Source organism: Deltaproteobacteria bacterium, assembly GCA_016933965.1.
Lineage (GTDB): Bacteria > Desulfobacterota > Syntrophia > Syntrophales > UBA2210 > JAFGTS01.
On record JAFGTS010000021.1, the window covers coordinates 1 to 54,215 of the forward strand.

The 54,215-nt window shown below is 57.4% G+C and carries 53 protein-coding genes and 2 tRNA genes; 22 read left to right on the forward strand and 33 right to left on the reverse strand.

Going from position 1 to position 54,215, the window contains the following annotated elements; all coding sequences use genetic code 11:
* From JXO48_04410 to JXO48_04495, 18 genes are all read right to left on the reverse strand, one after another.
* The coding region (locus JXO48_04410; GenBank protein MBN2283114.1) for a hypothetical protein at positions 1-462 on the reverse strand (462 nt) is incomplete at its 3' end.
* A 15-nt stretch (positions 463-477) separates the two neighbouring features.
* On the reverse strand, positions 478-1,044 hold the full coding sequence (locus JXO48_04415; GenBank protein MBN2283115.1) for a hypothetical protein: 567 nt from the start codon (positions 1,042-1,044) through the stop codon (positions 478-480).
* Positions 1,045-1,046: 2 nt separating this feature from the next.
* Complete coding sequence (rfaQ, locus tag JXO48_04420; protein MBN2283116.1) at positions 1,047-2,144, reverse strand: putative lipopolysaccharide heptosyltransferase III; 1,098 nt, start codon at positions 2,142-2,144, stop codon at positions 1,047-1,049.
* Entirely contained in the window at positions 2,137-3,351 is a 1,215-nt protein-coding gene (locus JXO48_04425; protein MBN2283117.1) for a glycosyltransferase family 4 protein, read from the reverse strand. Before JXO48_04425 ends, rfaQ begins: the two co-directional genes overlap by 8 nt.
* Before the next feature lie 20 nt (positions 3,352-3,371).
* Positions 3,372-4,163, reverse strand: a complete 792-nt coding sequence (locus JXO48_04430) for a glycosyltransferase family 2 protein (protein ID MBN2283118.1) — start codon at positions 4,161-4,163, stop codon at positions 3,372-3,374.
* Between the two features lie 86 nt (positions 4,164-4,249).
* Positions 4,250-5,626 carry a nucleotide sugar dehydrogenase gene (locus JXO48_04435; protein ID MBN2283119.1) on the reverse strand — a complete coding sequence of 459 codons (1,377 nt, stop codon included), beginning with the start codon at positions 5,624-5,626 and terminating at the stop codon, positions 4,250-4,252.
* Positions 5,616-6,656, reverse strand: coding sequence for an NAD-dependent epimerase (locus JXO48_04440; protein MBN2283120.1), 1,041 nt, complete (start codon positions 6,654-6,656; stop codon positions 5,616-5,618). Before JXO48_04440 ends, JXO48_04435 begins: the two co-directional genes overlap by 11 nt.
* Before the next feature lie 78 nt (positions 6,657-6,734).
* Positions 6,735-6,908 carry a Trm112 family protein gene (locus tag JXO48_04445; GenBank protein MBN2283121.1) on the reverse strand — a complete coding sequence of 58 codons (174 nt, stop codon included), beginning with the start codon at positions 6,906-6,908 and terminating at the stop codon, positions 6,735-6,737.
* A gap of 18 nt (positions 6,909-6,926) precedes the next feature.
* Positions 6,927-7,322, reverse strand: a complete 396-nt coding sequence (locus tag JXO48_04450; GenBank protein ID MBN2283122.1) for a tetratricopeptide repeat protein — start codon at positions 7,320-7,322, stop codon at positions 6,927-6,929.
* Between the two features lie 2 nt (positions 7,323-7,324).
* On the reverse strand, positions 7,325-7,732 hold the full coding sequence (locus JXO48_04455) for a hypothetical protein (protein MBN2283123.1): 408 nt from the start codon (positions 7,730-7,732) through the stop codon (positions 7,325-7,327).
* A gap of 249 nt (positions 7,733-7,981) precedes the next feature.
* The gene (locus tag JXO48_04460; protein MBN2283124.1) at positions 7,982-8,956 is read right to left on the reverse strand and encodes a hypothetical protein; all 975 of its coding nucleotides are present in this window, start codon (positions 8,954-8,956) and stop codon (positions 7,982-7,984) included.
* Between the two features lie 18 nt (positions 8,957-8,974).
* Positions 8,975-10,237, reverse strand: coding sequence for an aspartate aminotransferase family protein (locus JXO48_04465; protein MBN2283125.1), 1,263 nt, complete (start codon positions 10,235-10,237; stop codon positions 8,975-8,977).
* Between the two features lie 15 nt (positions 10,238-10,252).
* A complete protein-coding gene (locus tag JXO48_04470; GenBank protein ID MBN2283126.1) occupies positions 10,253-11,458 on the reverse strand; it encodes a 1-acyl-sn-glycerol-3-phosphate acyltransferase in 1,206 nt (401 codons plus the stop codon).
* Between the two features lie 41 nt (positions 11,459-11,499).
* Positions 11,500-11,976 carry a CYTH domain-containing protein gene (locus JXO48_04475; GenBank protein MBN2283127.1) on the reverse strand — a complete coding sequence of 159 codons (477 nt, stop codon included), beginning with the start codon at positions 11,974-11,976 and terminating at the stop codon, positions 11,500-11,502.
* A gap of 97 nt (positions 11,977-12,073) precedes the next feature.
* Complete coding sequence (gene radC / locus JXO48_04480) at positions 12,074-12,736, reverse strand: DNA repair protein RadC (protein MBN2283128.1); 663 nt, start codon at positions 12,734-12,736, stop codon at positions 12,074-12,076.
* Between the two features lie 48 nt (positions 12,737-12,784).
* Positions 12,785-13,042, reverse strand: coding sequence for a hypothetical protein (locus JXO48_04485; GenBank protein ID MBN2283129.1), 258 nt, complete (start codon positions 13,040-13,042; stop codon positions 12,785-12,787).
* Between the two features lie 73 nt (positions 13,043-13,115).
* Entirely contained in the window at positions 13,116-14,498 is a 1,383-nt protein-coding gene (gene asnS, locus JXO48_04490; GenBank protein ID MBN2283130.1) for an asparagine--tRNA ligase, read from the reverse strand.
* Positions 14,499-14,678: 180 nt separating this feature from the next.
* Positions 14,679-15,713, reverse strand: coding sequence for an aspartate--ammonia ligase (locus tag JXO48_04495; protein ID MBN2283131.1), 1,035 nt, complete (start codon positions 15,711-15,713; stop codon positions 14,679-14,681).
* A 212-nt stretch (positions 15,714-15,925) separates the two neighbouring features.
* Here JXO48_04495 and JXO48_04500 point away from each other — a divergent pair, with 212 nt between their 5' ends.
* Complete coding sequence (locus JXO48_04500) at positions 15,926-16,507, forward strand: tetratricopeptide repeat protein (protein MBN2283132.1); 582 nt, start codon at positions 15,926-15,928, stop codon at positions 16,505-16,507.
* 85 nt (positions 16,508-16,592) lie between these two features.
* Positions 16,593-17,414 (forward strand): crotonase/enoyl-CoA hydratase family protein, encoded by an 822-nt coding sequence (locus JXO48_04505; GenBank protein MBN2283133.1) that lies wholly within the window; start codon positions 16,593-16,595, stop codon positions 17,412-17,414.
* On the opposite strand, the gene JXO48_04510 is transcribed toward JXO48_04505, so the two are convergent.
* Positions 17,401-18,690 (reverse strand): transglutaminase domain-containing protein, encoded by a 1,290-nt coding sequence (locus tag JXO48_04510; protein MBN2283134.1) that lies wholly within the window; start codon positions 18,688-18,690, stop codon positions 17,401-17,403. The genes JXO48_04505 and JXO48_04510 overlap by 14 nt on opposite strands.
* Before the next feature lie 306 nt (positions 18,691-18,996).
* On the opposite strand from JXO48_04510, the gene JXO48_04515 reads away from it, so the two are divergent.
* From JXO48_04515 to JXO48_04530, 4 genes are all read left to right on the forward strand, one after another.
* A complete protein-coding gene (locus JXO48_04515; protein MBN2283135.1) occupies positions 18,997-19,560 on the forward strand; it encodes a nitroreductase family protein in 564 nt (187 codons plus the stop codon).
* A 32-nt stretch (positions 19,561-19,592) separates the two neighbouring features.
* On the forward strand, positions 19,593-20,411 hold the full coding sequence (locus JXO48_04520) for an enoyl-CoA hydratase/isomerase family protein (protein MBN2283136.1): 819 nt from the start codon (positions 19,593-19,595) through the stop codon (positions 20,409-20,411).
* A 64-nt stretch (positions 20,412-20,475) separates the two neighbouring features.
* A complete protein-coding gene (locus JXO48_04525; protein ID MBN2283137.1) occupies positions 20,476-20,793 on the forward strand; it encodes a hypothetical protein in 318 nt (105 codons plus the stop codon).
* Position 20,794: 1 nt separating this feature from the next.
* On the forward strand, positions 20,795-21,580 hold the full coding sequence (locus JXO48_04530) for a glycerophosphodiester phosphodiesterase (protein ID MBN2283138.1): 786 nt from the start codon (positions 20,795-20,797) through the stop codon (positions 21,578-21,580).
* 9 nt (positions 21,581-21,589) lie between these two features.
* Here the strand turns inward: JXO48_04530 and JXO48_04535 are convergent, their stop codons facing one another.
* On the reverse strand, positions 21,590-21,817 hold the full coding sequence (locus JXO48_04535) for a cation transporter (GenBank protein MBN2283139.1): 228 nt from the start codon (positions 21,815-21,817) through the stop codon (positions 21,590-21,592).
* A gap of 399 nt (positions 21,818-22,216) precedes the next feature.
* On the opposite strand from JXO48_04535, the gene JXO48_04540 reads away from it, so the two are divergent.
* Genes JXO48_04540 through JXO48_04550 form a run of 3 tightly spaced genes read left to right on the forward strand, consistent with a single transcriptional unit; the run spans position 22,217 to position 24,812 of the window.
* On the forward strand, positions 22,217-23,029 hold the full coding sequence (locus JXO48_04540; GenBank protein ID MBN2283140.1) for an amino acid ABC transporter permease: 813 nt from the start codon (positions 22,217-22,219) through the stop codon (positions 23,027-23,029).
* Positions 23,030-23,054: 25 nt separating this feature from the next.
* Positions 23,055-23,888 carry a transporter substrate-binding domain-containing protein gene (locus JXO48_04545; protein MBN2283141.1) on the forward strand — a complete coding sequence of 278 codons (834 nt, stop codon included), beginning with the start codon at positions 23,055-23,057 and terminating at the stop codon, positions 23,886-23,888.
* A gap of 27 nt (positions 23,889-23,915) precedes the next feature.
* Positions 23,916-24,812, forward strand: coding sequence for an amino acid ABC transporter permease (locus JXO48_04550; GenBank protein MBN2283142.1), 897 nt, complete (start codon positions 23,916-23,918; stop codon positions 24,810-24,812).
* A gap of 70 nt (positions 24,813-24,882) precedes the next feature.
* On the opposite strand, the gene JXO48_04555 is transcribed toward JXO48_04550, so the two are convergent.
* The gene (locus JXO48_04555) at positions 24,883-25,533 is read right to left on the reverse strand and encodes a lytic transglycosylase domain-containing protein (GenBank protein ID MBN2283143.1); all 651 of its coding nucleotides are present in this window, start codon (positions 25,531-25,533) and stop codon (positions 24,883-24,885) included.
* A gap of 674 nt (positions 25,534-26,207) precedes the next feature.
* Between JXO48_04555 and JXO48_04560 the strand changes: the two genes are divergently transcribed.
* From JXO48_04560 to JXO48_04580, 5 genes are all read left to right on the forward strand, one after another.
* A complete protein-coding gene (locus JXO48_04560; protein ID MBN2283144.1) occupies positions 26,208-26,396 on the forward strand; it encodes a hypothetical protein in 189 nt (62 codons plus the stop codon).
* Between the two features lie 463 nt (positions 26,397-26,859).
* A complete protein-coding gene (locus JXO48_04565; GenBank protein MBN2283145.1) occupies positions 26,860-28,731 on the forward strand; it encodes an aldehyde ferredoxin oxidoreductase family protein in 1,872 nt (623 codons plus the stop codon).
* A gap of 3 nt (positions 28,732-28,734) precedes the next feature.
* A complete protein-coding gene (locus JXO48_04570; GenBank protein ID MBN2283146.1) occupies positions 28,735-29,157 on the forward strand; it encodes an SCP2 sterol-binding domain-containing protein in 423 nt (140 codons plus the stop codon).
* Positions 29,158-29,169: 12 nt separating this feature from the next.
* Positions 29,170-30,327 carry an iron-containing alcohol dehydrogenase gene (locus JXO48_04575; protein MBN2283147.1) on the forward strand — a complete coding sequence of 386 codons (1,158 nt, stop codon included), beginning with the start codon at positions 29,170-29,172 and terminating at the stop codon, positions 30,325-30,327.
* A gap of 2 nt (positions 30,328-30,329) precedes the next feature.
* A complete protein-coding gene (locus JXO48_04580; GenBank protein MBN2283148.1) occupies positions 30,330-30,758 on the forward strand; it encodes a hypothetical protein in 429 nt (142 codons plus the stop codon).
* Between the two features lie 6 nt (positions 30,759-30,764).
* Here the strand turns inward: JXO48_04580 and JXO48_04585 are convergent, their stop codons facing one another.
* The 4 genes from JXO48_04585 to JXO48_04600 all read right to left on the reverse strand — a co-directional run bounded on the left by JXO48_04585 (position 30,765) and on the right by JXO48_04600 (position 34,516).
* On the reverse strand, positions 30,765-31,058 hold the full coding sequence (locus tag JXO48_04585) for a hypothetical protein (protein ID MBN2283149.1): 294 nt from the start codon (positions 31,056-31,058) through the stop codon (positions 30,765-30,767).
* Positions 31,059-31,238: 180 nt separating this feature from the next.
* Positions 31,239-32,906, reverse strand: coding sequence for a hypothetical protein (locus JXO48_04590; GenBank protein ID MBN2283150.1), 1,668 nt, complete (start codon positions 32,904-32,906; stop codon positions 31,239-31,241).
* Positions 32,903-33,763: a flap endonuclease Xni gene (gene xni / locus JXO48_04595; GenBank protein MBN2283151.1), complete on the reverse strand. Its 861-nt coding sequence runs from the start codon at positions 33,761-33,763 to the stop codon at positions 32,903-32,905. Before xni ends, JXO48_04590 begins: the two co-directional genes overlap by 4 nt.
* 210 nt (positions 33,764-33,973) lie before the next feature.
* On the reverse strand, positions 33,974-34,516 hold the full coding sequence (locus tag JXO48_04600) for a hypothetical protein (GenBank protein MBN2283152.1): 543 nt from the start codon (positions 34,514-34,516) through the stop codon (positions 33,974-33,976).
* Positions 34,517-34,817: 301 nt separating this feature from the next.
* Here JXO48_04600 and JXO48_04605 point away from each other — a divergent pair, with 301 nt between their 5' ends.
* The 4 genes from JXO48_04605 to JXO48_04620 all read left to right on the forward strand — a co-directional run bounded on the left by JXO48_04605 (position 34,818) and on the right by JXO48_04620 (position 39,048).
* Positions 34,818-35,252, forward strand: coding sequence for a universal stress protein (locus JXO48_04605; GenBank protein MBN2283153.1), 435 nt, complete (start codon positions 34,818-34,820; stop codon positions 35,250-35,252).
* Between the two features lie 199 nt (positions 35,253-35,451).
* Entirely contained in the window at positions 35,452-37,251 is a 1,800-nt protein-coding gene (locus JXO48_04610) for an AMP-binding protein (GenBank protein ID MBN2283154.1), read from the forward strand.
* Between the two features lie 38 nt (positions 37,252-37,289).
* Positions 37,290-38,606: a phenylacetate--CoA ligase gene (locus JXO48_04615; GenBank protein MBN2283155.1), complete on the forward strand. Its 1,317-nt coding sequence runs from the start codon at positions 37,290-37,292 to the stop codon at positions 38,604-38,606.
* Between the two features lie 10 nt (positions 38,607-38,616).
* The gene (locus JXO48_04620; GenBank protein ID MBN2283156.1) at positions 38,617-39,048 is read left to right on the forward strand and encodes an ACT domain-containing protein; all 432 of its coding nucleotides are present in this window, start codon (positions 38,617-38,619) and stop codon (positions 39,046-39,048) included.
* A gap of 191 nt (positions 39,049-39,239) precedes the next feature.
* On the opposite strand, the gene JXO48_04625 is transcribed toward JXO48_04620, so the two are convergent.
* The 3 genes from JXO48_04625 to JXO48_04635 all read right to left on the reverse strand — a co-directional run bounded on the left by JXO48_04625 (position 39,240) and on the right by JXO48_04635 (position 41,396).
* Entirely contained in the window at positions 39,240-39,656 is a 417-nt protein-coding gene (locus tag JXO48_04625; protein ID MBN2283157.1) for an NUDIX hydrolase, read from the reverse strand.
* A 74-nt stretch (positions 39,657-39,730) separates the two neighbouring features.
* Complete coding sequence (locus JXO48_04630) at positions 39,731-40,513, reverse strand: NRDE family protein (GenBank protein ID MBN2283158.1); 783 nt, start codon at positions 40,511-40,513, stop codon at positions 39,731-39,733.
* A 103-nt stretch (positions 40,514-40,616) separates the two neighbouring features.
* Positions 40,617-41,396 carry an NAD-dependent deacylase gene (locus JXO48_04635; GenBank protein MBN2283159.1) on the reverse strand — a complete coding sequence of 260 codons (780 nt, stop codon included), beginning with the start codon at positions 41,394-41,396 and terminating at the stop codon, positions 40,617-40,619.
* A gap of 158 nt (positions 41,397-41,554) precedes the next feature.
* Between JXO48_04635 and JXO48_04640 the strand changes: the two genes are divergently transcribed.
* Positions 41,555-43,678, forward strand: a complete 2,124-nt coding sequence (locus JXO48_04640; protein ID MBN2283160.1) for a fused MFS/spermidine synthase — start codon at positions 41,555-41,557, stop codon at positions 43,676-43,678.
* 22 nt (positions 43,679-43,700) lie between these two features.
* Positions 43,701-44,885: an AmmeMemoRadiSam system radical SAM enzyme gene (gene amrS / locus JXO48_04645; protein ID MBN2283161.1), complete on the forward strand. Its 1,185-nt coding sequence runs from the start codon at positions 43,701-43,703 to the stop codon at positions 44,883-44,885.
* A 48-nt stretch (positions 44,886-44,933) separates the two neighbouring features.
* Here the strand turns inward: amrS and JXO48_04650 are convergent, their stop codons facing one another.
* From JXO48_04650 to JXO48_04660, 3 genes are read right to left on the reverse strand one after another with little or no spacing between them, the layout of a single operon-like run.
* Positions 44,934-46,295, reverse strand: coding sequence for a sigma-54-dependent Fis family transcriptional regulator (locus JXO48_04650; GenBank protein ID MBN2283162.1), 1,362 nt, complete (start codon positions 46,293-46,295; stop codon positions 44,934-44,936).
* Between the two features lie 23 nt (positions 46,296-46,318).
* Complete coding sequence (locus JXO48_04655; protein ID MBN2283163.1) at positions 46,319-48,100, reverse strand: hypothetical protein; 1,782 nt, start codon at positions 48,098-48,100, stop codon at positions 46,319-46,321.
* Positions 48,097-48,540 (reverse strand): hypothetical protein, encoded by a 444-nt coding sequence (locus tag JXO48_04660; protein ID MBN2283164.1) that lies wholly within the window; start codon positions 48,538-48,540, stop codon positions 48,097-48,099. The genes JXO48_04655 and JXO48_04660 overlap by 4 nt, the downstream gene beginning before the upstream one ends.
* Positions 48,541-49,309: 769 nt before the next feature.
* Between JXO48_04660 and JXO48_04665 the strand changes: the two genes are divergently transcribed.
* On the forward strand, positions 49,310-50,362 hold the full coding sequence (locus tag JXO48_04665; GenBank protein MBN2283165.1) for a nitronate monooxygenase: 1,053 nt from the start codon (positions 49,310-49,312) through the stop codon (positions 50,360-50,362).
* Positions 50,363-50,452: 90 nt separating this feature from the next.
* On the opposite strand, the gene JXO48_04670 is transcribed toward JXO48_04665, so the two are convergent.
* The gene (locus JXO48_04670) at positions 50,453-53,629 is read right to left on the reverse strand and encodes an AsmA-like C-terminal domain-containing protein (GenBank protein MBN2283166.1); all 3,177 of its coding nucleotides are present in this window, start codon (positions 53,627-53,629) and stop codon (positions 50,453-50,455) included.
* Between the two features lie 132 nt (positions 53,630-53,761).
* A tRNA-Ala gene (locus JXO48_04675) sits at positions 53,762-53,837 on the reverse strand.
* A 105-nt stretch (positions 53,838-53,942) separates the two neighbouring features.
* Between JXO48_04675 and JXO48_04680 the strand changes: the two genes are divergently transcribed.
* Positions 53,943-54,029, forward strand: a tRNA-Leu gene (locus JXO48_04680).
* Positions 54,030-54,215: the final 186 nt, after the last annotated feature.

Genomic DNA, 54,215 nt, shown 5'->3' on the forward strand with positions numbered 1-54,215 from the left:
GCCGCCGCCATACTCCCCGCCGGGACCGGCGATACCGAAGAATTCCGGCGCGAATCCCTGGTGCACCCATTTCACGTTCAACACCCCCGCCCGCCGAAAGTAGGCGAGGTGGTCCTCCACGTTGGTACAGACAAAATCATGGGCCAGGGCCAGCGGCACCATCCAGTCTTCAAGGGGGATCATGGTGAACCAGAGGATCGCCGTCGCACCCGTTTTCCTGATCCCCTCGATCAGGCCCGGACTCAGCTTTTCACCCTTCAGGGTCAGGACGAAGGCAGGGCGCTCTCTCTCGACAAGTTCCGGGATCTCCGTCTCGAAGCGGTCGTGGGTCCGGTAATCATATCCCACCACGCAGTACCCGAGCCGCTCCATGCCATCGATCATGTAGCGCCCCGAATTGAGCGGCTCATCCATGGGCCCGCAGAACAACACGGTTTCTCTTCGTCGGACACCGTCTTTCATGCACCCTTCCCGTCATCACCGGACCAGTCGCCTGAGGATCCACGACAGGAACCAGACCGTCATGGCCGGGGAATCGTTCATGATGGTCATCGAACGCTCGCAACGGAAGGCGGGCTCCTCCGGAATGGTCCGTTTTGCTTTCTGTATCCGGTACTTCTCCGGTTCTTTCCGGTATCGTTTCTTCAACCGCCTGAGGCGGGTTCCCTCGGGCGCTTCCAGGTAGACCATGATATCGGCGTGATCGATGAAGCGGCCTGGTATCCAGTTGGAAAAAAAGAGCACTTCCGCACCTGCGGAACGAACAAAAGCTGCTATTTCTTCTTTCCCTCCCTTGAGCTTATCCCATTGAAGGCGCCAGAACCGGGTCGTGTAGACCGTGTTGTCATCGATGACGGCGACATCATCTTTTCCAAAGGAACCGAATCCGAACCTGACACACTTTTTGACCATGTGGGTCTTGCCGGAACCGGGAAGTCCCGCCACGGCGACGATCACCGTCCGCCGGGAATCAAGGAGCGCCTCCACTTCCTCGCGCAGCCGTTCCAGCCCCTTTTTCCCCGAAAATGTTCCCAGATCGATCATGGTCACCTGTGAGAGGGTTGCCGGCCTCGTTCTCCGCCCGTATCACCTATTCGTTCCATCTGCAGGGCGACGGCCGGCAGCACTTCCTCGACGGTCAGTTCGTCGAGGCAGCGGCTCCAGCTTCCGTTTCCATCACATCCCTCTTTCCGGCAGGGAACACAGTCCCAGTTCTTCCGGACCACTATGTCTGCGGCACCCCGGGGGCCCCAGCGCTCCGGGTCCTGGGAACCGAAAAGGGCCACCACCGGCGTCCCGACGGCTTCCGCGATATGCATCGGTCCGGAATCGACGCCGACAAACAGCGCCGCTCTGCCGATGAGGGCCTTCAGCTCCTTCAGGTTTACCTGCCCTCCCAGGTCGTGAACGGTATGCTCCGCCCTCCGCCGGATCCCGTCGAGAAAGGTCCGTTCCCTCTTATCGGGACCGCTTATCAGGACCGTTGGAACATGCCATGTATTATGGAGATAATCGCAGAGGGCCGCGTATCCTTCCATGCGCCACATCTTGTATCCTTTCGGTGCCGTGGGATGCACGACGGCGTACGCATCGACCGCGGATATTCCCGCCGCCGAGAGACGGTCGTTGCAGGCTGCCTCATCTTCCGCGCTCCAATAGAGAACCGGATCCCTCCCGGCCGGCCCGCATGCGAGATGTTTCAGCATCTCAAGCTGATGGTCGACGATATGGAGCCCCGGCGCCGGGTTCACCGTTTCCGTAAAGAGGAAATGGCGATCGAAGGTTTTTTTCTTTCTGGAACGGAATCCGATCCGACGCTTCGCGCCACTGAGAAAACCGTACAGCGCCTCGCGGTCCGACCCGGTGAGGGCGATGAACAGATCCGCCTTCAGGTCACGGATGTCCCTGATGAGATGCCATTGCGACATCACGTCGGCGAGGGCGTTTTTCCCCCTTTTCAGGACCAGCACCCGGTCCACGAAGGGAAAGCCGTCCAGGACCCCCTCAGTACCCCGGTTCACCAGGACCGAGATGACCGCCCGGGGGTAACAGCTCCGCAGCGACCGGAGCAGGGGTGTGATGATCACCACATCCCCCAGATGCCGCAATTTACTGACAAGGATATGTTCGTATGCTTCAGGCATGTCCGTTTTTCATTCTGTCAAGGTGATCATAAATATCGAGGATCTTGTTCACATGCCACTCCCAGGTGAAGTGCTGCAGGAGACGGTCATTTACCTCTTCCATACTGCCCCTGTCGAGTTCCAGTGCCTTTTTCACCTTTTCTGCTATCTCTCTGTCATCAAGGGGGTCCTCGACGACGTATCCGTTCTTCCCCTCTTCAAGCATTTCCGCGGCGCCGCATATCCGCGTCGTGACAACGGGAATGCCCGCCGCCAGGGCCTCGAGGCAGACATTGCCGAAGGGTTCGTAAATTGTCGGGAAAACGAGAACATCGCTTGCCTGATAATACTTTTCAACATCCGACACGGGGCCCACGAAATGGACCGCAGGTCCCACGCCGAGCTTCACCGCCAGGGACCGGTACGAGGCGACGCTGTCCTTCCCCACCACGATCAGATGTGTTCCCTTCCCCAGGCGGGCCATGGCCCGGATCGCCGCGGCAACTCCCTTGCGCCTGAACCCTGACCCGACGAAAATGAGGACCCTGTCTTCCGGCGCAATGTTCAGGGTTTTCCTGATCAGACGCGAATTTTCTATGGCCTCGCGCGACCGGAAGCGATCGGTTTCGACGGGATTGTAGATGACCCGTATCTTTTCGTCGGGAACACCGTAAAGTTTCATGATCTCTTCTTTGCCCCGCTTTGAATTGGCTATGATCATCCGGTAATTGCCCTCGGCAAAGATCCGTCCTTCTATCCAGAGCAAGGCGAAATTGAGGGGATTGAAGGCATTGAAGATAATTTTATACCAGGGGTCAATTTTCTTTCTCTGCTTCAGCCATTCCCGGTGACAGCCGTCGCCGGCCCGAAACACATCCTGGTAGATGGTACGCTCAAAACTGTGAATAATATCGAATGGTTCGCTTTTCAGCAGGCGGCGGGCGTTGAGGGCGAAGCTGAGGACCTCCAGCACGGACAGACCCGTTACGACGGGCACATGGTGGAAGGTTATTCCCCTTGGACCCGTTCCCGGGGTTTCCTTTTTTTTCCACCCACTGGAAAAGAGGTGAATTTCGTGTTCCGAAGCGGCCAGGCACTGCGCCAGTGACGCGAGGTATCTTTCTGCCCCGCCGAAATCGGAATACTTCTGCCGTACCAGGGCGATTTTCATGGGATCTGCCTGCCTGTCATGATGTGTGCTCCCCGCCTCCGCGGGTTCCCGCGGCACAACCGGTCCCCGGGGGCTGCTCACTTCCGGTACAGGGGTTCCGTTCCCGGTTCCTTCCAATCGGCGAGAAGTTCGCAGAGCTTGGCGTATTTGTAAAATATTTCTTCAAAGTTACCCAGGGAGATCATGAACCCCGCCCAGCCGTCAAGAATGCCGCCCTTGATGAGCCAGGTGTGAAAAAACGCCCAGGTCGCATGGGACAGGGCCTTTCCCATGGTTGCCGAATCACCCCAGGAACGGAGCTTCACCGCGCCCAGGTCCGAATAGCGCTGGATCTTCTGCAGTCGCTCGGCGAAGTTCTCAAAGGGGACCTGCCAGATGGCCTTCTTCAGGTATCCCGGAGCCGTATCGGTTTGCAGGTCGTAGCCTTCATGGACCTCATCCTGCCGGTATACCACGGCTCCCTTTCTGAAAAGCTGGGGCTGCCGGTAATCGGGATAATACCCTGAGTGTCGCATCCACCGCCCCATGAAAAAATTCCTTCTCGGCATGAAGTAAGCGTCCCGTGCGTCGGGCGCGTTGATGACCTGGAGGATCTCGTCGCGCGCTTCCGGCGTGCAGCGTTCATCGGAATCGAGACTGAATATCCAGTCATGGGTACAGGCGGCCACGGCCTGATTCCGCAGATCACCGAATCCCTTGAATTCCACCTGTACCACCCGGGCTCCCAGTTCGGACGCGATCTGGGCGGTCCTGTCCCCGCTGTATGAATCGACGAGGACGATCTCATCGGCCCAGAGCACGGACCTCACGGCATCCCCTATCTTGCTCTCCTGATTGTAGGCGATTATATACACGGAAATCTTGTTCATTTCATTCCTCCACTATCGGTCGCTGTCGGTAAGGAACCGGTGTGTTTCGATGCATGGGTGTCGAGGATGGGGAGCGGCACTGCATGTCAGAAATGCTTCAGGGGCGGCTTTCCAATGGGAAACACATTGTATCCGATCTCAAACAGCTTCCTGTGATCCAAAATATTCCGCCCGTCAAAGACGAAGGCGGGCTTGTTCATTACCCCGTATATTCTCTCGTAGTCAAGTTCTTTAAAGAGGTCCCACTCGGTGACGAGGGCCAGGGCGTCGCATCCGGCCGCGGCTTCGTAGGGGTCGGCCTCGAACTCCACCGTCCCGGCCGTGCCGGCAAGGTCCTTCCCGGCATTCCTCAGCGCCTTCGGGTCGGTGATGACCAGACGGGCCCGTTCCTCGATCAACCGTTTCGCGATGTGAATAGCGGGACTCTCCCGGGTGTCGCCGGTGTTCGCCTTGAAGGCGAACCCCATGAGACAGATACGCTTACCCGCCAGTGTGTCGAACATGGCATTGAGTATGCCCCGAACGAAGCGTTCTTTCTGGTATTCGTTGATGGCCACTACGCTTTCCCAGTAATCGGCGACCTCATCGAGTCCGTAATGGCGGCACAGATAAACCAGGCTGAGGACATCCTTCTTGAAGCAGGACCCACCGAAACCGACGCCGGCGTTCAGGAATCTGCCGCCGATCCGGTGGTCCATTCCCACTGCCCGGGCCACCTCCGTAATGTCGGCCTCCGTTTTCTCACAGAGCGCCGTGAAGGCGTTGATCGATGAAACCCGCTGGGCCAGAAAGGCGTTCGCCACCAGTTTCGACAGCTCACTGCTCCAGATATTCGTGGTGAGGATCTTCTCCCGGGGGACCCAGTTAAGAAAGATATCCATCAGTTCATCACGGGCCTTGAGCCCCCGGGGTGTCTCGCGGGAACCGATCAGGACCCTGTCGGGCTCCATAAGGTCACGGATCGCCGTCCCCTCGGCGAGGAATTCGGGATTGGACAGGACATCGAAATGATATTCCGTTCCCGTTGCCGAAAGGATCCGCTCCATGGCAAAGGCCGTCTTGACGGGAAAGGTGCTCTTTTCAATGATGATCTTGTCCGATCCGGCATGTTCGCGGATCTGCCGGGCCGTTTTCTCCCAGAACTGGAGATCGGCGGCCATGCCCGCACCGGTACCGAAGCTCTTTGTCGGTGTATTGACACTGACAAAAATGATCTCCGATTCCCTGATACCTGCCGCGATATCGTCGGAGAAAAAGAGGTTCTTTCCCCGTGTCGCCCGCACTATTTCATCGAGTCCCGGTTCGAAGATGGGCAGTTCGTCGGAATTCCACTGGTCGATCCGCTCCTTGTTGACATCGACGACGGTCACCTTGTGCCGGGGACACTGATGGGCGATCACGGCCATCGTGGGGCCTCCCACATAGCCGGCGCCGATACAGAGGATATGTTTTTCAAAACTCATGGGGGCCGTCTCCCTTCTTCCCGTAATACTCCCGGTACCAGTCGATGAATTTTCCGAGACCCTCCTCTATGGTCGTGCGCGGCCGGTATTCCACGGTTTCCATGAGGTCGTCCACGTCGGCAAAGGTCTCCGGGACATCGCCGGGCTGCAGGGGGAGAAAATCCTTTTTCGCCTCTTTCCCGACGGCGTTCTCGATGACCGAGATGAACCGCATCAGTTCCACGGGCTGGTTGTTCCCGATATTGTAGATCCGGTACGGCGCGAAGCTGGAGGCCGGATCGGGCGCTGTGCCGCTCCAGCCGGCATCGCCCCGGGGAATATGGTCGATGAGCCTCAGGATACCCTCGATCACGTCATCAACATAGGTGAAATCCCGCTTCATCCGTCCCTGGTTGAAAACCTGTATGGTGCGACCCTCGAAGATGGACCGGGTGAAGAGGAAATAGGCCATGTCGGGCCTTCCCCAGGGACCGTAAACGGTGAAGAAACGCAGACCCGTGCAAGGGATCTTGAACAGGTGGGCGTAAGCATGGGCCATCAGTTCGTTCGCCTTTTTCGTCGCCGCGTAAAGGCTGATGGGATGGTCCACATTGTGATGGACGGAAAAGGGCATGGCCCGGTTCGCACCATAGACCGAACTTGAAGAGGCGAAGATCAGGTGTTCCGTCCCGGCCTTCCGGCATTCCTCGAGGATGTTGGTGAAACCCACCAGGTTGCTCTCCACGTAAACATAGGGATTCTTCAGGCTGTGCCGGACCCCGGCCTGGGCGGCCAGATGTATCACCCGGTCAAAACGTTCGCCGGCGAAGCAGCGTTCCAGAAGCTCCCGGTCACAGATATCCCCGTGAATAAAGCGGAACCGGTCATGGTCCTCGAGCAGGGCGAGGCGGTCCTTTTTCAACTGGACATCGTAATAGTCGTTCAGATTATCCAGGCCCGTCACGGCGACTCCCTGCCCCAGAAGAGCACGGCTCAGATGGAACCCGATAAACCCCGCTGCACCCGTTACTAGAATGTTCATGCCGGCCATCCTGACACGTTCTCCCTGAGGCCTTCACCCGATGGACGCAACCGGACGCCTCCGCTCATATTCCACAGCTCATACCGATCATTCGTCCAGGCGTTTCGCCTCGTCTATCAGCATGATCGGAATATCGTCCCTGATCTCGTAGAGGAGTCGGCAGTTATCGCAGATCAGCCCGTCCCCCGCTTCGTTCAGATATATCTCCCCCTTGCATTGGGGACACACCAGAATTTCAAGCAGTTCTTTTTTTATCACCATGATTATCTCCCGTTCCGGTCATTTCACCTCGACAGGGTTCAGTTCAAGTATTTCCCGTGCCTGTGTCCGGTACAGCTCGACCAGGTTCAGCAGGATGACGGCCACTTCCTTATGCAGATCACCGTATATCCTTTTCCGCATGTTCAGGGCGTCATGAAAGGCCTCTTCGGCAAGATCGTAGTCCCGGGAAAGGAGAAATATCATTCCCATGTTGTTGTAGGTTGTCGCCTTTTCCCGTGCGTCACCCTTGAATTCGCGGTCGACGAACTCAACCATCTCCTTGCCGGCTTCCAGAGCTTCCCGGATCCTGCGGCCGTTTATCAACTCGATGAGTGCAGCGTTCTTTTCCTGCCATCGCTCCTCCCTGGTCTTCTTCGGTTCCCCGGCACCGTCCTTTTTTTTCCTTCCCAGCATACTCACCGGTCCTCCCCGGCATGTTTCCCCGTTTCATGCCGGCTCAATTCCCTCTTGATATATTGATTGAACAGCACGCCGCCAACGATCAGAAACAGTGAAAAAGCGGCCCCTGTCGCCGTCAGGACCGCGTGCACGGGCTGCCGGAGATAATAGAACCCATAGGTCATCAATTCCCGCACCATCGAGAAGAAGAGGAGCAGCAGGCCGGCGATGCCGATCAGCATGGCCGCAATGGCCGCCATCTGCCACTTCAGGTAGTCTTCAGCGATCGCCTCGCCTGGTGTCGCTCCGTGCTTCCGTCCCTCGTCACCGGCAGTCCCCACCAGGGTCACCCCCTCCTGCACCACGGTCATCTCAAGGGATGCCCCGCAGACCGGGCAGACAAAGAACTCGGATTCGTCAGCCACGACAACAGTGGAGAAGCATTCGGGACATTTGACTTCTCGTTCCAGAGGGACCTCCGGCCTTCATGTTTTCCGGCTACACCGCCGATACCACGCTTTCGGAGACCTCGTGAAAGGGAGGCCGCCGAAACACGGGGGAACATCCGTAAATGTTCCCTTTCATTCCACAAAGTGACGCCGGAAGTCAAGGATTTTGCAATCCCCGGCGGCCCGCTCTCCGGTCGCGGAGCTGCGCTTCCCCCATCGTTCATCTCATCGCTTGATCCTGCCGGGAAGGATATAGACATAGGGTTTCCGAAGCACCGCTCGGTGCAGGAACCTGTCGAACCGTCGCAGGGCAAGGTAGAGACGCCAGATCATGGCATCCTCCCGATAATAGGCACGCACTTCCTTTTCGGTGACAGCCGCCACCGCCAGTTCGGGGGCGTCGTTCCGGAAGAAGTCGTTCACCCGGTCAACGAGCGGCCCGACAAGATCGGGACGCTGTTCCTTGTAGAAGTTCGCGATCAGGTCGACGGCCACCAGGTGAAAATCGTAGTACCGGGTCATGACATCCTCGAGAAAAAGCCACCTGATGAGCCAGACCAGAAAGGACGGCGCGCTCCGGAGAAAAAGCTCGGGGTCGAGCTGTTCCACACCATCCCTGGTCATCAGGGGGGTGCTCGTATCGAAATAATAGAAGGCTGCGTCATCCCCGATGCGTGGTTTGACGCTGCCGTCATACCCGCGCAGGGCCCAGTTCGATATCTGGCCGTCGAAGCCGATCCTCACACCGCTCCCGGCACCGTTGAAACGCCAGACCCTCTTCATTTCTTTCAGGAGGCAGGAAACGAGGATGCCGATGGCATCATCGTCCAGGTGGTGGAGCAACTGGTTGCCGATCGACGCCGAAGGAAGCCGCCGCTGGGCGATGTAGACGATCAGGTTCCCCCGCTCGGGAAGGACGCGAACCGTCAGGGATTCCGGAACCTCGATGTGGATCGTTTCCCGGATGAGCCGGTCGTATTCCTCATACAGGGTCTCATACCGGGACATCTCATCGACGGACCTGAAGAGCGGCATCCGTTTGAAGGCATACCCCGCGAGGGCGGGATGGGCGATCTCGAAGATGGTGCTGATCTCACCGTAGCCGATGATCCTGGCCGGCATCCGGCTTAGTTCGGGCCTTCGGGGGTCGAGACCGGCTTCAAATTCCCGGAGCAGTTCAGCGTCGATGGGTTCCCCCATGCTCTTCCCTTTCTCATCCTACCGGCTCAGGTTGAGAAACCGCTTCGCGTCATCCAGTGCCCGGTCGACCCGCTCGACGATCTCCTCCGCAAGCCCGGCGTCGATGATGAGGGGCGGAAGCAGCTGGCTGACCCGTGTGTCGTTATTTGCGTACACGCTCAGGATGCCGTTGTCATAACAGGTCTTCGACAGGACCGGCCCGCAGGCCTCGTTGACCATTTCAATTCCCATCATGAGCCCCAGCTGCCTAAGCCCGACAAGGATCTCAGGGTGTTTGCGCTGCAGCATTTCAAAACCGCCGGTGAATATGGCGGCCGTTTCATTGACCCGATGAAGGAATCCCGGCTCGGAAGATATGGCAAGAACGGTCCGCGCAACCGGACAGCCCACCTCGGCGCCGCCGAAGGTGGACACATGGATGAAGGGATTCCCGCGGAAAAAGGATTCCAGGTCGTCCCTGAAACAGGTGGCGCTCATGGGATAGATGCCTCCCGAGAGTCCCTTGCCGATCACCACGATGTCGGGCGTAATACCGGAATGCTCTATGCCCCAGAGTTTTCCCGTCCGCCCGAGACCGGTCTGCACCTCATCGATGATCATCAGCGCTCCCCGCTCATCGCAGACCTTCCGAACACGGGCGAAATACTCATCATCGGGAATGACGATGCCGGCGGTGGCCGGTACGGTTTCGAATATCAGGGCCGCCGTACCATCATCCACGGCTGCTTCCAGCGCCCCGATATCATTGAAGGGTACCTGGACGAACCCGGGCTGCTGCGGGCCGAAGGGGGCACGGTATCGTTCATCACCGGTCGCCATCGCCAGCCCCGTATGACCGTGATACCCGCCGGCAGCCGACAGTACAGTGAACCGCCCCGTGAATCCCCGGGCAAGCTTGATCGCCAGGTCGATGGCTTCCCCACCGCCGACACCGAAGACGGTCCGGTTTACATCGCCCGGCATGAGGCGGGCCAGGTCCTCCGCCAGGAGCGCCCGCTGTTCGCTGATCAGGTGATGGTTGCCGATATCGAGTTCTTTCAGGCTCTCTTCAAGGGCGGCGATGACGGCGGGGTTCCGGTGACCGAGATTGAAGACACCGCCGTTGCAGTGACAGTTGATGAGCCGTTTGGAGGAGACGGCGTCCCAGACGAAGGGTCCCTCCCTGCGTCCGAAAACGAAATCGATGCCGACCGATGCGAAGAACTCCGCCTTTCCCGAGGACACATGCCCGGCGAAACGCCCGATAATACCGTCCTTGCTGTCGGTACCGATATGTTTCACGTGTTTACCTGGTGCTTACGGGGACAGGCTGATAGTGCCGCCTCCCGGGGCAGGAGGCACGCTATCCATGGTGATCACGCCCGGAATATCGAAGAGCGGATCGATCAGCTCCTCCCCGAGAGAGGTCAGCTCGTTCGCGTGGAACCCGACGGGATTGAGTTTTCGATACTGCTTGACGGGATATGACGCCAGGATCTTCTCTCCATTGAGGCGGTACGCCTTTTCACGCCGGTTCCGTGAAATTTCCACGAAATAATTGTTCCTGGTGCAGTATTTGATAAAGCCGTTCACCTTGCCGGCCAGGTATTTTCTGTCGACAAGCTTGCCGTCAAAGGCGGGAAGCTTCTGATTCTGAACCATTGCGTGCACGTTACGAACGACTCTTTCGATATGGGCCGTGAGGACATCCTTTGTCAGGATGACGTCCTGCCGTGTCTGGCCGCTCACGAGGCAGATCTTCTTCAGATAGTATGCCCCGATCTGGCTGAAGGTGATCGTGTGAAGCCGCTGCAAGGCGCCGAAGAGATATTCGTTGAACTCGTCCTTGGATTTGATGACGAACTGGGGAACCCCTACGTTGACGAATATATCCTTCGCCCCTCGAACGAGGCGGTCCACCTTGACATTGATGGGCAGGATGTAGACCTTTTTCCCGTACTGCCCGTGTATCGTGTCCACCAACTGATAGCAGGCGCTCCGGATCCGTTTCAGCCCGCCGTATCCCCAGGTCGTTCCCTCGGGGAATATCAGCGTCGACATACCCTGCGACAGGCTGTCCCTGAAGTGGTCTATCTGCGCCGATATCTCCTGTTTCAGCTCGTCCTTTTTCTGAAGGGTCTTTTCAATAAAGGGGCGATGGACCGAAGCAACGTTCATGATCCTGAAGAGCATCAGGGGAAGCTGCAATCTGTCAACCAACTTCAGTACGGCCCGAAGGGCTCCGCTCTTCACTCGGAAATTGGTGGAGAGATATTCACCGCTCAAGAAATCCTTTTTCGCCATGACGGAAAAGATGGGTTTCGGCTTGAGCGCCCGGTACACCCTGGAGAGGGCGGGGATCTCGAAATAACTGTCATGGGTAACGGTAAAGATGACCGGAAAGGGAACGTTCTTGAGGTGTTCCTTCCCAAGGAGGCGGTATCGCTGGCCGATCAGCCGCCCGGCGCATGAAAAACCGAAGATAATGGCATCGTAAACGATCTTGCTCTTCGATCCCTTCATGTTCGTCGAACCTCGCAGGCATTGTTCATCGAGTTTCTGTATTATACCTTTTTTTTCCACTTTGTAAAAGGCGCAATTGCAAGGTTGAAATTGTAATAGCGGGGGTCTCCCGACACCTCTTCCCCCACCCAATCGGGCAGAGCCACGTGCTGTCTTTCGTCGTCGAGCTCCACCTCCGCCACGATGAGCCCCCGGTTCTCTCCCTCGAACTCGTCGATCTCCCAGATGCGGCCGCCATATGAAACATGATACCTGGTCTTCTCCACGACCGCTTCCCGGCAGAGATCGTTGATAATCGTCTCGGCGTCACCGACAGGCATGGGATATTCGAATTCGAGCCGGGAAAGACTGCTGAGCCCGGCCTTGACGGTTATGAAGGCATCGGAACCCATGACACGGACCCGGACGATCCGCCGCGGGTCCGTCTGGAGATATCCCTGGCGGCACCGGACGCCGATGGCACCCTTCCGCCAGGCATCACCGGAGACCAGAAATTTTCTTTCAATTTCAAGAGCCATGGTGATCCACTCTCTTTCCGTGTGCAAATTTCATGATTTCAGGCATCCTCCGACCGCCTTCTGAATCCCTTTTGAAGCGGCCATTGAAACGGTCCACTCACATATCGCCCTTTTCAAGAAAACTGTAGTATCCCCGGTGATCGAAAATGACATGATCCAGGACGGGGATCCCCAGGGTCTCCCCGGCCGCCTGAAGCTGTTTCGTCACCGCCCGGTCCTCGTCGCTGGGAGTGAGGTTGCCCGAGGGATGGTTGTGGGCCACGATGATCGCCGAGGCCCGGTCCGTGATGGGATCGGCGAAGACCTCGCGGGGATGGACCTGGGTCCTGTTCACCAGACCTACCGACACCACCCTGCTCGCGATCACCTCATGGGCGCCGTTCAGGGAAAGGCAGACGAAACACTCCTGTTTTCGGTCACCGTAATGCCGCACCAGGGGAAGCACATCGGGTGGAAAGGATATCCGGTATCCCTCGGGGCGGATACGCCGCCGGGCGAACTCCAGTGCGGCCTCTATCATTGCCGCCCTGGCGGGTCCCATTCCCCCGATCCCTTCGAGGGCCTCGATCAACCGGCCCCCGGCTGCCGAATCGACCTCACGGACGACCCGCTCCGCCACGGTCATGACGTCATGTCCCTGCGTTCCCCTCCCCAGCAGGACCGCCATGAGCTCCACATCGGAGAGCGCGGCCGCCCCCTTGTAACGCAATTTCTCCCTCGGCCGCTCATGGCTCGGCATGGCGGCTAACCGTTTTTTCATCCCATTCATCCCCCCCTCGCAGGCATTTTCATACCGGGGCCCTGCCGGTCACCGCTCCATTTTCACCCATATCCGGTAGAGTTTTTCCCCGCTTTCCTCGTAACAGGAATATCCCGTGGCATCGATCTCCTCGACCATGACCTCCCCCAGTTCCCGGCACTGGGCAAGCCAGTGGCGGAAATGCTCTCCACCACCGCAGTATGCCTTGAACCAGCGGTTCCCCTGCTCATCGACCCGTTCGCGCAGGCGCGCCTCCGCGGCCATCAGTTCATTGACCCGTTTCATTTTTTCATTTTTTTCAGACATACCGTCCTCATCGATGATCGCGAGGCGGTATTCGGGGGGATGTCCCGTTCCGGAAACGACCGGTGACGGTCACTCAGAACTCAATACTGCCCGCGGTCCGGGGAAAGAGCATGACGTCGCGGATATTCCTGATCCCCGTTATCATCATGATCAGCCGTTCGAACCCGAGACCGAAGCCGCTGTGGGGAACACTGCCGTACCGCCGGGAGTCAAGATACCACCAGTACCCCTCCTTCGGCAGGCCCATGGCGTCCATGCGTGATTCAAGCACCTCGAGACGCTCCTCACGCTGGCTGCCGCCGATGATCTCACCCACGCCGGGCACAAGGATATCCATGGCGGCCACTGTTTCACCGTCATCGCTCAACCTCATGTAAAAGGGCTTGATGGCCGCTGGGTAGTCATGGACGATAACCGGTTTTTTGAAGTGCTCCTCCGTCAGATACTGCTCGTGTTCCGACTGCAGGTCTCTTCCGTATTCAACGGGATACTCGAATTTCCGACCCGATCCGGTGAGGATATCGACGGCCTCACGATAGGGGATGCGCATGAAGTCGGAAGAAACGATGTTCTCGAGCGTCTCCGGCAGGGACGTATCGACGAAACGGGCGAAGAGCGACAGGTCCTCCCGGCATTCCTCCAGGGCAAAGGCGGCCAGGTATCTCACCAGTTCCTCGCCGAGGTCCATGTCACCTGAGAGATCGCAAAAGGCCATTTCCGGTTCCACCATCCAGAACTCGGCGGCATGCCGCCGGGTGTTCGAGTTGTCGGCCCGGAAGGTGGGACCGAAGGTATAGACATCACCCAGGGCCAGGGCCAGCATTTCCGCTTCAAGCTGTCCCGAAACGGTGAGGTTCGCCTGCCGTTTGAAAAAATCCTGCGAATAGTCCACGGCACCATCCTTCAGGGGCGGGTGAGCCCCGTCAAGGGTGGTCACCATGAACATCTCCCCCGCCCCCTCACAATCGGAAGCGGTGATGATCGGTGTGTGAATGTAATAGAAGGAACGCTCCCTGAAAAACCTGTGGATCGCGTACGCGAGGGCGGACCGGATCCGGAACGTCGCACCGTATTTGTTGGTCCGCGCCCTCAGATGGGCGATGCCGCGCAGGAACTCGTCACTGTGCCGTTTTTTCTGGAGGGGAAAGGAATCGGGGGCGATGCTGATGATCTCGATCTCATGGGCCTTGAGCTCCCATTGCTGCCCCGTGCCCGGCGACGCCACCAGGTCTCCCGTGACGGCCAGGGCGGAACCGGTCGTGATCTTCAGGATATCGTCGTAGTTGCCGAGAGAGTCGTCGGCGATAACCTGAATGTTCGACAGGCAGGAACCGTCGTTCATCTCTATGAAGGAAAACCCTTTCGAGTCCCGTTTCGTTCGCACCCAGCCCTTGACAAGCACCCGCTCCCGGGAATCTCCGGACTGGAGAAGTTCATGGATCTTTGTCCGCTTCATATGTGTTCCTCGTGTGCCCCTCCATGAAAGCCGCCCGGAATACCTGCGGCCCCTGTGGATCACGGGCCGGGGCGGCTCCCGTATCACTCGTCAGAACCAGTGAATATCCGGTCGGATTGCACAAGTCAAGGCGAAATTGACCCGGCGGGGGACTGTCGTTCCCCGCCGGCACGAAGGACCTCAGAGAAGAATGATATTGTTCTTCCGGCACGCCGCAATGGTGTCCTGCGACCACAGGGAGGTCTGGATCTCACCGATATGGGCCTTCCGGAGATAGAACATGGAAAGTCTCGACTGGCCGATCCCGCCGCCGATGGAAAGGGGCAGGTCCCCTTGTATCAGGCGGCGGTGAAACAGGAGGTCTGTGCGTTCCATTGTCCCCGTGATCTCGAGCTGTCGGAGCAAGGCTTCCCGATCGACCCTGATACCCATGGAGGAAAGCTCCAGGGCACAGTCGAACAGGGGATAATGAAGCAGGATGTCTCCGTTGAGCCCCCGGTATCCCTTTTCCGTGGGCGTCGTCCAGTCATCGTAGTCGGGCGCCCTCCCGTCATGGGGGTTCCCGTCCCCGAGCACACCACCGATGCCGATAAGAAAAACTGCGCCGTGCTCCCGGCAGATCTCCCGTTCCCGCTCCTTCGGGGAAAGGCCGGGGTACCGTTTCAGCAGTTCCTCGCTGTGGACAAAGGTTATCTCGTCGGGAAGGATCGGCGTGATCTCCGAAAATTGATAGCTGATATATTTTTCCGTCCGCCGAATGACATCGTAGATCTTCCTCACGATGCATTTCAGGTACTCCAGGTTCCGTTCCTCCGGGGCGATCACCCGCTCCCAGTCCCACTGGTCCACGTATATGGAATGCGTGTTATCGAGTATTTCATCGGGGCGGATGGCGTTCATATCCGTATACAGCCCGGTGCTCACTTCAAACCCATAATCGGCCAGCATCATCCGCTTCCATTTGGCCAGGGACTGGACTATTTCAACGGTCATATTGCCGAGGTTCTTTATATTAAAGGATACCGGCTTTTCCACGCCGTTCAGGTCGTCATTGACCCCCGTTCCCGATTGAACGAAGAGCGGCGCCGTAACCCGGATAAGGTTCAGCTCAAAGGCAAGGTTCGTCTGAAAAAAATCCTTGAGGAGCCGTATCGCTTTCTCCGTATCCGTCAGGCTCAGCAACGGCTCATAGTTTCTGGGGATATAGAGCCCCATGTTCCCGTACCTCCTTACCAAGGGTTGCCGTCAGCGTAAGGATCCCGCCGGCACCCATGAAAATATGCGGACACTACCAGACCTTGCGCCTACTTGCAAGGTCATCATGAACAACAAGAATATATTTTTATTGTAAATTACAACGGGAATTGATAACCCCCTGGCAAGTCACCGGACATTCATCCACTTTTTTACGAGGATATCAAACTGCGATGAAGATACGACCGTTATCCCTGATCCTGGGCCTCCTTGTGCCGGCGATGCTTCTTTTTTCATCCGCCTGCAGCGTGGAGTCGATCAGGATCTCTTCCATGCATGTAAGGGCGTACACGGCCCTTGAATCGGGGAAGTACGGGGTCGCGATCGATCACTACCGGAACATCCTGGCACTGGATCCCGATGACCGCGACGCACTGATCGCCGTGGGCCGCTGTCTCATACACGTGAACGACGCCGACGGCGCCGTTCAAGCCCTCCTTCACGCCCGTGAGATCGACCCGCGGAAGGACTCCGCGGCGGCCTATCTCGGCCTTGCCTTCCTCCTGAACGATCAGAAAGCACGGGCAATTGATGAATGGGAGGACTTCATCGCGGGCAATCCGGGCAGTTCCCTGACGCCGGTTCTCAGGGAACGGGTGGAACATCTGACGTCAGGTCAAACGACCGATGCGTCCCCCGCAGGGGGGGACCTTCACGCCGCTGCTTCTCTTATCGACGAGATCGAAGGAGCCCTGGCCCGTGACCGGGCGGCCGCCGAGAAGGAAGCGGCCGGAGGAGGCGGCGGATGCGGGTGATAGACACCCACCGTGCGGCGGTCGCCGCGCAGAGAGAGCAAAATGATATAGTTTCACACAAACCGTCCCCATGGAGGAAGAAGAAATGAGCACCTACGAATACTATCTGGTAGAAAAGAACCCGCCTGTGGCCTGGGTGTATCTCAATCGACCCGAAAAGAAGAACGCCATGAACCTGCCCGCCTTTCGGGAGTCGGTCCCCATATTTGCCGATCTTGATGCCGACCCGGAGATCCGCGTGGTCATCCTCAGCGGGAAAGGGGTGTGTTTTTCGGCGGGTATCGACCTTGTCAGCATGGCAGGGTCGGTACCGGAAATACTGGAGGCCCAGCAGCGCGGCGGGGTGAAATGGAAACTGCTTCCGAAGATCAAGGAGATGCAGGACGCCATGAGCTGTATCGAGTGGTGCCGCAAGCCGGTGATCGCCGCCGTTCACGGCCACTGCATCGGCGCCGGCCTTGACATGGTATCCGCCTGCGATATCAGGCTCTGCAGCGCCGATGCCGTCTTTTCGCTCCGCGAGGCCGCCGTGGGGTTCGTCGCGGACCTGGGGTCCCTCCAGCGGGTCCCTCTCATCGTCGGGCAGGGCATCGCTCGTGAACTGGCCTACCGGGCACACACCATCGATGCCGCCAGAGCGCGGGAAATATCTCTCGTGAACGCCGTCTACGACACCCGGGAGCAACTTCTGGCCGCTGCCGGGGAGATGGCCCGTGAGATCGCCGCAAATTCCCCCCTGGCCGTCCAGGCGTCAAAGGAAGTGCTCAATGCCGGTACCGGAAAGTCCGTTGATGAGGGCCTCGACTACGTCGCATCCATCAGTGCCAACATCGTCCCTTCCGATGATCTCATGGAAGCCTTCACGGCGTTCACGGAACGCAGAAAACCCTTATTCACGGGCAGATAGAAAGAAAAGAGGGAGAAAAGGCCGCGTCCCCGCCGGAACGGACCTCTTCAAACCAGCCGTCGCCAAGGTCTATGACGCCGGCCGCGGAATCGCCGATGTGAGCGGTCCGGGAGAGATCGCATCCGCTTCTCAAAGAAGAAAACGAAGACCGGGGCTGAGAGTGCATCGCCGGAACCGCGCATACCGTGACGGGCATTTCCTCGCACTCGACATGCTCGTGCACGGTCCCGACGGGAGGGCAGAGAAGGAGACTTCCGGGGCCGATCCGTTCGTCCGTGCCGTCGAGGGCGACCATATCGACGGGGAATTCAGCGGATATGGTTTCCTGTGACCGTGACCGCGCGCCGCTATTCTTCTCGGTGGTCCAGCGCACGCGGCCGTCCTGAACGGTTTCGCTGTTATCGGAACCGACCTCGACCCGGACGAAACGGTTCGCGACGAACATGACCGTCCGGTACGGATCAAAGGGGACCCAGCCAAGATCGGGAAACCATACCTCGATCCAGGAATGGCGCCCCTGCCCCATCCTGAAGGTCAGAGAATTCTCCTTCCCCCTGACATGAAAGGGTTTTTTCAGGGTTATGCCGTTGACGATGCGCACGGGTATCCCCGAAGCCCGCAGAAGCGCCGCGCAGAGGTGCGAGTAATTCTGACAGTTTCCCCTGCCGCATTCAAGAGAGTAACGGGCGTCGCACCGCGGGGAAGGCGATACATAGCTCATGTTTTCCATCACCCAGGAGATGACCCGATGAACCGCCTCGAATTGCGTCCGGCTCCCCCTGGTCAGTGCATCGGACCTTTCCCGGATGCTCGGATCGTCCGCCTGAACGAGACGGGTCGGTTCGAGGTAGACGGCGGTCTCACCAGCGGTCGATTTCACGGGAAAGGGCGCGTTTGTTGTTATTTCCGTGAGGATCGTGCTGTTCACCAGCTCAAAGGTCACCCGCGCCACTACGACCGGCGGCGGATATTCCCATACCGCCGTCATCAGGTGATTACCCCGGTCATCGAACCCCTCCTGCCTCCGGTCCGGCTCAGGCAGGAATCTGACACTGTACCGGTCGACCTCCTGCCGGGAGGTCGGGGAGGAAAAGGACGGGGGTTCCACAAGTGTGAGCGTCAGCACCCGGACGCCCTGCTCCGTGGTAATGAGCTTCTCTATTTCGAAACGGATCTTTGACATCATTCCCCCCTCGACGGTGATGTTCCCCGCGAAGAGGGAAACGGGAGAGAACGTCATAAAGAGGATAATGCTCAGCGCCACATATCTTGTCAAAAGGATTCACCCGGTCATCCGCTGCCGACATCTGAACACATGTGCATTCACAGCTCTCTCGAACGAAAGAGCGCGGCCGTTAAGGTATGCTATATTCGAAAGGCCCCGGTGGTGACAAGGAAATGGGTTACTTCCCCGCTGTGAAATTCTTCACAGGCTCTGCGGGCGGATCACGGCCGCCCGGCGAACCCGGTACCGTGCAAACACGAACGGGCGTCGGGAATCGTCAAACTTGGACTTGACAAAAACCCCTATTCATCCATTATGCATATATCCCTATCGATGTTTTGAGAATGGAGATGTATCATGGAACTCACACAAGCGATATTCGACCGGAGAAGCGTGCGGGAATTTACGGATCATGTCGTGACGGACGAGGAGATCAGAGATATTCTCGATGCCGCCCGGTGGGCACCTTCGTGGGGGAACACCCAGTCCTGGGAATTTATCGTGGTCAGGGACCCCCGCGTGATCGCCGATGTCACCGGCACCTACTCACCGGGGAATCCGGCGACACAATGTTCCGCGACGGCTTCAGCCCTGATCGTCGCCTGTGCCCGCACCGGTGTTTCGGGATCGAAGGGCAACCGGGACGCAACAAAATTTTCCACCTGGTTCATGTTCGACCTGGGCATGGCCGTTCAGAACCTCTGTCTCAGAGCGCACGAACGGGGTCTTGGAACGGTCGTGGTGGGACTCCTGGACCACGAGGCGTGCCGGAAGATCGTCGCTCTGCCTGAAGGTCACGAGGTCGTCGCCGTCATTCCACTGGGGAAGCCCGCCACTGGAGCGAAAAAGGAACCTGCGCGCAAGGAGCTGAAAGATATCGTTCACCGCGATGTCTTCGGAACACCGTATTTCACCGGGTAACCGGATGTGTCGGACAGGGGGGAACGCCCGCCATGACAATTGAAGGCATCGAACTGGAACGCCGCGGGCAGGTGGCGGTCGTCACCTTCAACCGCCCGGACAGGATGAACAGCTTCAACGAGCACATGTGGGACGAACTTGAAAGGGTCGTCAGCGATCTGAAAGGAGACCTGCCCCGGGCCGTCGTGGTGACCGGCGCGGGTGACAGGGCCTTCTGCGCCGGGTTCGATGTCAACCCCGATAATCCCCAGATCTCGGGGCTCATCGAGGCGGTCCTGAATCACGAGCGGGCCCCGGTGGAACGGATGATCCGGCGGATACGGACGGCCGTTGACGGCCTGGTGTTCCTGCCGGTGCCCGTCATCGCCGCCCTGAACGGGATCGCCTTCGGAGGAGGGGCGGAACTCGCCCTTCGCTGCGACATCCGGATCGCCGATCCGACGACGGTGATCAGTTTTTCCGAGGTCCGGCTCGGCCTGATGCCAGACTGGGGCGGTGGCGTGGCCCTCACCCGGGTGGCCGGCCCCGCCGTCGCGGCGGACCTCGTTCTCTCGGCGCGGCGGGTCGGCGCCGAAGAAGCACTGCGACTTGGTATCATCAACCGGATCAGCGGCCCCGGCATGGCCCGCGAGGAAGCGCTGGAACTGGGGCAGGTCATCGCGAAACAGGGCCCCCGTGCCGTGCGGCACGCCCTGCGGGTGATCAGGAGAACACCGGACCTGCCTATTGAAGACGCCCTTGATCTTGAAACGGAAGAGGCTGTGACCCTGATCGCCTCGGGGGAGTGTTATCACGGCATTGAGGCATTCCTGTCGAAGAAGGACGCGCGGTTTCCCGATCCGGACCGGTGATCACCGGGTACATCGGGGCCGGTAACGGTGAGAGCCCGCACAAATGAAACAAGGAGGGAGTCCCATGGAATGGTATCTGTATCCGATCCGTATCATTGCAGGCGCTTTTCTGGCCAACGGAGTTCCGCATTTCGTCAACGGCATCTCGGGAAAAAAGTTTCAGAGCCCCTTCGCCTCACCACCGGCCGTGGGTGAATCATCACCGATCGTCAACGTCCTCTGGGGTATGGCGAACTTCGTTATCGGCTATTTTCTCCTGTACGGCGTCGGTGAATTCGCCGGCGGCCTGAACGGCGATGTCCTGATGGTCGCCGTCGGCATGCTTGTCACGGGGATCGGCCTGGCCTGGCACTTCGGGAACGTCCGCGGCGGGTCGGCGTAACATGGAACAACAGGTGCTGGGAAGATCGCTCCCCCTGGTCATCGCTCACCGGGGTGATTCGGCCCATTTTCCGGAAAATACCATTCCCGCTTTCACGGCGGCCGTCGCGGCCGGTGCGGACATGATCGAGCTCGACGTGACCATGACGGCCGACGGACACCTCGTGGTGATCCACGACCGGACGGTGGACCGGACCACGGACGGAACGGGACGCGTTTCGGACCTCACCCTCGCCCGGCTTCGGAAACTCGACGCCGGCAGTTGGAAAGGAAGCCGGTTCAGGGGGGTCAGGGTCCCAACCCTGGAGGAGGTCTTCGAGGCCGTCGGGAAAACGCTGCCCATCAACATAGAGATAAAAGCAGACGGGAAGGTGCCGGACGGCCTGCTCCCGATGCTCCTCGCCACCATGCGGAAAGTGGGCATCTCCCGTTCCGTGATCCTCTCCAGCTTCAAGTTCACCCTGCTCGAACGCCTCAGGACACTGGACGGCGCCATAGCGGTCTCGGTCCTCAGCGACATTTCCGAACCCGTGAATGACATTGTGAAGAAGGTGCGCGCCGTCGGCGCCCTGTCATACAATCCGGACCAGAAACACCTTGACGAAGAGAAAATAGGACTGTTGCACGGCGAGGGGATACTGGTATTCCCCTGGTCGACGGGAAAGAGGAATACGGCAACGACGATGAAACGCCTGCTCTCGTGGGATACCGACGGTTTTTTCGCCAATGATCCCCGATTGTTCCGGGAACTGTCGGCAGGTATCCGCCACCCACTGCAGAATGGCTGACGCCGGGGGTTACTGGGTTTTCGTGGACGGCTCCTCCGTGGGCGGAGCAGCCTCACCCGCGGGGAGCGCTTCTTCTTCCGGTGGGAGCTTTTCCACGGTGAACCGGGCATTCCTGAGCTTTTCGATTATGGGACCAAGGGCCGTCTTCTCATCATCGTACGTGATGGTAACCGTTCGTGTTTTGTAATCGGCCTTGTAACCGATAACACCTTCATGATTGTTCAGGATAGAACTTATCCTGGACTTCCCCGATCAGGTCCAGCACCCCTGGACCGACAGGGTCTCCGACGTTTCAACCGCCGCGGCGGCGCCGGCGGAGAGAAGGACCAGGAAGATACAGAAAAAAAACAGTGTTCGTTTCGTCATTGCCGGTTTCCTCCATATGTGGTGCCTGTGCGGGGGAATGTAATGGAATTCCGGGCAAGAATCAATATAATTTTTCCGCATCATTCCTGTTTGAGCGGGACACCCCATGACAAGGAGCGGAGATCTCGCAACCGACCGGATCCCCCGCTCGCGGGCGGAGAAGGCGGGGACTTCCCCGCCATCCCGGTGCAATGTCCTGCTACCCACTTGTATTCATTGAAGATAGTAAAATAAGTGGAAATAAAACAACGCTATAGGTAATAATAACGCATGATTCGGAACAATGTTCACAGGTCCGCAGGAACAGCACTTCACCTCCGCACGACCCTCGACATCGCCGCCTTTGCGGCCGTGGTCCTCGTCATAGTCTGGGGCCTCACGGTGGGAACGGAACGTCTCGGCTATAACTGGCAGTGGTACCGGGTCCCCCGGTACATCGGCCTCATCGATGACGGCGGATTCAGGGCGGGTCCCCTGTTACAGGGATTGTGGGTGACGGTCAGGATAACGGCGGTGGGCATGGTGATGGCATTCACCATCGGTCTCGTAACGGCTCTGCTGCGTCTTTCACGCTCCTTTGCCGCCATAGCCGCCGCCCGGGGATATCTTGAGCTTATTCGAAACACCCCTCTTCTCATTCAGCTCTTTTTCATCTATTTCGTCATCGCCCCCGTGGTGGATATGAGCGCTTTCACCGCGGCGGTCCTCGCTCTCAGCCTTTTCGAAGGCTCCTACATATCGGAGATCATCCGCTCCGGCGTTCTTTCCGTCAGCAGGGGTCAGTGGGAGGCGTCGTACAGTCTCGGTCTGAGCACGTGGCAGACGTACCGGTACGTGATACTTCCCCAGGCGGTGCGACGGGTGCTGCCCCCGCTGACAAGCCAGGCGATATCCCTTATCAAGGATTCCGCCCTGGTGAGCACCATTGCCATATACGATCTAACCATGCAGGGGCAGGCCGTAATCGCCGAAACATTTCTGACCTTTGAAATCTGGTTCACCGTCGCGGCGATCTATCTGGTCATAACCGTCAGCCTTTCATTCCTGGTCCATATGCTGGAGGATTGGGTACACCTGGAATGACAGTGATCAAAAAGGAGGAACAATCATGAAACATCGTTCATACCTTGCGGGAGTTTTTCTGGCAATCCTGCTGGTGCTTGTTCTCTGCACTGGCGGGTACGCGGAGAGTGTCCGGCAGGAGCTTGCCGGGGAGAGCACCCTTGAGAAGGTCATGCGACGGGGGGTCCTCAAGGTCGGCATGTCCACCTTTGTGCCCTGGGCCATGAAGGACAAAATGGGAAAGCTGATCGGCTTCGAGATCGATGTGGCCACGCGCCTCGCCGAGGATATGGGGGTCAAGGTCGAATTTGTACCGACCAAATGGTCAGGCATTATCCCCGCCCTCCTGACCGGCAAGTTCGACGTCATCATCGGCGGCATGGGAATCAGGCCGGACCGCAACCTGAAGGTCAATTTTTCGATACCCTACGATTACACCGGCATGTCGATCCTGGCGAACAGGGACCTCGCCGGGGGGTTCACGTCCCTGGAGGACTTTAATCGCCCCAATGTCTCGATAGCTGCCAGGATCGGGACAACAGCCGCCGCGGCCGCCAAAAAAAACATGCCCAAGGCGAACCTGCGGCTCTTTGACGATGAGTCACAGGCGGTGCAGGAAACCCTGAACGGTCGGGTGCATGCCATGGTGGCATCGGCGCCGCTGCCGGCGTTCCAGGCGATCATGTATCCAGAAAAATTATTTGTTCCCATTGAGGGGACCTTCACCCGGGAACCCATCGGATTCGCGATCAGGAAGAGCGACGTGGACACTCTCAATTATCTGAACAACTGGATACGGGTCGTGGAAGCCGAAGGGTGGCTCCAGGAGCGAAAGCGCTACTGGTTTGAAACAAAGGAGTGGGAAAAACAGATACAGTAAAGGGAACGATCGCCGGGAAGGCTGAGCATGTCAAAGAAAAAAATACCCATAACCCTTCTCGATCTCCTCATCATCGGGGGCATTCTCGGTATCATCGCCTTCATCGGCTACCGGACCACGGCGGTCGTTCACTATAAATGGAACTGGTCGGTGATCCCCCAGTATCTCTTCCGGTATGATCCGCAGCAGGAGCGCTGGGTGACGAACCTCCTGATGCAGGGATTCATCATGACCGTCAAGCTGAGTATCTGGTCGACCCTCCTGTCCCTCATCGTCGGCACCGTCATGGGACTGGCCCGGATCAGTTCACGCCTCTTCTATCGGATGATCGCCCGTACCTATGTGGAAATGATCCGCAACACCCCTCCGCTGGTGCTCATATTCATTTTTTACTTCTTCTTCAGCGATCAGATCATGACGGTCCTGGGGGTCGAGGATTATATGCGGTCCCTCTCCCCGGCGGCCCAGTCATTCCTGTCCTTCTTCTGCGCTCCGCCGGGACAGTGTTCCGCCTTTTTTTCAGCCGTGATAACGCTGGTTCTGTACGAAGGGGCCTACATGACGGAAATTATCAGGGCTGGCATCGAATCCATCGAAAGGGGCCAGTGGGAGGCATCGGCTTCTTCGGGCTTGACCTGGCGTCAACAGATGCGCTTCGTTATACTTCCACAGGCGACGCGGAGAGTTCTTCCTCCCGTGGCTGGACAACTCATATCCACCATAAAGGACTCCGCCATCGTCTCAGTCGTATCGATCCAGGAACTGACCTTTCAGGGACTGGAACTGATGGCTGCCACCTACCGGACGTTCGAGGTATGGCTCACCATAACCCTCATGTATTTCATTCTTACCTTTGCCTGCTCGCTTGTCATGCGTCGGCTTGAGATAGCCTTTCAGATCGAGGAAACGATGGCAACCGTGTAGAAAGTACGCATGCGGAGGTAAGCCTAAAAGAAGTGATCTCAGACAGGTACTGTTGACGTTTTTTCTTTTGTCAGGCCCGCGTGCTTTCCGGAGAGAAACGTTCCTTGTACTGCTCGTAGAAAGCGAAGACCTTTTCGATATATCGGTGGGTTGCCGAGAAAGGCGGAACTCCCTGATACATCCTGACCTTTCTGCTTCCCGCGTTATACGCGGCAAGGGCCAGCCTGACGTCGCCGTCGAACTGATCAAGGAGCTGCCTGAAATACCGTACACCGCCATCAATATTGTGAGCGGGGTCGAAGGAATCTTCCACACCGAGCGCCTTTGCCGTGCCCGGCATCAACTGCATCAATCCTCGGGCCCCCCGGCTGGATTCTGCCCGGGGATCGCAATTGGACTCCGCCATGATGATAGCCATCACCAGGGCCGGGTCAATATCATAGCGGTCGGCGGCCCTCTCTACCAGGGGCCGCAATCTGAAGCCTTCCGGTGAGGGGTCCCGGTCAATAACCTGGTCTTCGCTGACCGGTCTGATATCATGCGCTTCCAGGGGTTCCCGGACATTGAACTGATAGACACCCGTTTCTTCAACAACGGTAGGATTTTCGGAAAAACTGTTGAATAGAGCGGGAATGAGAATGAGAGCAATGATTCCGATAATAAAAGCAATCCAGCAGGTCGTTTCCAACGCCGGGCTCTGCGTTGACGTCTCTTCTTCCATTTTCTGACCTCCCTGAAAGAGGAGGGGCAAGCCTCCTCAGAGAGCATTCATAACCTTTCTGTGTTCAGAGCCGGAGCCTTTAAATCAATAATTTTCCTTTGTCAAGCAAAAAAAGTCAGTCCTTTCCGCACTGAACCGGTCCGTTACCGGTGTTCCGGCGGTGTTTTTCCTTGCCTGCGTCCCGGCAGGCCGGCCTCATTCAGGTCGATACGCCCATCTTCGGAAGGGCGTAAATCTGGAGAAAAAACCACACAGCGATTATCGCCAGGGGGATAAGAAAATCCATCATCCTTTGTTCTCCTTGTCGAAATTCTCCCCGTCCGTACCTCATGATCGGGACCGGAATTATAATATAAGGTAATTACCCATAGGAGATAAAGCAAGAAATAAGTTAATCAGGGAACGGTCTCATGAGGTTCAATGGTTTTTCTCCTCCCTTTCGTAAAGGGAGGCCGGGAGGGATTTTCGTATGTAAAATCCCCCTTGATCCCCCTTTGTCAAAGGGGGATTTCTGTATTACCAGGCAATCAGGCACCCCGACTCCCGATTTACACTTGCTATTTTTTGAGGCTTGCGTATTATTAGCGACATGCACCGGTCCCGGGGAATGAGGACCGCTTCCCCGATCCAGGGTCCGGAAAGCATCAGAATGTCCGGAAAGGAGTGGAAGAGAGATGTCGGTTGTGCAGCCCAAGGGTGAAAAGATGCGGCAGGCGGTGAAGTGGATCTCCAGCAGAATTGAAGATGAAGGTGTTACCCTATCACAGCTCATCGAACGGGCATCGAGAGAATTCAACCTTTCTCCGATGGAAGAAGAATTCCTCATAAGCTTCTACAAGCAGAGTCAGAAGAAGGAAGAATAGGAAGCGGAACGGATCGTCACGGTGAAAAGACCGTTCGTGACGTATCCCGAAACGATATCCAAAAAACATCATGCGGCGGCCTGTTGTCATGATACGTCTTCGGCATGAAGACAGCATGTTCTCATATCATGCCGGGGAACTCACATATCCGTCAGGATCATTTCCGGTGCAACAGGCATTTCATATATTCTTATTCTTTTCGAACATATTCGTGTATCCACCGATACGGCGACAATAGCGATCTGATATTACCGGGGGATCGACCGGCAGGGAAGAACGGGGGTGAATATCGATTTATCTGTTGACAGCGGATGTGTTTACCAGTAAATATGACCATAGTCAAATTCATTTTAAGCATATAAAATTAAGTCCCGAACCATATCCGTCGCGGAAGACAGTTTTCTCCGAGGAGCATGGGGTCGGGACAGTGAAGCATGCCGCAGGTGATCAAAGGGGGAATCCGATGGGGGGTAATTTCAACAAATTTCTCGAGTTGGATCTTGGCACGGGGAACATCGAGACCAGAAGTATTGACCCGGATTATTTCAGGCAGTATGTGGGGGGAAGCGCCCTGGCGGCCCGCATCTTTTACGACATGTTCGATCCGGAGACAGGCCCTCTCGAACCGGACAGCCCTCTCCTGATCATGGCGGGCCCCCTGGTGGGCACCAATTTTCCCGGCACGTCACGCTTTGTCATCTGCGGTCGCTCACCCCTGACGGGGATCTGGAGCGAATCGGCATCGGGCGGTTTCTTCGGCTTGGAACTCAAGAGGGCCGGATACGACGGGATCATAATCCGCGGGAAATCGTCCCGACCCTGTTTCATCCGGATCGATAATGAGGAGGTGTCCATTCAGGATGCCGGTGAGCTGTGGGGAGCGGACACCTACGAGACGATCGATCGAATTGGTGGAAAGGGCGGTGAGGGAAGACCGTTGAGGGTCATCGCCATCGGGCGGGCCGGTGAAAACGTGGTCAATATGGCCAACATCTGCAATGACAAGGCTCATTATATCGGCCGGACCGGCATGGGCGCCCTCATGGGAAGCAAGAACCTCAAGGCCGTCGCGGTCCGGGGAAGCGGTTCCGTGCCGGTCGCCGACACGGAAGCCTACCGGACGGCCCGGGCGGCGGCCATGGAACACATAAAGGACTCCCTCATGTCCCAGACCTTCCATGAGCTGGGTACGGCGGCGGCCATGGAGCTCGGCATGACCACCGGCGACGTCCCCATCAAGAACTGGTCCGTCGGTGAGGATTACGCCCTGGGTTTCGCCGTGGGAGGAACGGCGCTCGCCTCGCAGCTCGTCAAAAAACGCGCCGCCTGCGCCGCCTGTCCCATCGCCTGCAAGCCCGTCGTGGAGGTCGACGACCCCGTTTACGGCATCCCCGAGGGACCGGGCCCGGAATACGAGACACTGGGCACCTTCGGGACAATGATCATGAACGACAATCTCAACGCCATCGCCAAGGCCAACGACCTGTGCAATCGGCTCGGCCTCGACACCATTTCCTGCGGCGCTACGATCGCCTTCATCATGGAAGTGTATGAAAAAGGACTTCTTTCCCGTCAGGACCTTGACGGCCTCGACCTTACCTGGGGAAACATCGACGCCGCCATCGAGCTCATCGGGAAGATCGCCCGCCGCGAAGGGTTCGGTGACCGAGCAGCCGGAGGAAGCCGGGCGCTGGCCCGGAGTATCGGCGGTGAAGCCCTGGACTGCCTGGTGGAGGTGAAAGGGCTGGAGCTTCCCATGCACGACCCCCGGGGGTTCCACGGCATGGGCCTCGCATACATGAACTCGAACCGCGGTGCCTGTCATCTCCAGCATTCCGCGCAGGCGACCGAACAGGGCATGGTCTCCTGGAACGAGGTGGGCCTCAAGGACGACTACCCCGGCCCCGACAGCACGGGAAAAGCGGAGGTCGTTTACATCAGCGAGAACATCGGACAGATGGCCAATGCCGTCTGCATCTGTCATTTCGTCCACTGGTGCATGACGCTCGCCGACCTCGTCGATGGTCTCAACGCGGTGACCGGCTTTGATTACAGCCTTTCCGGCTTCATGGAAGCGGGAAAACGCGCATGGCTCCTGAAGCGGGCGATCAACAATCTCTACGGCATCACCGCGACGGACGACCGGCTCCCGAAGCGGGTCATGACCCCGCTTTCCGAAGGCGCCTCCCAGGGGATCATTCCCGACATGGAGTTGATGAAGAGGGAATATTATTTGATACGCGGACTCAATGACAACGGCTATCCGACCGTGGAGACACTGGACTCATCGGGTCTGGGATATGTAAAACAACGACTATACCGGCAAGGAGGGTGATCAATGGAACGTTTGAAAGTTTTCAGCGACGAGTGGTGCAACGCCTGGGCAGACAAAATCCGTGAGAGCAAGGATTTTGCCGTTTTTAACAAGGGGTGGGAAGGGGATATCGGATGCGTCATATCGGCCGATCCCAAGGCAAGTGTGCCCGAACCGCAGTACATGTACGTGAATTTTTATGACGGCCAGGTCCTCGATGTTCGGATGGCCGACAAGGAGACCGCCGAAAACTGTAAGTTCGTCATTTCCGGTGAATATATCCGCTGGAAACAGGTCGCCAAGGGTGAACTGGATGCCGTCAAGGCGATGATGCAGGGCAAGCTCAAGCTGAAGGGCAATCTCCCCTACGTGGTGAAATACGTGAAGGGTGTCCAGGAAACCATCAAATGTCTCATCGCTCTTGACAGCCAGTTTCCCGACGATTAGGAGGTGGCCCTCATGTACGAGCAGGACCTCAGCTTCATCTATTTTGCCCCGACAAAGGTGGTGTTCGGCGCGGGTTCGGTATCGGAACTCCCCATGGAAGTCGGCACCCTGGGCTCGAAAGTGCTTCTCGTCACCGACCCGGGCATTATCGCCACCGGCATGGTCGACCAGGTGAAGGATATCCTCGGTGACAGCCTGGTGGGGGTCTTTTCGGACGTGCCCCAGGACACGGGAATGGAGGTGGTCGATGAGGGAGCCCGGTACGGCACGTCAACGGGCGCCGATGTCATCGTCAGCCTCGGCGGGGGCAGCGTCATCGATACCGGAAAGGGGATGTGCATCCTCATGAGAGAAGGAGGGAGCCTGCGTGATTTTCAGGGGATGCAGATGCTCACCCGGCCCCAGATCCCGAACATCGTGATCCCCACCACATCGGGGACCGGTTCCGAGGTAACGTCGGCCGCCGTCGTGCTCGACAAGGAACAGGGACAGAAGATCATCATCTACGAGTATCACATCACCCCCCGGGTGGCGATACTGGACCCGAAAATGACGGAAAAGCTGCCCCCTCACCTGACGGCTTCCACGGGGATGGACGCGCTGACCCACGCGATCGAAAGCTATACGTCCAACAGCAGGAATCCCATTTCGGACGCGGTCGCGCTGCACGCCGTCAGGCTCATCGCGGAGAACCTGCCGCAGGCCGTGGCCGACGGTTCCGACCTCACGGCACGGGGACAGATGCAGGTGGCGGCGCTTTTGGGCGGCTGGGCCTTTTCGAACGCCCTTCTGGGGCTGGTGCACGCCATGGCCCACTCGATCGGCGCGATCCGCGGGGTCCCCCACGGCCTGGCCAACGGCATCATTCTCCCCCATGTCATGCGGTTCAACCTTGATGAAATACCGGCACGGACGGCCGATATCACCGCCGCGCTCGGTATCGCCACCCACGGCATGGACCCTCATGAAGCGGGGGAAATGGGCATCGCGGCGATCGAATCGCTCCAGGACCGCGTTCGTCTTCCGCGAAAACTGAGAGACGCCGGTGTTGAAGAGGGTGATCTGGGAAAGGCGGCCGAACTGGCCATGAGCGACGGTTCGATCGTGTATAACCCGCGGATGGTATTTGAATCCAGCGAGGTTCTCGATGTATTCAGAAAGGCCTACTGAACATGGCTGACAGCATCAGGATAGAGCTGGCGAAGGGGGCCGAAGATGTCGGTCTCGCGGTGATGCTCAAGGACCTTCTGGCCCAGAACCTTGAGCAGAACCCCCACAAGGTGAAGGATTTCATAAAGCTCTCGATATCAGTGGGGATCATCATTTCCGACGCCGATGTGGAACTGACCCTCTCCTTTTCGAAGGGGACCCTGACGATCCACGGGGGCATCGCAGGCGATCCCGGCCTCGTCATAACGGCCGAGGCCGACACCATCATGGACCTCTCAAACCTCACGATCAGGTGGGGCATGCCCTACTACTTCGACGACACAGGGATGCGGGTCCTGAAATGCATGCTGAGCGGACGGCTGAAGGTCCGGGGAATGCTGTTCCACTTCCCGAGCCTGATACTGATCTCCCGGGTCATGTCCGTCCGCTGAGAACGGTCAGAACGGCAGTGAAGAAATAAAGCAGCCACTCGATGAATCATCATCGTGATGATCGCCGCCGCCGGAATCAAAGACGGCCGTGACGGTCCGCGTGCAGTCCACCTCGACCGCCCACGGGTTGGTTTCGACGCGCTGCCCCCCGTACTTTGAATCGTTCCAGTAAGTGAACGTATATCCCTCATCGGGGATCGCCTCCAGGACGACATCTGCATAATAGACGGTGCCGTCCTCCGGCAGCGGCTCCCCGTCAACTTCCACCCATCCCCCGGTGCCGACATACACGGTCAGCATGTTCCGGGCTCAGGCGGCACCGGCCTCCGGGCAGAGGGGAACAGGGAGAGCGAAGAAAAGAGAAACACATACAATCCACACCGCAACAACGAACCGCTTCTTCATGGGATCCCTCCTCGGCATGAGAACTGTTTCAGGAACAGGAGTACCATCTCACATACCGCTGATTCCCGCAATATATTACGGGATCGCTTTTTCATAACGGCTGAGCGCCATGGACAGGGCCGCCTTTGCCCAGTTCAGGGGAACGATCGGCGACGGGAGCAGGTACCGCCGTCCATTGATCTCAACGGTATTGATGCTCTCCGGCGGCAGGAGCGGCGGCACCGCCCGTCCATCGGCGGCAATCAGGGGTTCTCCGCCGGCGCCCGTGCCGGTCAGCTGTCCCAGGGCCCGCTTCAGATGGATCGCGGCCAGATACAGATCCTCCTTTTTCCGGACCGGATCTTCCGTAACGGCGGCGAGATGGAGGCGGGCCAGGACCAGGAGACTGTCGAAGAACCACTGGGCCTCGGTACCGGGCATGAAGTCCTTAAATCGTGCGAGAAAGAGGTCCTGCGATGAGGCATCACCCGTTTCCGTGACCCCCGCCTTCTTCCCGGCCTTCTTCTGTGGCTTGATCCAGTAATTCCCCGATTGATAGCTGTCGTTCACGTACCGGATGGTCCCCGCCGGCCTCTTCAGTGTTTCGATGATGGCAAGGACCTGCCGCAGGTCCCCCTCGGCAAGGCCTTCCAGGGGGGACGGGACGATGAGCGTCACCAGATAGGCATCGGCCCGCCGGAATCGCACATCGCAGGGATCATAATCGGGAGACTCCCCTCCCAGGGCGAGCTGGCGTTTCACCCGTTTTACGCCTCTCTCTATCAACGCCTCCAGACGGTCTTCCCGCCAGGAACCCCGCAGCGGATCAACGGCATCCCGGAGGTACGCATGAAATCGTTCCCGAAACGCCCCGGCCTCGCCGCCGGTGTCACCGGAAACGACCAGGACCTTCCATAACTGGAGGGAGCGGGTCACCAGGCCGATACTGGAGGTGTTCCGGCGGTCGATCTCCTCCCAGGCCCCGGCGTCTTCGAAGGTATCGAAACCAATGGCGTCGAAATAGGCTGGGAATCGGACCAGCGGAGCGAACCGCCCGGGGGTCAGGTCATCGGCGGTCACCAGGCCCACGGTGACGGCGTCCGCCAGGGCGATCAGGAATATCCCGTGGGCGTCGTTCTGCCGGTGGTTCCAGGCCTGTGGTTTCCCATCGATGTATACATCGGCAAGGGACGGTGAATTTCCGTTGAACCGGATATGGGGGACCTTCATCTTGTCAGCGGCATGTTCCGGATGGCTGATGATATCGTCAAACCGGCCGACCTGCTGTTTCGTCGCATAGTAGTCCCAGAGAGCAATCAGGAGTTTCCGTGCATCAGCCCTGCGTCGCGGCTCCTCCCGGAGCGCGAAATAGACCCAGGCCGCGTCACGAACCCAGACCGCGTCATACCCTATCTCGCCGGCGGCACCGCCTGCGGAAGGGTCGGCCGCCCGTGCGAACCCCCGCGGTGTCAGTTGAATATCCAGGGCCGGCGCCAGCCTTTCCTGAATTTCCCCGATCAGCCTCCGGTCAAGGGTTTCGGTGACCCATCCGGCGACGGTGGGATGAAAAACCGTTATGAACTCACCCTCCGGCGCGAGGACACAGCGGCCGGCCCGGTGTTTCGACACATATTTTCTGACTTTCATATAATCCTTTTCCCTTTCCTGATCGGACGCATCATCCCCGAAGGCACCGGTCATACCGAAAATGCCAAGAAGAACCACACAGGCCATACCAAGAAAAAAACGGGGACGCCTTTTCATTCGCTCCTCCCTTCACCACCATCCGTATCGGTCCCTTCCCGCGCACTGTCCACTCCGCCACCGGTTCTTTCATCTTTCTTAAGACCGGCGTCCCAGCGAAAAACCCTGAGGTTCACGCCCAGATCGAGATCGGTCCTCAGTCTCGCGAGTTCCCTTGAGATCCGGGCGTCTTCAGCGTGGGCATGAAGCATCTCACCCGTTTTCCCGGGAACGGTATGGGCAACGGCCAGTATATCTTCGAGCGGGCCGATCTCATTGAGGAGGCGTGCCGCCGTCTTCGGGCCCACGGAGGGGACGCCGGGGATCGCATTCGTCGAATCGCCGGTCAACGCAATGAGATCAACGAACTGTTCAGGGGTAACACCATATTTTTCCCGAACATGCTCATGGTCCAGGGTCCGCTTGTTGAAATGGTCCCTCAGGACGATGCGCTCCGAGAGCAACTGCATGAACATGCGGTCCGTGGACAGGATGACGACCCGGTTGTCGTGCCGTGCCGTTTTCACTGCAAGGGTGGCGATGATATCATCGGCCTCGATGGCCGGAAATCGCAGGCAGGACACGCCGTGCTCCTCAAAGGCGATCTCAAAGAGCCGGAGGTTCGCCCGCAGCGCTCCCGGCATGGGCTCACGGCCCTCCTTATACCGCGGATACACGTCATGACGCCAGCTCCGCTCATCACTGTCGAACACGCAGACGGCATGGGTCGGCCGGCACTCCCTGAGCGCCCGTTCAAGGGACTGCACGGCTGCGGTCAGGGCGCTTTCTGCCTTATCCGGCCCCTCTTCCGCGGGCTGCGCCGCGTAGACGCGCCGGATAAGGTTCAACCCGTCAACCAGCAGGAATGTGATGTCCATACTCACGTACCGGGGAAATATAATTTTCAGTATGATAGGACAAGGGCGGGAAAATTGGAAGGTCTATTCACCGGCGTGAATATGTTTCATTGCCGGAATAATGACAGGGGTATGTATTCCGGCACGGGCATGGAGACCCGCCCGTGCCGGGGCAACCGTATTAGAGGCATATCAGGCTCTGTCGTACGTGAGCCGGGTCAGGGTTTTCCATTACATGACCAGTCCGGCGGTACCGTTCTCCGCCGCGTAGGGAGGAACAACGACGGTGACGCGGGTCCCCACGCCGGGCTCTGATTCGAGCCCCATGCGACCGCCGACCCTTCTGATTTGGTCATGCAGGTCCAGCAGATGGTAGGTCGTTGAGCAGGCCATGAGAGAGTCCCGGTTCGACACATCAAATCCCCTGCCGTCATCCTGGACGCTGATCTCCACGTCCTTTCCATGACGGGCAAGGGAGATCAGGATGTTTCGCGTATCGCCCCGTTCATAGATGTACGACAGCATCTCCCTGACGAAGTCGAACAGGAGATAGTTGATATCCTTACCCGTCTCCAGGGTCCTGCAGCCGCCCCTGACCTCCACGGTGATGCCGCTCTGTTCCCCGCATGTTTCGGCCAGCCACGAAAGCCCCGCCTTGATGGAAGGGAAAAAGTGATTATAGATATTGCTCATTTCCCGAGACCGGTAGCCCTGGTTGAGGTTCAGAACGCCCTCGAACCCCCGGGCTTTTTGTAATGTCTTGAATCGTTCCATGTCATGACACCTCCCTGTGTGCCCTCACGGCACACCATACGTCTATGGTTGCACTTTATCCTTTTTTGAAACAACCGCCATCGGGAGAACCCTGATTCTGGAGGGGGGAATTCCTGATTTTGGGGAGATGGTCAGGGGGGGAATCACGAATCACGTTGCCTTCCCCTGCCGTCTTTGCTACCCTGCCGGCATGACAAGGAGTATTGACAATATTTCCTGACAGTTTACAATAGCAACCTGTTTCACTTTCATGAACACGGACCGGCGGGGTAACCGGTTCCGCACCCAAAGGAGGGTCTCAATGTTTGAAAAAATACTGTTCCCCACTGATTTTTCCGATGTGTCGAAAAAAGCCTTTGAATCCATCAAGCAACTCAAGGGGGCCGGCACCAGGAAAGTGGTCATTCTTCATGTGATCGACAGCAGATTCTTCGAGGCCGTTTCGTGGCACCCCACGAAAGAGATGGCCGAACTGGAAAAGGACATAATCAAGGAAATTTACGGCGACGTGGAATCCATGAAGAATGAGCTGGAACAGATAGGGATCGAGGTCAAGGTCCGTATCGAAACGGGGGTCCCCTTTTCGAAAATACTCAGGGTGGAGGAAGAAGAAAAAGTGACCGCCATGGTCATCGGCTCACACGGCGTGAGCAATATCGAAGAGATGCTGATGGGATCGGTTTCGGAAAAGGTGATACGCAAGGCAAAGAAACCGGTCCTTGTGGTTAAAAGGTAACAAAATTTCATTGCCTCTTGCGACAAGACATATTATAAGCGCTCATCAATAAGCGTATTCGGCTTCTCGTATTGTCATTTTCTGTGTTTCTGTCGCATTTGTGTTCGTTTCAATCAGAGTAACAAGCGAACGGAGGTCACGGGTGTTGTGCAGCCCTTTGAGACCTTCTGTATAAATAGTATCTGCCATGGAGGAAAAAATGTATCAGCTTGAAAAACCGGACAATCTCGTCGAGTTTCTTGAAGGAAGCGTGAAGCGGTTCCCCGACCGGCCGCTCTTCGGGACGAAAAACAAGGCTGGAGTGTATGAATGGGTCACCTACCGTGAGGTCGGCCGGAGGGTGGACAATCTTCGGGGAGGCCTCGCATCGCTGGGAATCAAAAAAGGTGATGCAGTGGGTATCATCGCCAACAACAGGACGGAATGGGGCATCACCGCCTTTGCCGTCTTCGGGCTCAACGCGCGTTTCATTCCCATGTATGAAGCGGAACTGGAACAGATATGGAAATACATCGTCACCGATGCCGCCATAAAGGTGCTTCTCGTTTCAAAGCCCGAGATCTACGAGAGAGTGAAATACTTCCTCAGGGACATACCGACACTGGAACATATGTACCTCATAGAGGGTGACGGCGACGACAGCATGGCCGCGCTGGAGAAGATCGGAGAAAAAAATCCCGTCCCGGCCGTGCATCCCGATCCCGAAGATATCGCCGTTCTCATATACACCTCGGGAACAACGGGCGACCCGAAGGGTGTCCTGCTGTCGCACGGCAACATGACCAGCAATTCCCACGCCGGCCGCAAGAGCTATCACGAGATCAACAATTTCGACGGCGGACGGGTCCTCTCCATCCTGCCCTGGGCGCATTCCTACGCTCAGACAGCGGAATTCTACACGATCATCTATCTCGGCGGCTCGATCGGCATCATGGAAAGTGTGGCCACACTGGCCGCTGATATCGCCACCATCAAACCCGTGTGGCTCGTGGCCGTACCCCGGGTATTCAACAAGATCTATGACGGCCTCTGGACGCGGATGAACGAAGAAGGCGGCCTGGCAAAAAAATTATTTGTCATGGGGGTGGAAAGCGCCAGGAAAAAGCGTGAGCTCGCTGAAAAGGGAGCATCCGACTTCATGACGAACCTGAAGTTCGGCATCGCCGACAAGATCGTCTTCAAAAAGATCCGCGACCGGCTCGGCGGCAGGCTGGAAGGGGTCATGACGGCGAGCGCCGCCATGAACGTGGATATTTCTCACTTCTTTTTCGATATCGGCATTCCCATCTACGATTGTTACGGCATGACCGAGACGTCACCGGCGATCACCATGAACCGTTCCGATGATTACCGCATCGGCAGCGTGGGAAAAGCGATCGAAAAGGTAACGGTCGTCATCGATCCATCGGTCGTTGAAGAAGGCGCGACGGACGGAGAGATCATTGCCTACGGCCCAAATGTCATGAAGGGCTATCACAACAAACCGGAGCAGACCCGGGAGGTCATGACCGAAGACGGCGGCGTCAGGACAGGCGACCGGGGCCGCCTCGACAAGGACGGGTTCCTTTACATAACGGGTCGGATCAAGGAGCAATACAAGCTCGAGAATGGCAAGTTCGTCTTCCCCGCTTCGCTGGAAGAAGATATCCGGCTCGTTACATACGTGGAAAATGCCATGGTCTTTGGAGAGAACAAGCCCTATAATATCTGCCTTATCGTCCCGGATTTTGTGGTACTGAGAAAATACGCCGAGAAGAATGGCCTGCCCACCGATCCGGAGGAAATGATCAGGAATCGGCAGATAACGGACATGATATCCTCTGAGATCATGAAATCCCTCAGTGGGAAGTACGGCGGGTACGAGATACCGAAGAAATTCGTCTACATAACGGACAATTTCACGCTCGAGAACGGCATGCTCACCCAGACGCTGAAGTTGAAACGGCGTGCCGTGGTGACCAAGTACCAGCCGGTGATCGATTCTCAATACAAAGGGTAGAAAGATGTGAGGAAAACGCAACGGAAGGAGCACGGATCATGATCTACAATGAAGAATTTGAAACCCTCCCCCGGGAAGCCCTTGAAGCTCTTCAGCTCAAACGCCTGAAAAACGTCGTCGAGCGCGTCTATCACACGGTCGGATTTTACCGCAAGGCCTTCGACAATGCCGGCGTGACCCCCGATAACATCGAAACCCTTGAAGATATCAGGAAACTGCCCTTTACCACGAAACAGGACCTGAAAGACAACTACCCCTTCGGCATGTTCGCGGTACCGATGAGCAACGTGGTCCGTCTCCATGCCTCGTCGGGGACGACGGGCAAACCGACCGTGGTGGGTTACACCCAGCGGGACATAGAGACCTGGTCCCGGCTCATGGCACGCTCCTTCGTGGCCGCGGGCCTGACAAAGAACGACATCATACACAATGCTTACGGCTACGGGCTCTTTACAGGCGGCCTCGGGGCCCACTACGGCGCGGAGCTTCTCGGTGCGAGCGTTATCCCCATGTCGGGAGGCAGCACCAAAAAACAGCTACTGATCCTTCAGGATTTCGGGCCGACGGCGATCTGCTGCACCCCCTCCTACGCCCTTTACCTTGCCGAGCAGGGTGAGGAAATGGGGCTCGACATGAAGTCCCTCAACCTCAGGGTCGGCGTTCTCGGCGCCGAACCCTGGAGCGAAAAGATGCGCCGGGAAATAGAGAACCGGCTGGAGATCCTGGCGCTCAATATTTACGGCCTGTCCGAGATCATCGGGCCCGGCGTCGCCATGGAGTGCGCGGAAGGGCGGAACGGCATGCACATCTTTGAAGATCATTTCATCGTCGAGTGTGTCGATCCCGTGACCGGGGAAACCCTTCCCTACGGCGAAGAGGGGGAACTGGTCTTCACGACGCTCACGAAAGAGGCCTTTCCGCTGGTCCGGTACCGCACACGGGACCTCTCCCGGCTTATCCATGAGCCCTGCCGGTGCGGCAGGACGATGCTCAGGATGGCCCGTATCTCGGGGCGAAGCGACGACATGCTGGTGATACGCGGCGTCAATGTCTTTCCCTCGCAGATCGAAAGCGTGCTTCTGGGTATCGAAGGGCTGGAACCGCATTATCAGCTCATAGTTGACCGGCAGGACAAGCTCGACACCCTCGAAATACAGGTGGAGGTCGGGGAAGCCCTCTTTTCCGACGAGGTCCGGTCCCTTCAGCAGCTTGAACGACGCATATCCAAAGATATCAAGGATTATTTAGGTGTTACAGCAGCGGTGAAACTGGTGGGTCCGAAAAGTCTCCAGCGATACGAAGGAAAGGCGGAACGGGTCATCGACAAACGCACCAACGTGTTCAACCACTCATAGGAGGTTGCCCATGAAAGTCAACCAGATATCCATCTTTCTCGAAAACAGGCCGGGCACGCTCGAATATGCCACGAGGGTGCTCAAGGAGGCGGGCATCAACATACGCGCCCTGTCTTTGGCCGACACCTCCGATTTCGGCATACTGAGGCTCATTGTCAACAACATCGACGTTGCGGAAAAGGCGCTTCAGGAGAAAGGGTTCACCGTGCGCAGAACGTCGGTGGTGGCCGTGGAAATTCCCGACCGTCCGGGCGGCCTGCACGGAATCGTTGAGGCAATATCCCGGAAGGGGGTCAATATCGAGTACACCTATGCCTTCGTGGAGCGAAGCGGCGAAAACGCCATCATCATATTCCGGTTCGACAAGACGGAGGAGGCCATCGAAGCGCTCATGGAAAGCGGTTTCACAGTCCTGCCAGGTGAGAAGCTGTATAAACTGTAAATATGGATTGAAGGATTACGGATTACGGATTACGGTGCTCCGGTGAGATTGCCGCGCCGCTTCGTGGCTTGCAATGACGTCAAAACGGATGTAGTTCGCCGATTTATCGGCGTCTTTCATCCTTCTTCGTGTCAGTCCCCAAAAACGCCCGATACATCGGGCAACTACAAAAACGGTTCCCGAATCCCGTTTCACGATTCCCCGGTCCCGAGGAACCCGATCGACCGCAGGAGCTTGACGGTGTTTTTTGATATGGGGACCGTGAGCACTTCATCGGGCGCGAACCACCGGGCCTCCAGGGCGTCGTCGGCCCCCTGCGGTTCACCTGACCGGTAGTGCGCCATCAGATCGATGATGACGTAATGGAACCGGATCCGGCCATCCGGGTCTCTTTCAATAAAATCAAAAGAATATATAGGCTCCCCCGCTTCGATGATGATGCCCGTCTCTTCCTGTATCTCCCGTTCGGCCGCCTGGGCGAGCGATTCACCGAGGTTCAGGCCGCCGCCCGGAATGGCCCACAATCCCCTGCTGGGAGGCACCCCCCGCCGCACCAGAAGCACCCTGCCATCCTCTATGACCACGGCTCCGACACCCACCCGGGGCATATCGGGATATTCGTTTTTCCGGGACAACCCCTTTTCTCCTTTCACCTTCACCGACGGGCCGCGGCTTCCCCGATCTACAGGAGAGCGGACGCGTCAAGCATGAACTTGCCGACCATTGTTTCGTACGATTCGGGTTCACCGTTGAAGACCCGCTCGATGAATCTGACGTTCCCGCCGTGCTCGACGAAAATGACCGTCGAGGACCGTGTACCGTACCCCTCGGTCCTGACGAAAACGGAAGAAAGGATCCGCTCCCATACAAGACCCACGCCCGTATCGGGAAGGTCCGCATCAGCCGGTTTCGACCGGTCGGCAAGGATGTGGAAGATATCCTCCGGAGACGGTTCTTCACCGCCGGCCATCACCCGGTCAAGCCGTTCCCTGGCAAGCCGCACCTTCGGCCAGGGCGTATCGAGAAAGTGATTGCTCAGGCCGTAGGAACCCGGCCGCAGTTGCGTGACCGAATCCTTCAGATTCGAAAAATAGAAGAAGCCTTCCCTGTTCCCCACTATGATGTTGTACCCGCTGTACCGGTCCGACCGGGCCTTCAGGCGCTCAAGACAGGAAAGCGGATGTTCATCGCCGCAGAGGAAGTCCCGTACCAGGAGCCCCCGTGAGGGCGCCTCCTTTTTCAATCGCGCCAGGTCCCGCACATTGGTCAGCGCCGCGAATCGCCCCCCCGTGGTCATGCCGAGCCAGGTGCCCCCCTCCCTGAGGTCCCGTCCGGCGAACACCCCGGGGTGGTCGGGCCAGAATCCCGCCGGGGCCGACGGCCGTTCATAGAGCTCGTCCCGGTTGGCGGCGACGATCAGGCTGTAGCGTGGATGCGATCTATATGAAATATACAGAATACACACGGTTGTTCTTTCTCCCTGTCGCTCGATCTATCCTCTCATTCTCCGTTCCACTCTGCCAGAGGGCCTACTCCCTTTTTCAAAAGAGAACAAAACCACAGGAGAACTAGGCCAGCTTCTTTTTAACCTCCTCGATAATGCCCGCCATGGTGTCACCGGCGCCCTCGTTGATAAGGACATCGGCACGGTGGTCATAGGGAGTAGGTCCGATATTGATGATGACCAGCGGCGCCCCGGCGTCCTGGGCATAGGAAGGGATAAAGGCCGCCGGCTGGACCACGAGCGAGGAACCGACCACGATAAAGAGATCACAGGTTCGCGTGTGGTATATGGCGGCGTCCACTGTATCGGCCGGAAGGGCCTCGCCGAAAAAGACCACGTCCGGTTTCAGAATACCGCTGCATGTCGCGCAATCCGGTTCGGCGACCCCCGATCTCAGGAGCTCTCTGACCTGGTCCATTGAATACCGCTCGCCGCAATCAACACAACGGGCCCAGAGCATGTTGCCGTGCAGCTCAAAGACGCTGTCGCGGGAATTCCCCGCCCGCTGATGAAGGTCATCGATGTTCTGGGTGATGACGCAACTGAGCTTCCCCAGTTTCTCCAGCTCGACGATGGCACGGTGCGCCCTGTTCGGCTGCACGTCCTGAAACAACCCTTCCTCGATGAGGATCTTCCACTGCTTTCGCCGCGTATCGGCGCTGGTCATGAACTTGTGTATCGTGAAATCATCGGGGTCAAAGCGCGTCCAGATCCCGCCGGGACTTCTGAAATCAGGGATCCCCGACTCCGTGCTGACCCCGGCGCCGGTAAAGACCACGATACGTTCCGACCGCACTATCATATCAGCGACCGCTCGAATCTTCGATCCCACGTCGTTCCCCATTCCAGGCCCCCCTTGAGATATTTGGGAGTCCTATATCACAAAACCGTGCGGGGACACAGGAACTTTTTCCCGTACCGGAAAGATCAGTGAAATTTGATATTAATCGGAAATAAGGATAGAGTACTCGAATACCTGCTGAGAGGAAACAACCCGCGAACATGTCCGATGCCCGTTTTTCCATACCCTTTGCCGTCACCATGCTGGGGATCTCCCATGTCATCACCCAGGTCACGGTGATCCGGGAATTCATCAACGTGTTCACGGGCAATGAGATCGTTATCGGCATCCTCCTCGCTCTCTGGCTTCTCCTCAGCGGCCTCGGCGCCTGGATTGGAAAAGCCTTCAGGACCACTTCTTCACAGATGCTCGTCTTTCGCGCCTCCCTGTTTCTGGCTGCCTTTCTCCCGATCCTGCACATCATCGCCATCCGTTCTCTCAGGGACATCCTCTTCGTCAGGGGAGAACTGCCCGGCGTGGGCCCCCTGATCATATGGGCGGCGATCCTGCTTCTCCCTTACTGTGTCATCACGGGCGGGCTGCTCACGATTGCGTGCAGCATCACACCCGTGAAGGGCCTGCAGTCACGGAGTATCGGCGAGGTGTATTACTTCGACAACATCGGAGATATCGCCGGAGGATTGCTGTTCACCTTCGTCCTTGTCCATTTCTTTCAGAACCTTGGAATTCTCTATGTGCCGGCCCTGCTCTGCCTCGCTGCCTTCGCCCTGCTTCCGCCGGTTCGGCCGGGCAGCAGAGCGGGCGCCGCGATGGGCCTTGCCGGCATGGTTCTCGTGGTCGTCTTCTTTCTTCTTTCCCTGGACCGGCTGTCGATCCAGTGGCTCTATCCAGAGCAGAGGATCATCGACTACGCCGAATCCCCTTACGGACGGCTGGTGGTGACAAAGAACCGCGACCAGGTATCGTTCTTCGAAAACGGGGAACACCTCTTTTCGACCCCCAATATTCTGGACGCCGAGGAACTGGTCCACTTCGCCCTTCCCCAGCTCGAACGGGTCCGTTCGGTCCTGCTTATCTCGGGTGGTATGGGGGGCACCATAGAAGAGATCATGAAATACGATCCGCAGCAGATCGATTACGTGGAACTTGACCCCGCCGTCATCAAAGCGGGCATGGCGTATCTCGACCGTGATTTTCCACCGTCCGTCAAGATACATCCCGGCGACGGCAGAAAATTCATCGAGGACAGCCGGCGCACTTACGATGCGCTCATCATGGACCTCCCGGACCCGGTGTCACTTCAGATCAACCGCTTTTACACGGTGGATTTCTTCAGAACGGCCCGCTCGATCATCCGTCCCGGCGGCATCGTCTGTTTCGCCGTCACCGGGGCCGAAAACTATATCAGCCCCGAGCAGGCGGACCTGCTTTCGACGCTTTGCAATTCGCTCGAACGGGTCTTTGAGTTCGTCCTCATCATTCCCGGCGAGCGGAACATATTCATCGCCGCAGACCGTCCCCTGTCCGCCGGGGTGGGGCCGCTCCTGGCGGCGCGGAATATCGAGACCGTCTTTATCAACGATAACTACCTGCAGGGCCGGGTAACCCCGGAACGAACCGCCTTTCTCCGGGAAAGCCTCCATGAAGAAGCACCGGTGAACCATGATTTCCGTCCCGCCGCCTACCTCTCGGCGATACGCGTCTGGCTTAGCAGGTTCCAGGAAGATTACCGGTACCCGATCATTGCCGTCTCGATCTTCATGCTCATCTATTTCATTACGATCGACCTCATAGGGAAGACTATCTTTTTTTCGGGCCTGACCGCTTCATCCATGGAGGTCATCATCCTGCTGACCTTTCAGATAGTCCAGGGCAGTCTCTACCGGGCGATAGGACTGATCATCGCCGCCTTCATGGCCGGCCTCGCCGTAGGAAGTTACACGGCGAACCGGGCACCCGCCGCGGGACGGAGGGCTCTTGTAACGATCGAGCTTGCCGCGGTGCTGTACCTGGTCCTTTTCGCGACCCTGCCGGCCGGCTTGTCGTTCCTGCCGGGACCATTCACACTGACACTTTTCGCTTTCGTCGCCGGCGCTCTCACGGGAGCTGAATTCCCCATAGCCGGAAGGATCACCTACTCGACACCGCCCGTGACGGCAGGGTCCCTGTATGCCGCGGACCTTTTTGGAGGCAGTTGCGGTGCCTTCGCGACGACGCTCTTTCTGATACCCCTCTGGGGTGTCATGAACACCTGCCTGTTTTTGGCGGGCTGCAAGATATTGATTGTGGCGGCCCTCCTTGCTACAATGCGCGGACGAAGGTAATTCACCGAGAGGCACGCACAGCATGGGATTTCCCCTTGATGCATCATACTCCCTGAGCCGCCGGGCGCTGCTCCGGGCGGGACTGGCCGGAGCGCTGACACTGTCGCCCCTCGAGATCCTTGCGAAAAATCTCTTCGCCGGCGAAAAGAACGTCAAGACCATCACCCTCGACGACGCCCCGGAACACCTCTGGAAGTGGTCCCGCGAGGTCTACTATTGGGAAAAGCTCGAGTCGGGATATGTCCGGTGCCTGACCTGTCCCAACACCTGTCTCCTTCCCCCCGACGCCCGCAGCCGATGCAGATCACACGTGAACAAGGGGGGAACGCTCTACACCCTGGTATATGGAAATCCCTGCGCCGTTCATATCGATCCCATTGAAAAAAAACCACTCTATCATTTTCTTCCCGAAACAACGGCATTTTCCGTGGCCGCAACGGGATGCAGCTTCCACTGCCTGAATTGCCAGAACTGGGAAATATCGCAGGTAAAGCCGGAGCAGGTCAGGTTCGTCGAGATGTTCCCCGCGGCGGTCATTCGCAACGCCCGCGAGGCGGGCTGTCGCTCCATCGCCTATACCTACGCCGAGGCAACCACCTTTTTCGAGTACATGATCGATACCTGCCGGGCCGCCCGCGAAGCAGGGGTCAGGAACGTCTGGGTTACGAACGGGTACATCAATGAGAAACCCCTTCGGGAGCTCTGCGGCTGCCTTGACGGTGCCAATGTGGATGTCAAGAGTTTTTCCGAATCCACTTACGCCAGCCTCAACGCGGGGCGGCTGGCGCCGGTCCTCAGGACCCTCGAAATACTGAAGGACCGGGGGGTCTGGTTTGAAATGACAGCCCTGATCGTTCCCACCTATACGGACGATCCGGACATGGTCAAAAAGATGTGTCACTGGATCCTGGAACACCTGGGGCCCGATCATCCCCTTCACTTTTCCCGGTTCTTTCCCCGGTACAAGCTGACCCACCTGGCACCGACACCCGTGTCGTTCCTTGAGGAATCACGAAGGACGGCGATGAGCATGGGTCTTCACTATGTGTACGTGGGGAATGTTCCGCCGGGGGAATCAAGCAACACTTACTGTCCCGGCTGCAAGACCCTTCTCATCGAGCGGGTCGGGTACACCATAACGAAAAACCGGATTACGAAGGGCACCTGTCCGGACTGCGGGGAAAAGATCGCCGGCCTCTGGAGTTGACGGGCCGCCGTTCATATCCCTTTTCAAGAACAGGCTTTCGAGCCCCGGTCACTTGAAGCCGTATTTCTTCAATTTGTACCGCAGTGCCCGCTCCGTTATCCCCAGGATACGGGCCGCCCGTGACTGGTTGTCCCCCGCCTCATCGAGGGCACGGCGGATCATGGCGTGTTCAAGCCGTTCGATGGAATCCTTCAGGGTGTCCCCCCGGCGGCCCCGTTCCGGGCCTCGTGTCCGTATCTCGGTAAAGGGGAGGTCCTGTATGGAAATGATGGGGTCCCGGGCTATCACCGCGGCCCGTTCGATGATATTTTCCAGTTCCCGCACGTTGCCGGGATAATCGTACTTGAGCAGCAGGTCCATTGCTTCGCTGCTGATCCCCTGGATCTCCTTTTCGTTCTCGGAAGAAAAGCGGTCGATGAAGTGCTCTACAAGGAGGGGGATATCCTCTTTGCGCTCGCGCAGGGGCGGGATATCCATGACCACGACGTTGAGACGATAGAAAAGGTCGTCCCGGAACGTGCCGCTTTTCACCCGTTCCTCGAGGTTACGGTTTGTGGCGGAAATGATCCGCACATCGGACCTGATCGTCTGATTTCCACCCAGGCGCTGGAACTCCCGTTCCTGGAGAAACCGCAGCAACTTCACCTGCACCGGCTGCGAAAGTTCCCCGACTTCATCGAGAAAGAGCGAACCGCCGTCGGCTTCCTCGAATCTCCCGATGCGCCGGTGTGCGGCCCCCGTGAAGGCCCCCCTTTCATGACCGAAGAGCTCGCTTTCGAGGAGCGTTTCCGGGAGGGCGCTGCAGTTGACCACCATGAGGGGTTTCCCCGAACGGGGGCTCGTGGCATGAATCAGACGCGCGAACAACTCCTTTCCCGTTCCGCTCTCGCCCTGGATCAGGACGGTCGCGCGGCTCGAAGCTATCCGCCCGGCCATGTTGACCAGTTCCTGCATCCGGGGACTCTCATAGATGATCCGGTCCGTGAAAAGTCCCTTCTTCCAGAGTTTCTCCCGAAGGATCTCGTTTTCCCTGACGAGAACGCGCCGTTCCGAAATGCGGTTGATCAGGATCAGGAGCTCCTCGAGATCAACGGGCTTGGTAATATAGTCAACGGCCCCCGCTTTCATGGCATCCACGGCCGTTTCGATGGTCCCGTACGCCGTCATCATCACGATGTCGATCTCCGGATTGATGCCCTTGACCTTCCTGAGCACTCCCAGGCCGTCGAGGCCCGGCATTTTATAATCAAGGAGGATCAGATCGAAATGGCCGTCCATGATCCGGCTCACCGCCTCATCCCCGCTTCCGGCCTCCGCAACGTCATGGCCTTCCTGTTCGAGAAAATCACGCAGCATTTCCCGTTGCGTCTCGCCGTCTTCCGCTATCAGAATGTTCAACCGTTTCGCCATAGGGAATCCCCTTCCGAACAAATTCACGCAGCCTGAACGGGCAGCAGGATCTCAACGGTCGTGCCCGCGTTAATGGCACTGGTTATCCTGATCTCTCCCTGGTGCCCGCGAATGATCTCGTGGGCCAGGGGCAGCCCCAGCCCCAGCCCTTTTTCCTTTGTCGTAAATTCCGGACTGAACGCCTTTTCGAGTTCCTCCGCCGTCAGCCCCGTTCCTGTATCCGATATCCTGATACGGACCCGATCCTTTCCGTCAGGCTCGATATTCACCGTTATCACGCCCTCACCGGGAATCGATTCCATGGCGTTCTTGAAGAGATTGAAGAGAGCCTGCTTCATCTTGTCCATGTCCATGGCGACCATGGCATTATCGTCGTTCATCTGGGTCCGTATGACGATCCCCCGAGTCTTCGCTTCATCCTCCATGAGATCGAGTGTCTTCTGGATGACAAAGGCGATGGAGTGATCGCTGAGCTCCAGGCGGCGGCTTTTGAAAAACGTGGCGAATTCCTCGACGATGCCGTTCAGTCTCCTGATCTCATCACGAACGATTCCCGTGATCCGGTAAAATCCTTTTTGCCGGTCCTCGTCGCCGGGAACATACTCGCGCTGGATCCGCTGGCTGGCCATGCTGATCGCATTGAGGGGATTGCGGATCTCGTGGGCAAGCCCTGCCGCCAGTTGGCCCAGGGCCGAGAGGCGCTCCGCCTGCCGGAGCCGTGTTTCCATCTCCTCCACCCGCGCCGCGTGGCGTTTCTGATTTCGATAGAGGGCCCAAGTGGAAAGGACGCCGATCACCATGATGAATATCATGGAAGTGATCATCCGGTTCCGGTTCTCGGCGAGGATCATGTCGCTCCGCTCCCGGTCAAGGCCCAAGCGCGCAAAGGCGACCATGCCGCCATCCTCGATGCTCAAGGGAAGGATAATCTCGAGCAACCGCCGGTCGCGGAAAAGGATCTTCCGGCTTGCCTTCGGCAGTTTTCCCGTCAGCACGTCAAGAGACACCGGATCAAGCACTTCCACATTCTCGGGAACGTCGCCGGCACGGCCGATGACCTTTCCCTGCCCGTCCATGACGAGCAGAAAGGAGAGACCCTGCCCCCATCCCACTTCATCGATGGCCTTTCTGATGGCGATCTTCGTGCTCCAGTACCGAAGCCCCTTGTCATCAAGGGCGATAACGATCGTTCCACTCCCATCCTTTCGCCGCAGGGCAATATATCCCACTTCGTCAAGTTCTCCGAACCGGTTGAAGAGATTGATATTGACCTCGTCGCGGAGGATGTCCCCGCCAACGGCAGAGGAGGGCGCGATATCTTCCAGGAACTCCCGGCTCTTGAACAGTATTTTCCCTTCTTCGTCAAGAACGGCGATCAGCCAGAGATTCTCCCTCCTGGCGATCTCAATCAGGTCCTTTTCCTTCAGGAGTTCCTGTTTCCAGCGGAGATCGATCTCACGGGCGAGCGCCACGAGGTTCTTCACCAGGGATTCCTGCGGCGAAAAGGCCTTGTCACTGAGGGGGACAAAGGCGTCCTCGTCGCCCTGGTCCTCTTTCAGGGTTTGATAGAGATAGCTCAGGTTTTCCTTCGCCACGTTCTCGATGGTCGACACGATATCGATCCCCCGGTTCTCCATGATGCCCACCAGGGACTTGTCAAGGCGCCCCAGGTCCATGAGCCCCATGAACAATATGAGGATAATAAATATCACCATGACCAGGGCCACCGTCAGGGGCTGCAGCAGATTTTTCATCCGCCCCGGCGATTCCCCGTCACGGAATACTATGTTCCGGTCACCCTTCATTTCCACTCCCTTTTCAGGGTGGAATCCTGATCGATACACCACACCCGTACCTGCTGGGGTGTCAATACATGTCTGATCTCGATCTGATACTCGAGGACCAATTCCTCGAACCGCGCGTTCAGCAACTCGATGTCCCGACCTTTCTCCCGGATCGTTTCAACATCAGCGGCGGGATCGTTCAGAATCGCCGTCAGTTCTATGCGTTTTGCCAGGAGCTGTTCCCGCAGGCAGAACAATTTTTCCCGATATTTCTCCCGCACGCATTCAATAGCCCTGCTTTGCTCGCTGCCCAGCTCCATCTCACCCAGGGGGACGCACTTTTTCTCGACAACTTTCGGATACTCCCGGGCGGCATCGCCCGTTGACTCCTGAGCACATAAAAAAGGGGGATACAAGAGAAAAAGAGAAAGAAAAATAACCGTCGTGATGATGTGTTTCATCGGAATGACCACCTGGAAAAGCCATGACGGCTCGGTTTTTGCGTGATCTTTTTTTGCAGGTACCATATCACACTTTGCTTAATTACAATAGGTTGAAAAAAGAGAGGATTATGCCACGAAGGGGAACGAGTTCGACAATTTTGTCGAGCCTGCCGGGACTCTGTGGTAACCATGCAAGTATTTGCTATTATTGATATTAAAGCAAACCGACCGCACCGGTTCGACCTTTTTTTCCGGTATGTTCGGGGCGGCGGTCACGGTCCTGCCAATAAATAGCAGTCCTTTCAAATGGTTAATAAAATCATATACCCTGGCACGGATAATGCATCATTATATAATGCCGTAAGCCAGAACCTTCCTCCTAAGTATCTGGCTTAAACCCGAGAGCCGGCCGATCATTCAAATTGTCTCCGCACGAACAGTGCGTGGAGCGGAAGATGTGAACGCCAGAACCAGCCGACGAACAAACATGGAGTTCATATTCTTCTCCGACGGAACCGAATAAGGATGATTGGCCGGTTATAAAACCTCCAAGGGGAGGCTCAAAGCCTCCCCTTCCCTGTTTCTGATCCCCTGAAAAATACGGACCCCAAGCGGTCGGACAGCTTCGCAAAAGCTCCATCTTAAATAATCCAAAATAATCTTGACAGGGCCGGACAGGGCGGTTAAAGAATACGACATTTGCAGGGCTGCGTTCAGAGGTAAAATTGAGACGATCACACATTCACTCAGGGGAATCGAGACCATCACGCTAAAAAAGGAGACATCAATGAAAACGAGGATCACAGAGAGTTTCGGCATTAAATATCCTATCATGCTCTCCGGTATGAGCTGGATCAGTGTGCCGGAAATGGTGGCCGCCGTGTCCAACGCGGGCGGTCTGGGCCTCCTGGCGACAGGAGTGTTAAAAGCAAATGAAACGCGTGAGGCTATCAAGAAAATACGAAAGCTGACCGACAAGCCTTTCGGTGCTAACGCCACCCTTCTCTTTCCCGGTGCCAAAGAAAACGCCAAGATCCTTCTGGAGGAAAAAGTGCCGGTGATCAATTTTTCCCTCGGCAAGGGGGACTGGATCGCCGAGGCGGCCCATAAATACGGCGGAAAGGTGATCGCTACCGTCGTCACCGAAAAACATGCCATGGCCGCGGAGAAACAGGGTTGTGACGGTCTTGTCGTAACGGGCCATGAAGCGGCGGCTCACGGAGGCGATGCCACATCGCTCGTCCTGGTTCCCACCATTGCCGATGTGGTCAATATCCCCATAATCGCCGCCGGCGGTTTTGCCGATGGAAGGGGACTGGCTGCGGCCCTTGCCCTGGGTGCCGACGGGATCTCCATGGGAACCCGGCTGATGTCGACGAAGGAAAGCCCCCTGCATGAAAACTACAAAAAGCTTGCCGTTGAAAAGGGAGCCGACGACACCATTTACGGTCCCTATTTCGATGGACTCGGGTGTCGTTCACTGAAAACACCGGCAGCGATCAAGGCATACCGGAAGGGGCCCCTCGGCCTGCCGAATTTCTTCACCGCGCTGCCGAATTCGAAGCGGATCGCATCGATGCTCGGGTTACCCTACTTAAAGGTTTTCCTGGGTATCCTTTTCGCCGGCCCGAAGATCAGCATCCAGCTTGCCTACATGGCGAACGCCTTCAAGGCGATCTCCCTGGCCACCGAGGACGGCGACATAAAGAGAGGTGTCCTTACCGTCGGGCAGTCCACGGGACTCGTTCACGACATCCCCACCGTGGCGGAAGTCATCGAGCGGGTCGTCAAGGAAGCCGAAGAAGTGCAGGCGAAGGTATCGAAAACGATCACCGCCTAACTCATCTCAACCGTTCCAGAAAAAAATTCAGGGGCGCTCATCGGGCGCCCCTTTTGTTTTCCATTCATCAGGTTCAACGGCACCGGGGGGTCACTCCTCCTGTTTCCTGTTGAAGAGCGGTTCGATATATTCCCTTCCCGGTATCAGCTTCAGGGGATCCGTCAGGATATCGATGGGAACCTCGAGAGCTCTGTTGATGATGCCCACGAGGGGTTTTGAGATCGTGGCGACCGGGGCGGGGGCGACCTCGGGATTGTCAAAATCGCCGGTCATCTTGAGATAGACGACCAGAAGTCTTCCATCGGCACCGGTGATGATCCGTCCCACCAGGGGTATCAGATTTATCGTCCGATCCAGGGTCTCCAGCGGTTTCACACCGACGACGGCATCGATCGTTTTCTTCTTCATGGAATAGGAACCCAGCGCCGACATCTGGAGTGAATTGCTGTCGAAGTAAAAATCGTCGAACCCTATGATCCCGTCCTTGATATCGAAGGTGGACGTGATCCTGGTGTAGGGGAACCCCTGGTTCAGGAGATCGAGCTCTCCGGTCCGGTAGATCTTGTATACATTCAGAACTGAAAATATCTTTGAGATGACCGAATATTTCATTATCCGGCCGTTCTTTGCCTTGAACTTCAGCGTGCCATTGAGGGAATCGGCCTTCCCCTGGATATGGCCTTCGCAGTTCATCAGCCCGTCGATCGTCGTGGTATCCGGGGAAAAGGCCTGCAGGAAATCTTTGATATTCGCGTTCTGGATAAAGATCGTCAGGTCTATCTCCGGCGACTGCCCCTCCGCAAGGAAGAGGGAACCGGCGGCACTCCCCGAGGGAACCCGCATGACAGCATCATCGAATCGAAGTGTTTCATTTTCCAGGGTCATCCGAGCCGTCGCCTCCTCAACGGGAAAACCATACAGGGAAATGCGATTCACCGTCAGGTCCGCCTCAGCCGTAAAATCGCCCGGAAGTTCAAGGGCTTGAGCTTCACCCGCTTTCAGGATGATATCATCAATGTACAGGCTCCCGGCAAAGTGCATCGGTTTCGCCAGGGCAAGGGTCCCCGCCGCGACAAGGTCCATCTCACCGTACCCGACGCTGAGTTCCTCGGTTGATACGGAATCGCCCGCCATCCGAAGGGCGCCGTTGATCGTCAGGGGGGTTTCCTTATAAATGACGGAAACGTCATTACAGGTCATATCCCCGGTAAGGGTCACCCTGTCGTTCCAGGTCGCCGTGAAATCACCTTCAACCAGCCCCTGCATTGTCTTTTCACTGCCGAGCAACAACCGGGTCTTGACTCGGGCAAGATCGAGGACACCGTCGATATAGGCCTTTCCTTCCGATTCCGTCAACACCGCCGTTACACTGATATCCCCGGGGTACATCGTAAAATTCATGTCCGGTATGTCAACGGTGACCTCCGGCCAGAGAGAGGCCCGTACCGTCCCGGTACCGTCAATGACACCCTGCACCGGTTCATAGGGGATGCCATTCAACTCAATGCCACCCATGGAAAGGCGCACCGATGCCTCAATGTCGGAGCCGTCGCCGGCCCCCTCCATCTCAAGCACCGTGTTGTCGATGAACCGGAAGTGTTCAAGCGGATAGAAGCGGGCCGTTTTCAGATGAAACCGGTACGAGTCGGACACAAGGAAATCATCGAAAACAAGTTTCAGATAATCCAGGGGAATGTCGTTCACATATCCGCTCGATTCGACCGTCAGGGGGTCGGCGAGCTCCGGTTTTTTCAGGGTGGCGTCAAGCCCCCGTATCGCCACGCCCTCCAGGGAAAACGCGCACCCGCTGAGGGTGATCTCCCCCTTGACCCGTGTCGGCTCATCGGAGGGCGTTGGGGAAACCACATGATACTGTGCCCGGATCCGCCCGTTCGCGACATCACCCACGGGAGCCAGGATATCGTGCAGGAACTGCTCTGTCATCGCCGCCCGCCAGGTATCAACATAGTCACCGAGCGCCATGTCTACATCGACATCGACGGTAATGGTCATCACGTCCTTGTGGATATCCACGAAGGCGAAATCGATCTGCTGTACCTGTGATCCTCCCATCCATCCGGAGAGGTTTCTGAAGGCGATGGTGCCATTTGAAAAACTTCCCGTTCCCGTGACGTCACGGATACGCTCGAGACTGAACCCGGAACCGAAACTCTGGCCGTGCAATTCCTGTTCGATGGACAGGTTGTGGTAATAGGTTTCGCCCCGGGTCAGATCACCAACCTTCCCCCGGTAGCGGATCGACGCGAAACGGGTGGTCCCGTCACGGATCTGCTTCGTCAGGAGAAGATCAAGCCATGCGGGGAAAAGGTCCGTGGGGATAAGTTCGACCACCGGCTCGTATTCGAACTCGCTCGACTCCAGATCCACCGACAGATACCCTTCGTCTCCATTCTCGGGATCATCCGGTTCCGTTATGGCACCGCTCCCTCTGATCTCGATCAGCGGGGTCTTCAGGGCTATTGTATCGATAGCGAGCGTCCCGCCCCGCTCATTCATATCGAAGAGGACAAGGACATCGTCGATCCTTCGGCCGCACCAGGGAAGCAGGATATCGTGACCGGTCCCCTTGAAAATCACTCCTGTCCGCCCGCCGCCGACATCAAACACAAGGTAGATGTTCGAGCTGCCCGCCGCCCGGTTGGATACCTGGTCAAGCCGGGCGTCCTGAAGGGTCACACTTCCCTTCCAGGCATCGAAGACATGCCAGGCATTGACGCGGGCGGCACCGCCCAGGGCCTTCATGGTCAGGTTCAGTTCGTCTTCGTCGATATGGCCGCCTACATCATTAAAATCAAGATGATAGGCATCGTCCACCAGCCTGAGGGACAGTCCGCGAATATCGATATCGGGAATATAGACGGTTTCTTCGAGCATGAAGGCCACAAATTCGTCAAAGGGGAGGTCGGCACGGGAATCCTCGATCCTGATGGAGACGGCCCCGGGCCGTCCCAGGAAGAAACGCCAGGGAGATACACGCAGGACAAGGTGCTCGAGCGAAACGTCCACGGGCTCGGGTCCGGTCACGCTGAGGTCATCAAAGGTGAACTGCACAAGGCCCGGATAGTCGATGGAAAGCTTCCCGATGGCGGCATCACCGCCCAGTCTTTCTCGAAGTTCCGTCTCCAGGAACCGTTTCACCCCTTCGGGATGGCGGGAGACATAGTACAGGGACGCTCCCACGGCAATGACAAGGAGCAGGCCGAGGGCGATCACTGCGGCCAGTATCTTGATCAGAATTCGACTCATACTATCCTGTTTCAAAAACGGTCAGGCCCGATGAAGGTGAAGGGCAGCATGAATGTATCGTATCAACGATAAATTCGCACGAAGAAAAAAAGAAGGGGCGCCGGACACAGCCGGCCGCCCCTTTTTTATCCCTGGTGGAGCTGAGGGGAGTCGAACCCCTGGCCTCTTGAATGCCATTCAAGCGCTCTCCCAACTGAGCTACAGCCCCGGAACAATTGTACGCCAATACAGGTGGGCTACGTAACACGGCCATTTACCAGTTGTCAATAAATTTCTTGACAATTGAAGACCCCCTACTATAATCGGTCCCTGCGCCGGAGTGGTGAAATTGGTAGACGCAGGGGACTCAAAATCCCCCGGACGCAAGTCCATCTCGGTTCGATTCCGAGCTCCGGCACCATGTGAGAACAAAGAGGGCTTATCAGTTATCAAACACGCCGATAGGCCCTTTTTATTTTTCTGACAAGCTGGTTTTCTCCCACTCTTTTCCCACTTTAGAAAATTCACTCATCAGGTAGGTCACAATTTGCAATCGTCTACAAGAGTCAACGGTAGACTTGAGCCCTTTACTTCTATTTACTTCTGA

Excerpts from the sequence above, each read along its gene's own strand:
- JXO48_04460 (MBN2283124.1), bottom strand. The coding sequence starts at position 8,956 with ATGGGGGAACCCATCGACGCTGAACTGCTCCGGGAATTTGAAGCCGGT.
- JXO48_04650 (MBN2283162.1), bottom strand. The coding sequence starts at position 46,295 with ATGGCGAAACGGTTGAACATTCTGATAGCGGAAGACGGCGAGACGCAA.
- JXO48_04545 (MBN2283141.1), top strand. The coding sequence starts at position 23,055 with ATGAAACATCGTTCATACCTTGCGGGAGTTTTTCTGGCAATCCTGCTG.
- JXO48_04435 (MBN2283119.1), bottom strand. The coding sequence starts at position 5,626 with ATGAGTTTTGAAAAACATATCCTCTGTATCGGCGCCGGCTATGTGGGA.
- JXO48_04450 (MBN2283122.1), bottom strand. The coding sequence starts at position 7,322 with ATGCTGGGAAGGAAAAAAAAGGACGGTGCCGGGGAACCGAAGAAGACC.
- JXO48_04495 (MBN2283131.1), bottom strand. The coding sequence starts at position 15,713 with ATGGGGCTCTATATCCCCAGAAACTATGAGCCGTTGCTGAGCCTGACG.
- JXO48_04635 (MBN2283159.1), bottom strand. The coding sequence starts at position 41,396 with ATGGGGAACGACGTGGGATCGAAGATTCGAGCGGTCGCTGATATGATA.
- JXO48_04415 (MBN2283115.1), bottom strand. The coding sequence starts at position 1,044 with ATGATCGATCTGGGAACATTTTCGGGGAAAAAGGGGCTGGAACGGCTG.
- JXO48_04610 (MBN2283154.1), top strand. The coding sequence starts at position 35,452 with ATGTATCAGCTTGAAAAACCGGACAATCTCGTCGAGTTTCTTGAAGGA.
- JXO48_04525 (MBN2283137.1), top strand. The coding sequence starts at position 20,476 with ATGGAATGGTATCTGTATCCGATCCGTATCATTGCAGGCGCTTTTCTG.
- JXO48_04590 (MBN2283150.1), bottom strand. The coding sequence starts at position 32,906 with ATGAAAAGGCGTCCCCGTTTTTTTCTTGGTATGGCCTGTGTGGTTCTT.
- JXO48_04640 (MBN2283160.1), top strand. The coding sequence starts at position 41,555 with ATGTCCGATGCCCGTTTTTCCATACCCTTTGCCGTCACCATGCTGGGG.
- JXO48_04605 (MBN2283153.1), top strand. The coding sequence starts at position 34,818 with ATGTTTGAAAAAATACTGTTCCCCACTGATTTTTCCGATGTGTCGAAA.
- JXO48_04670 (MBN2283166.1), bottom strand. The coding sequence starts at position 53,629 with ATGAGTCGAATTCTGATCAAGATACTGGCCGCAGTGATCGCCCTCGGC.
- JXO48_04560 (MBN2283144.1), top strand. The coding sequence starts at position 26,208 with ATGTCGGTTGTGCAGCCCAAGGGTGAAAAGATGCGGCAGGCGGTGAAG.
- JXO48_04585 (MBN2283149.1), bottom strand. The coding sequence starts at position 31,058 with ATGCTGACCGTGTATGTCGGCACCGGGGGATGGGTGGAAGTTGACGGG.
- JXO48_04625 (MBN2283157.1), bottom strand. The coding sequence starts at position 39,656 with ATGCCCCGGGTGGGTGTCGGAGCCGTGGTCATAGAGGATGGCAGGGTG.
- JXO48_04430 (MBN2283118.1), bottom strand. The coding sequence starts at position 4,163 with ATGAACAAGATTTCCGTGTATATAATCGCCTACAATCAGGAGAGCAAG.
- JXO48_04580 (MBN2283148.1), top strand. The coding sequence starts at position 30,330 with ATGGCTGACAGCATCAGGATAGAGCTGGCGAAGGGGGCCGAAGATGTC.
- JXO48_04500 (MBN2283132.1), top strand. The coding sequence starts at position 15,926 with ATGAAGATACGACCGTTATCCCTGATCCTGGGCCTCCTTGTGCCGGCG.
- rfaQ (MBN2283116.1), bottom strand. The coding sequence starts at position 2,144 with ATGCCTGAAGCATACGAACATATCCTTGTCAGTAAATTGCGGCATCTG.
- JXO48_04665 (MBN2283165.1), top strand. The coding sequence starts at position 49,310 with ATGAAAACGAGGATCACAGAGAGTTTCGGCATTAAATATCCTATCATG.
- JXO48_04565 (MBN2283145.1), top strand. The coding sequence starts at position 26,860 with ATGGGGGGTAATTTCAACAAATTTCTCGAGTTGGATCTTGGCACGGGG.
- JXO48_04570 (MBN2283146.1), top strand. The coding sequence starts at position 28,735 with ATGGAACGTTTGAAAGTTTTCAGCGACGAGTGGTGCAACGCCTGGGCA.
- JXO48_04655 (MBN2283163.1), bottom strand. The coding sequence starts at position 48,100 with ATGAAGGGTGACCGGAACATAGTATTCCGTGACGGGGAATCGCCGGGG.
- JXO48_04540 (MBN2283140.1), top strand. The coding sequence starts at position 22,217 with ATGATTCGGAACAATGTTCACAGGTCCGCAGGAACAGCACTTCACCTC.
- asnS (MBN2283130.1), bottom strand. The coding sequence starts at position 14,498 with ATGAAGCGGACAAAGATCCATGAACTTCTCCAGTCCGGAGATTCCCGG.
- radC (MBN2283128.1), bottom strand. The coding sequence starts at position 12,736 with ATGAAAAAACGGTTAGCCGCCATGCCGAGCCATGAGCGGCCGAGGGAG.
- JXO48_04620 (MBN2283156.1), top strand. The coding sequence starts at position 38,617 with ATGAAAGTCAACCAGATATCCATCTTTCTCGAAAACAGGCCGGGCACG.
- JXO48_04515 (MBN2283135.1), top strand. The coding sequence starts at position 18,997 with ATGGAACTCACACAAGCGATATTCGACCGGAGAAGCGTGCGGGAATTT.
- JXO48_04550 (MBN2283142.1), top strand. The coding sequence starts at position 23,916 with ATGTCAAAGAAAAAAATACCCATAACCCTTCTCGATCTCCTCATCATC.
- JXO48_04575 (MBN2283147.1), top strand. The coding sequence starts at position 29,170 with ATGTACGAGCAGGACCTCAGCTTCATCTATTTTGCCCCGACAAAGGTG.
- JXO48_04520 (MBN2283136.1), top strand. The coding sequence starts at position 19,593 with ATGACAATTGAAGGCATCGAACTGGAACGCCGCGGGCAGGTGGCGGTC.
- xni (MBN2283151.1), bottom strand. The coding sequence starts at position 33,763 with ATGGACATCACATTCCTGCTGGTTGACGGGTTGAACCTTATCCGGCGC.
- JXO48_04445 (MBN2283121.1), bottom strand. The coding sequence starts at position 6,908 with ATGGTGATAAAAAAAGAACTGCTTGAAATTCTGGTGTGTCCCCAATGC.
- JXO48_04475 (MBN2283127.1), bottom strand. The coding sequence starts at position 11,976 with ATGGCTCTTGAAATTGAAAGAAAATTTCTGGTCTCCGGTGATGCCTGG.
- JXO48_04470 (MBN2283126.1), bottom strand. The coding sequence starts at position 11,458 with ATGAAGGGATCGAAGAGCAAGATCGTTTACGATGCCATTATCTTCGGT.
- JXO48_04600 (MBN2283152.1), bottom strand. The coding sequence starts at position 34,516 with ATGGAACGATTCAAGACATTACAAAAAGCCCGGGGGTTCGAGGGCGTT.
- JXO48_04505 (MBN2283133.1), top strand. The coding sequence starts at position 16,593 with ATGAGCACCTACGAATACTATCTGGTAGAAAAGAACCCGCCTGTGGCC.
- amrS (MBN2283161.1), top strand. The coding sequence starts at position 43,701 with ATGGGATTTCCCCTTGATGCATCATACTCCCTGAGCCGCCGGGCGCTG.
- JXO48_04530 (MBN2283138.1), top strand. The coding sequence starts at position 20,795 with ATGGAACAACAGGTGCTGGGAAGATCGCTCCCCCTGGTCATCGCTCAC.
- JXO48_04615 (MBN2283155.1), top strand. The coding sequence starts at position 37,290 with ATGATCTACAATGAAGAATTTGAAACCCTCCCCCGGGAAGCCCTTGAA.
- JXO48_04485 (MBN2283129.1), bottom strand. The coding sequence starts at position 13,042 with ATGTCTGAAAAAAATGAAAAAATGAAACGGGTCAATGAACTGATGGCC.
- JXO48_04555 (MBN2283143.1), bottom strand. The coding sequence starts at position 25,533 with ATGGAAGAAGAGACGTCAACGCAGAGCCCGGCGTTGGAAACGACCTGC.
- JXO48_04440 (MBN2283120.1), bottom strand. The coding sequence starts at position 6,656 with ATGGCCGGCATGAACATTCTAGTAACGGGTGCAGCGGGGTTTATCGGG.
- JXO48_04660 (MBN2283164.1), bottom strand. The coding sequence starts at position 48,540 with ATGAAACACATCATCACGACGGTTATTTTTCTTTCTCTTTTTCTCTTG.